The sequence below is a fragment of the Mycobacterium attenuatum genome (genome assembly GCF_900566085.1).
Taxonomy (GTDB): Bacteria; Actinomycetota; Actinomycetes; order Mycobacteriales; family Mycobacteriaceae; genus Mycobacterium; species Mycobacterium attenuatum.
The window spans coordinates 1-57671 of sequence record NZ_UPHT01000005.1; the positions used below are offsets into that span (position 1 = coordinate 1).

The 57671-nt window shown below is 66.5% G+C and carries 44 protein-coding genes, 2 pseudogenes and 1 riboswitch (1 of these 47 running past the window's edge); of the genes and pseudogenes, 23 read left to right on the forward strand and 23 right to left on the reverse strand.

The window, feature by feature from the left end:
- Window positions 1–1013, forward strand: a pseudogene (locus tag EET13_RS30100) (PE family protein); the annotation flags it as partial.
- A gap of 80 nt (window positions 1014–1093) precedes the next feature.
- Here the strand turns inward: EET13_RS30100 and EET13_RS00860 are convergent.
- The 3 genes from EET13_RS00860 to EET13_RS00870 all read right to left on the reverse strand — a co-directional run bounded on the left by EET13_RS00860 (window position 1094) and on the right by EET13_RS00870 (window position 4729).
- Window positions 1094–2668: a DHA2 family efflux MFS transporter permease subunit gene (locus EET13_RS00860; protein WP_211189006.1), complete on the reverse strand. Its 1575-nt coding sequence runs from the start codon at window positions 2666–2668 to the stop codon at window positions 1094–1096.
- Entirely contained in the window at window positions 2668–3654 is a 987-nt protein-coding gene (locus EET13_RS00865) for an AAA family ATPase (RefSeq protein WP_122440505.1), read from the reverse strand. Before EET13_RS00865 ends, EET13_RS00860 begins: the two co-directional genes overlap by 1 nt.
- A 259-nt stretch (window positions 3655–3913) precedes the next feature.
- Entirely contained in the window at window positions 3914–4729 is an 816-nt protein-coding gene (locus EET13_RS00870; RefSeq protein WP_122440506.1) for an SDR family oxidoreductase, read from the reverse strand.
- Window positions 4730–5112: 383 nt separating this feature from the next.
- On the opposite strand from EET13_RS00870, the gene EET13_RS00875 reads away from it, so the two are divergent.
- The 4 genes and pseudogenes from EET13_RS00875 (at window position 5113) to EET13_RS00890 (ending at window position 8648) form a co-directional block, all read left to right on the forward strand.
- Window positions 5113–5883, forward strand: a complete 771-nt coding sequence (locus EET13_RS00875) for a DUF2127 domain-containing protein (RefSeq protein WP_122440507.1) — start codon at window positions 5113–5115, stop codon at window positions 5881–5883.
- Window positions 5884–5914: 31 nt separating this feature from the next.
- Entirely contained in the window at window positions 5915–6796 is an 882-nt protein-coding gene (locus EET13_RS00880; protein WP_122440508.1) for an SDR family oxidoreductase, read from the forward strand.
- Window positions 6793–7155, forward strand: a pseudogene (locus EET13_RS00885) (5'-methylthioadenosine/S-adenosylhomocysteine nucleosidase); the annotation flags it as partial. The gene EET13_RS00880 and the pseudogene EET13_RS00885, both read left to right, overlap by 4 nt.
- A 686-nt stretch (window positions 7156–7841) precedes the next feature.
- On the forward strand, window positions 7842–8648 hold the full coding sequence (locus EET13_RS00890; RefSeq protein ID WP_122440510.1) for an SDR family NAD(P)-dependent oxidoreductase: 807 nt from the start codon (window positions 7842–7844) through the stop codon (window positions 8646–8648).
- 7 nt (window positions 8649–8655) lie between these two features.
- On the opposite strand, the gene EET13_RS00895 is transcribed toward EET13_RS00890, so the two are convergent.
- From EET13_RS00895 to EET13_RS00910, 4 genes are all read right to left on the reverse strand, one after another.
- On the reverse strand, window positions 8656–10287 hold the full coding sequence (locus EET13_RS00895; protein WP_122440511.1) for an AMP-binding protein: 1632 nt from the start codon (window positions 10285–10287) through the stop codon (window positions 8656–8658).
- 50 nt (window positions 10288–10337) lie between these two features.
- On the reverse strand, window positions 10338–10652 hold the full coding sequence (locus EET13_RS00900) for an acyl carrier protein (RefSeq protein WP_122440512.1): 315 nt from the start codon (window positions 10650–10652) through the stop codon (window positions 10338–10340).
- 16 nt (window positions 10653–10668) lie between these two features.
- The gene (locus tag EET13_RS00905) at window positions 10669–11775 is read right to left on the reverse strand and encodes an ABC transporter permease (protein WP_122440513.1); all 1107 of its coding nucleotides are present in this window, start codon (window positions 11773–11775) and stop codon (window positions 10669–10671) included.
- Window positions 11776–11902: 127 nt separating this feature from the next.
- A complete protein-coding gene (locus tag EET13_RS00910; RefSeq protein WP_122440514.1) occupies window positions 11903–12532 on the reverse strand; it encodes a DUF5134 domain-containing protein in 630 nt (209 codons plus the stop codon).
- Between the two features lie 162 nt (window positions 12533–12694).
- On the opposite strand from EET13_RS00910, the gene EET13_RS00915 reads away from it, so the two are divergent.
- On the forward strand, window positions 12695–14671 hold the full coding sequence (locus tag EET13_RS00915) for a cytochrome c oxidase assembly protein (protein WP_122440515.1): 1977 nt from the start codon (window positions 12695–12697) through the stop codon (window positions 14669–14671).
- Between the two features lie 394 nt (window positions 14672–15065).
- Here EET13_RS00915 and EET13_RS00920 read toward each other — a convergent pair whose 3' ends face one another.
- The 5 genes from EET13_RS00920 to EET13_RS00940 all read right to left on the reverse strand — a co-directional run bounded on the left by EET13_RS00920 (window position 15066) and on the right by EET13_RS00940 (window position 21975).
- Window positions 15066–16220, reverse strand: a complete 1155-nt coding sequence (locus tag EET13_RS00920; RefSeq protein ID WP_122440516.1) for a PPE family protein — start codon at window positions 16218–16220, stop codon at window positions 15066–15068.
- A 416-nt stretch (window positions 16221–16636) separates the two neighbouring features.
- Complete coding sequence (locus EET13_RS00925; RefSeq protein WP_280177860.1) at window positions 16637–17770, reverse strand: PPE family protein; 1134 nt, start codon at window positions 17768–17770, stop codon at window positions 16637–16639.
- Between the two features lie 517 nt (window positions 17771–18287).
- Entirely contained in the window at window positions 18288–19607 is a 1320-nt protein-coding gene (locus EET13_RS00930; RefSeq protein ID WP_122440517.1) for an MFS transporter, read from the reverse strand.
- A gap of 46 nt (window positions 19608–19653) precedes the next feature.
- Window positions 19654–20907 carry an AbrB family transcriptional regulator gene (locus tag EET13_RS00935; RefSeq protein WP_122440518.1) on the reverse strand — a complete coding sequence of 418 codons (1254 nt, stop codon included), beginning with the start codon at window positions 20905–20907 and terminating at the stop codon, window positions 19654–19656.
- A 3-nt stretch (window positions 20908–20910) separates the two neighbouring features.
- The gene (locus tag EET13_RS00940; RefSeq protein ID WP_122440519.1) at window positions 20911–21975 is read right to left on the reverse strand and encodes a PrpF domain-containing protein; all 1065 of its coding nucleotides are present in this window, start codon (window positions 21973–21975) and stop codon (window positions 20911–20913) included.
- Between the two features lie 361 nt (window positions 21976–22336).
- Between EET13_RS00940 and EET13_RS00945 the strand changes: the two genes are divergently transcribed.
- Both EET13_RS00945 and EET13_RS00950 read left to right on the forward strand, forming a co-directional pair.
- Window positions 22337–23443: an NAD-dependent epimerase/dehydratase family protein gene (locus EET13_RS00945; protein ID WP_122440571.1), complete on the forward strand. Its 1107-nt coding sequence runs from the start codon at window positions 22337–22339 to the stop codon at window positions 23441–23443.
- Window positions 23444–23515: 72 nt separating this feature from the next.
- The gene (locus EET13_RS00950) at window positions 23516–24133 is read left to right on the forward strand and encodes a TetR/AcrR family transcriptional regulator (protein WP_122440520.1); all 618 of its coding nucleotides are present in this window, start codon (window positions 23516–23518) and stop codon (window positions 24131–24133) included.
- Here EET13_RS00950 and EET13_RS00955 read toward each other — a convergent pair whose 3' ends face one another.
- From EET13_RS00955 to EET13_RS00970, 4 genes are all read right to left on the reverse strand, one after another.
- Window positions 24134–24352: a heavy-metal-associated domain-containing protein gene (locus tag EET13_RS00955; protein ID WP_122440521.1), complete on the reverse strand. Its 219-nt coding sequence runs from the start codon at window positions 24350–24352 to the stop codon at window positions 24134–24136. It abuts the gene before it with no gap.
- 11 nt (window positions 24353–24363) lie between these two features.
- Window positions 24364–26637, reverse strand: a complete 2274-nt coding sequence (locus EET13_RS00960) for a heavy metal translocating P-type ATPase (protein ID WP_122440522.1) — start codon at window positions 26635–26637, stop codon at window positions 24364–24366.
- Between the two features lie 70 nt (window positions 26638–26707).
- Window positions 26708–28033, reverse strand: coding sequence for an adenylate/guanylate cyclase domain-containing protein (locus EET13_RS00965; protein ID WP_425294211.1), 1326 nt, complete (start codon window positions 28031–28033; stop codon window positions 26708–26710).
- Window positions 28034–28086: 53 nt separating this feature from the next.
- A complete protein-coding gene (locus tag EET13_RS00970) occupies window positions 28087–28692 on the reverse strand; it encodes a TetR/AcrR family transcriptional regulator (protein ID WP_122440524.1) in 606 nt (201 codons plus the stop codon).
- Between the two features lie 170 nt (window positions 28693–28862).
- On the opposite strand from EET13_RS00970, the gene EET13_RS00975 reads away from it, so the two are divergent.
- The 3 genes from EET13_RS00975 to EET13_RS00985 all read left to right on the forward strand — a co-directional run bounded on the left by EET13_RS00975 (window position 28863) and on the right by EET13_RS00985 (window position 32460).
- Complete coding sequence (locus tag EET13_RS00975) at window positions 28863–29822, forward strand: oxygenase MpaB family protein (RefSeq protein WP_122440525.1); 960 nt, start codon at window positions 28863–28865, stop codon at window positions 29820–29822.
- A gap of 122 nt (window positions 29823–29944) precedes the next feature.
- The gene (locus EET13_RS00980; RefSeq protein WP_122440526.1) at window positions 29945–30871 is read left to right on the forward strand and encodes an SDR family NAD(P)-dependent oxidoreductase; all 927 of its coding nucleotides are present in this window, start codon (window positions 29945–29947) and stop codon (window positions 30869–30871) included.
- Between the two features lie 2 nt (window positions 30872–30873).
- The gene (locus tag EET13_RS00985) at window positions 30874–32460 is read left to right on the forward strand and encodes an AMP-binding protein (protein WP_122440572.1); all 1587 of its coding nucleotides are present in this window, start codon (window positions 30874–30876) and stop codon (window positions 32458–32460) included.
- Here EET13_RS00985 and EET13_RS00990 read toward each other — a convergent pair.
- Window positions 32451–37274 (reverse strand): cation-translocating P-type ATPase, encoded by a 4824-nt coding sequence (locus tag EET13_RS00990; protein ID WP_122440527.1) that lies wholly within the window; start codon window positions 37272–37274, stop codon window positions 32451–32453. The genes EET13_RS00985 and EET13_RS00990 overlap by 10 nt on opposite strands.
- Before the next feature lie 338 nt (window positions 37275–37612).
- Window positions 37613–37846, reverse strand: a complete 234-nt coding sequence (locus EET13_RS00995; RefSeq protein ID WP_036394890.1) for a hypothetical protein — start codon at window positions 37844–37846, stop codon at window positions 37613–37615.
- 264 nt (window positions 37847–38110) lie between these two features.
- On the opposite strand from EET13_RS00995, the gene EET13_RS01000 reads away from it, so the two are divergent.
- The 3 genes from EET13_RS01000 (at window position 38111) to EET13_RS01010 (ending at window position 40889) form a co-directional block, all read left to right on the forward strand.
- A complete protein-coding gene (locus EET13_RS01000; protein WP_122440528.1) occupies window positions 38111–39388 on the forward strand; it encodes a PE family protein in 1278 nt (425 codons plus the stop codon).
- 167 nt (window positions 39389–39555) lie between these two features.
- Window positions 39556–40422 (forward strand): rhomboid family intramembrane serine protease, encoded by an 867-nt coding sequence (locus EET13_RS01005; protein ID WP_122440529.1) that lies wholly within the window; start codon window positions 39556–39558, stop codon window positions 40420–40422.
- Window positions 40419–40889 (forward strand): SRPBCC family protein, encoded by a 471-nt coding sequence (locus EET13_RS01010; RefSeq protein ID WP_122440530.1) that lies wholly within the window; start codon window positions 40419–40421, stop codon window positions 40887–40889. The genes EET13_RS01005 and EET13_RS01010 overlap by 4 nt, the downstream gene beginning before the upstream one ends.
- Window positions 40890–41240: 351 nt before the next feature.
- Here EET13_RS01010 and EET13_RS01015 read toward each other — a convergent pair whose 3' ends face one another.
- Genes EET13_RS01015 through EET13_RS01030 form a run of 4 tightly spaced genes read right to left on the reverse strand, consistent with a single transcriptional unit; the run spans window position 41241 to window position 45901 of the window.
- On the reverse strand, window positions 41241–42014 hold the full coding sequence (locus EET13_RS01015; protein ID WP_122440531.1) for an SDR family NAD(P)-dependent oxidoreductase: 774 nt from the start codon (window positions 42012–42014) through the stop codon (window positions 41241–41243).
- Window position 42015: 1 nt separating this feature from the next.
- Window positions 42016–43614, reverse strand: coding sequence for an AMP-binding protein (locus tag EET13_RS01020; RefSeq protein ID WP_211189004.1), 1599 nt, complete (start codon window positions 43612–43614; stop codon window positions 42016–42018).
- Window positions 43615–43616: 2 nt separating this feature from the next.
- Window positions 43617–44366: a GntR family transcriptional regulator gene (locus EET13_RS01025; RefSeq protein ID WP_122440532.1), complete on the reverse strand. Its 750-nt coding sequence runs from the start codon at window positions 44364–44366 to the stop codon at window positions 43617–43619.
- 11 nt (window positions 44367–44377) lie between these two features.
- Window positions 44378–45901, reverse strand: a complete 1524-nt coding sequence (locus EET13_RS01030) for an SMP-30/gluconolactonase/LRE family protein (RefSeq protein WP_244603717.1) — start codon at window positions 45899–45901, stop codon at window positions 44378–44380.
- 238 nt (window positions 45902–46139) lie between these two features.
- On the opposite strand from EET13_RS01030, the gene EET13_RS01035 reads away from it, so the two are divergent.
- The 7 genes from EET13_RS01035 (at window position 46140) to EET13_RS01065 (ending at window position 55712) form a co-directional block, all read left to right on the forward strand.
- The gene (locus EET13_RS01035; protein ID WP_122440534.1) at window positions 46140–47006 is read left to right on the forward strand and encodes an SDR family NAD(P)-dependent oxidoreductase; all 867 of its coding nucleotides are present in this window, start codon (window positions 46140–46142) and stop codon (window positions 47004–47006) included.
- 17 nt (window positions 47007–47023) lie between these two features.
- Entirely contained in the window at window positions 47024–48394 is a 1371-nt protein-coding gene (locus EET13_RS01040) for an aromatic ring-hydroxylating oxygenase subunit alpha (protein WP_122440574.1), read from the forward strand.
- Window positions 48391–49569 (forward strand): LLM class flavin-dependent oxidoreductase, encoded by a 1179-nt coding sequence (locus EET13_RS01045; protein WP_122440535.1) that lies wholly within the window; start codon window positions 48391–48393, stop codon window positions 49567–49569. The genes EET13_RS01040 and EET13_RS01045 overlap by 4 nt, the downstream gene beginning before the upstream one ends.
- On the forward strand, window positions 49566–51404 hold the full coding sequence (locus EET13_RS01050) for a flavin-containing monooxygenase (protein WP_122440536.1): 1839 nt from the start codon (window positions 49566–49568) through the stop codon (window positions 51402–51404). Before EET13_RS01045 ends, EET13_RS01050 begins: the two co-directional genes overlap by 4 nt.
- Complete coding sequence (locus EET13_RS01055; RefSeq protein ID WP_122440537.1) at window positions 51404–52333, forward strand: SDR family NAD(P)-dependent oxidoreductase; 930 nt, start codon at window positions 51404–51406, stop codon at window positions 52331–52333. The genes EET13_RS01050 and EET13_RS01055 overlap by 1 nt, the downstream gene beginning before the upstream one ends.
- A complete protein-coding gene (locus tag EET13_RS01060) occupies window positions 52326–53495 on the forward strand; it encodes a CaiB/BaiF CoA transferase family protein (protein WP_122440538.1) in 1170 nt (389 codons plus the stop codon). The genes EET13_RS01055 and EET13_RS01060 overlap by 8 nt, the downstream gene beginning before the upstream one ends.
- A 204-nt stretch (window positions 53496–53699) precedes the next feature.
- A complete protein-coding gene (locus tag EET13_RS01065; RefSeq protein ID WP_122440575.1) occupies window positions 53700–55712 on the forward strand; it encodes an acyltransferase family protein in 2013 nt (670 codons plus the stop codon).
- A gap of 224 nt (window positions 55713–55936) precedes the next feature.
- Here the strand turns inward: EET13_RS01065 and EET13_RS32685 are convergent, their stop codons facing one another.
- The gene (locus EET13_RS32685) at window positions 55937–56149 is read right to left on the reverse strand and encodes an ankyrin repeat domain-containing protein (RefSeq protein ID WP_122440539.1); all 213 of its coding nucleotides are present in this window, start codon (window positions 56147–56149) and stop codon (window positions 55937–55939) included.
- Between the two features lie 454 nt (window positions 56150–56603).
- Window positions 56604–56776: riboswitch (M-box (ykoK) riboswitch) on the forward strand.
- A gap of 280 nt (window positions 56777–57056) precedes the next feature.
- On the opposite strand from EET13_RS32685, the gene EET13_RS29800 reads away from it, so the two are divergent.
- Together EET13_RS29800 and EET13_RS01085 are read left to right on the forward strand one after the other, a co-directional pair.
- Window positions 57057–57251: a hypothetical protein gene (locus tag EET13_RS29800; protein ID WP_122494283.1), complete on the forward strand. Its 195-nt coding sequence runs from the start codon at window positions 57057–57059 to the stop codon at window positions 57249–57251.
- A gap of 81 nt (window positions 57252–57332) precedes the next feature.
- A protein-coding gene (locus tag EET13_RS01085; protein ID WP_168991038.1) for an NRAMP family divalent metal transporter crosses the window boundary here: on the forward strand, window positions 57333–57671 show its start. Its footprint extends 1434 nt past the window's final position; the window shows 339 of its 1773 coding nt (coding positions 1–339); it begins with the start codon at window positions 57333–57335; the stop codon falls past the right edge of the window.

Sequence of the window (57671 nt, forward strand, 5' to 3'; positions counted from 1 at the left end):
ACGGCGGCATGGGCGGCATGGGCGGCTCGGGGCCGCAGCCGGGCCCGGGTGGAGCAGGCGGGGCCGGCGGACAACTGGCCGGTCACGCAGGTGCCGCCGGCGCACCCGGCGCCCAGGTCAACGCACCCGGCAATTCGGGCGTGCCGGCCGATCCCGGCCAGAATTCCGTCGACGCGGCCCGCGCCGGCGACCTCACCACGTCGAACGGCGGAACTATCACCAACAGCGCTCTCACCGAGATCTCCGGCATCGATGCCGGCATCAAGAATCCGAATGTCGTTTGGGTGCACAATGATTCGGGCGACTCGGCGCGAATCTTCGCCGTCGACGCAAAGACCGGGCAAACCCTGGGCAGCTACACACTCGGTGGCGCAAAAGCAGTCGACTGGGAAGACATCGAGGTCGCTACCGCAGCCGACGGCAAGTCCTATATCTACGTCGGCGACATCGGCGACAACGGATTGTCGCGCAGCAACGTTGTCATCTACCGCGTCCCCGAGCCGACGGTGACGGGCACGGCGACCAACCCCGCGAGCACGACGTTGACGGGCATCGATCAGCTTCGTCTGGCATATCCGAACGGCGAAAAGATCAACTCCGAGTCCCTGGCGGTCGATCCGCGTTCGGGCAACCTGATGGTCATCGAGAAGACTAGTGGCGACGTTTCCCGCGTCTATTCGGCACCGGCAACAGCGTGGGGAAGCGCCGGGGATACGACCCTGCAACAAGTCGCGACACTGGACACGTCGCACACCAACTCGAAACTCGTCACCAGCGCCGACTTCTCGCCGGACGGTTCGGAATTGGCCGTTCGCACCTATCGCGATGTGCTGCTGTGGAACCGCGACCCCAACAGCAGTGCCTGGTCGCCATTCAGCCAGCAGCCCGTCATGGGGCCGGCGGTTCCGAACGAATCCCAGGGTGAGGCGATCGCGTTCCATCCGGACGGGGACGGCTACGTCACGGTGAGCGAGGGAACAATTCAGACCTTGCACAATTTCGACGCGCCGTGATCTCGGGGGCACGCGATGCCCGCGAGACGTCGCAGACCGTGGCGAGATTCACTGTGGCACAAGCTAACTCCACGAGAAAGTCAGTGGATACCGGTAGAAGACTGCCCGCTGTGCTGCGCGGCACCACCGGGCTCGCCCGGTTCCGGTGTGATTGGGCGCGACGACGGGTGCCTCGGTGTCATCGCTTCCGGCTTCCGGTACAAGAGGGCCAGCGGTAGGAAAGTCAACGCCACCAGTACGACCGCCACCACAAACGCCGCGCTGTAGGCGTGCGACAGGCCGCTGTGGGGAAGGGGCCGGCCCGGCATTGCCGGGTGGCCGAGCTGGCTGGTCAGGATCACCGACAGCAGCGCGGTACCCACCGCGGCCGCCACCTGCTGATTGACCTTGATCAGCGTCGAACCCCTGGCCATCTGATGCGGGGTCAGCGTCTGCATTGCCACCGCGACCAGCGGCATCCGGGTAGCCCCCATGCCCAGCCCCAAAATCGTCAGACCGGTCAGCAGCATCGGCAGCGACTCGCGCTGGTCGGCAACACCATAAGCGAAGACACCCATGCCCGCGACGTTCAACGCGACACCGATGACCAGAACCCCGCGAGCGCCGCGTCGGTCCATCAACGTTCCCGCCCACGGCATACTCACCGCGGCCCCGATTCCTCGGGGAACCACGCTCACTCCGGCTTGCAAAGGCGTCTGGTTCAGCAGCTGCTGGAAGTAGCTCGGGAACAGTACCCCGGCGCCGAAGGTCGAGGCGATATAGAAAAACATGGCGACATTGGTGAGTGTGAATGCTCGGTTAGTCAATAGGCGCAAATCGATCAGGGACTTATCCGACCGGTGGAGCGCATGAAACACGAACCCGACGATCAACACCATCCCAACGGCCAGGGGTATCCCCACATGCCCGTCGGCCACGGTGCCGCGGAGGGGGATTTCCGACATCCCGTACAACAGCGCCGGCAGGCCCGGCGACAGCAGCAGCATCCCGATGATGTCGAAGCTTTCCGACGGTGACGAGTCGTCATCAGGCAACACGATCGCGGCCAGGCCCACTGCGACCACACCGACTGGCAGATTGATCCAAAAGATCCACTGCCAGCTGTAGCTGTCGATGAGCCAACCGCCCAGGACCGGCCCGAAAGCGGGGGCGAGCACAACCGGAATCCCCAGCACGGCCATCACGCGGCCAACCCGTTTGGGACCTGCCTCGCGGTTCACGATGGTGAGGGTCAGCGTTGTGAGCAGGCCACCGCCGAGACCCTGCAGCACCCGGGAGACGATCAGCACGGTGATGTTTGGCGCTACCGCGCACAGTAGCGATCCCAGTGTGAACGCGACAACGGAACCGATGAACATCCGTTTGGTGCCGAACCGGTCGGCTGCCCAACCAGCAATCGGGATCACGGCGGCTAACGCGAGCGTGTAACCGGTGATCGTCCAGGAAACGACGGCCTGGGTGGAGCCGAAGGTGGCGACGAACGTGCGTTGCGCAACGGTGACAACCGTGGTGTCCAACAGGTTCATGAATGAGCCCAGGACGCACACTCCTGCTATCCACCACAGCCTGGCGTCGAGCTTGTCTGCATTGCTGCGCTGCTCTCGGCTCGCATTGTGCGTGGGCAGGCCGGGTCGGCGCCCGCCCGGGCGGCGTATCACCGTGATTCCCACGAGCGGTGCGAAAGTGTCAGCTTTTCGACAGCGCCAAGGGCCGCCGCGGTCCGCTCCTCCCAACCGCCGCTGACAACGACGAATGGTCGTTTCGCTGCGCGCAGAGCGCGCTCGCAGCCGCCGACAAAGTCAACGCCCCCGCTGAGCGGATAAGCCTGGGCGGCGGCGTCCGAAGGCGCATCGGCCGTCATGAGGAGCGTGAGGTCGTAAGGACGGCAAGCTAATTGGCGGAGTTCTTGGGGGCAGCTGCCCAACAGCAGCTCGGCCCACACGGTGGTGGCCAGCGGATCGGTAGCGCAGATCAGCACTCGATCGGAGTCACGTGCCAAGGCTTCTTCCGAAGCGATCTGCCCGCGAACGATTGCGATCCAATCCGGTCCTGCCGAGGTTCCTGCCTTCAAACCCATTGGCGCCCTTGACCACTCGGGAACCCATTTCGTCCCGAGCTTTTTCGCGAGCACACGGGCGAGAGCGCTCGTCGCGGTGGGTTCGGGGCCGAGGATGCTGACCCTCTTCACGAAGGTGGGTCGCACGCAGCGCGGGATGTGCTGCCAGTGCGCAAACGGGTCCGCGCGGATGCATGTCGCACTGACCGGAACGACCGTGCGGGCCTGATCGACTGACACGAATCGCGCTCCGAGGACTTGGGCGAGGTCGGCGCCGTAGGGTTCGGAAGCGAAGACGAAGTCGGGACGCACCGACAGAACCTTCTCCAAACTCGCCTTCAACAGGGCACGGGACGGCGGTTGCTCCGACGGATGCTGCATTTCCTTCATGAATAGATCAATCACGCGATCAAAGGGGAACAGCTCGCGCATCCACGCCAGGCGTTGGTTGCCCGATATCGGGTCTCGGGCCCGCACCGAGATGACGATCGTCAGATCGTCCACCCACTGGCGCGCAAACTCGCACAGATACACGTGGCCGGCATGGGGTGGCACGAACCTGCCGAGCACCATTCCGTGGGTCATGACGGCCCTCCCGCGCCGGTGCCGGGGTCGTTGTAGCGCGGGACGGGGCGACGGGCCTGCGACTCGGGGTTTGCAGATCCGCCACATCCGACATAGCCGAACTCGCGCTCAGCGTGAGGTGGATGCCGGCCGCAACGATGCACGAACCTTGTTTAGCACCAGGTTGTGCTTTCCGTCTGGATAAGCCGGCGCTCGGATGTCGCAATCTTGGCCGCCGTCGAGCCCGGCGGTGAAGCACCGGGACGGCGGCCGGGGCGCCCTATTGGGTGCCCGACCGTACGGCCGCAATGACGCCGCCGTCGACCAGCAAGTCGGTACCAGTGATGAAGGATGCGTCCGGGCCGAGCAGAAAGGCCGCCGCTGCCGCGATGTCGTCGGGGGTTCCGATGCGGCCGGTGCCTGACATCGCGATCATGGCGCGCATGCCGTCGCCGGCAGCGGAGTCCAGTTCCAGATGCCCCATGGGTGTGGAGATGATGCCGGGACTGATCGAGTTTATCCGGGCGCCGCGGCGGCCCCACTGCGCGCTCGCGGCCCGCACCCGAACATGGTTGGCTTGCTTAGCGATTGGGTAGGCGAAAGCGGGTTCGTTGACCCGGCTGACGAAGTCGAGCGACAGCAGGTCGACCGGCGGGCGGTGGGCCAACGCGTGCTCTTGCTCGGCGGTCAGTGCCGGGACCAGGTGGCCAGCCATGCTGGCGATCACCACCCCCGCACCGCCCGGCGCGACGACTGCGCCGAACTCCTGCAGCACAAGCGCGACCCCCAGCAGGTCGACGGCCAGGATTGCTTGCGCCGAGGCTTGGGCCGGGGACAGCCCGGCCGTGTGCGCCAGGTGTGTGACATTGCCGAGGGAGGCGGCGTACTGCGCGAGCCCGCGAACTGATTGCGCGGAGGCGACGTCGACACTGCGACTCAGCACGTGATGGCCTCCTGCGGAAAGGGATTCGACGGCGGATGCCAGCGTCTCGTCGTTGTTGTCGGCCAGGAGTACCGTCTTGCCGGCGCCCGACCGCCGGGCAATCGCCTGACCGATGCCGCCGGCACCGATAACGGTCAACACGTCCCGATGCATTGCTAGGTCACCGGTCACCGATACTCCTCGCCGATCCGTTCCACTGCGTCGTCTCCGTTCGGTGGATGTCGTCGGATACCAGAGGTGTACCTCGTGGTAGTGGCCACGCATACACCGCAGTGCGACCCAAGCTTGTACCAGAGTTCTGTGTCAAGCTATTCAACGTGAAGCCGGTCAAGGCGAAGCCAGGCTATGGTCCACTTTCGCCGTCGAGCACCTTGATTGACATCGCTGCCGGCGAACTGGCAGCTCTCCCCGGTGACGTGAGTCCCGAAATTCAGCGCCCACGCAGCTCGGTGAGGTTCTGACCCGGCAACCACACGGGGTCAGGGGTTCGCGCGCGTCGCCTTGCGTGGCTCGCTACCGGCATTCAATGATGGCTCGTGGTCAAGCGTGAAAATCGTGGCGTGAACCGGTGGGAGCTGATTGCCTGTGCGGTCAGCGGGCATGCCACCTATGCCCCCGACGACGAGGCACTTGCGGACCGGCTCAGCGCCACCACCAAGCTCGGCGAGGTATGGCGCTGTCTTCGTTGCGGCGACTTCACCCTCGGTGAGCCGCATGGCCGAGGCCACCCCGAAGACGCACCACTTATCATGCGGGGCAAGGCCTTACGTCAGGCCATCATCATCCGGGTGCTCGCAGTCGAGCGGTTGTTTCGCGCGTTGATCCTCGGCCTTGCCGCGTGGGCGGTGTGGGAGTTTCGCGGAGCCCGCGGGGCCATTCAGGCCACTCTCGATCGCGACCTGCCGGTCTTTCGCGCGGCCGGGTTCAAGGTCGATCAAATGTCGGCGATACACGAACTGGAGAAGGCGCTGGCCGCAAAACCATCGACGCTGGCGCTGATCACGTTCATGCTGGCCGCCTACGCGGTCCTGCAGGTGGTTGAGGGCGTGGGCCTATGGCTGCTCAAGCGCTGGGGTGAATACTTCGCGGTCGTGGCCACCTCGATTTTCCTGCCGCTGGAGATCCACGACCTGACCAAGGGCATCACCATGACCCGGGTTGTAACCTTCAGCATCAACATCGCTGCGGTGCTCTACCTGCTGATCTCGAAGCGGTTGTTCGGCCTGCGCGGCGGACGCAAGGCATATGAGGAAGAACGGCACGGCGAGCAGTTGCTCGACCTCGAACGCGCCGCCATGACGACCTGATCGCGCGGCCCCAGCAGGATCGGAGATCGCGATGGGCACCTATGCAATCACCGGAGCGGCATCCGGGATGGGCCGTGCGGCCGCGGGCCGGCTACGGGATAACGGCCACACGGTGATCGGCGTCGACCTCAAAGACGCCGACGTCGCCGCAGACTTGTCGACACCCCAGGGACGGGCGCAGGCCGCTGACCAAGTGGTGGTGGCCGGCGGCGGCAAGCTCGACGGAGCCGTGCTGGCTGCGGGCTTGGGGCCGGGTCCGGGGCGGGACCGGATGCGGCGGATCGCCGACGTCAATTACCTGGGCGTGGTCGAGTTGCTGCAAGCGTGGCGGCCCGCGTTGGCCGCCGTCGGGCACGCGAAGGTGGTCGTCATCGCAAGTAATTCGACGACGACGGTGCCCGCGGTGCCCCGACGAACCGTGCGGGCACTGCTGGACAATGACGCCGACCGGGCGCTGCGTTCGGCGCGGCTGTTCGGCAGAGCTGCGCCGTCGATCATCTACGCAGCCTCCAAAATCGCGGTAAGCCGCTGGGTTCGGCGCCACGCCGTGCTGCCGGAGTGGGCCGGATCGGGCATCCGGCTCAACGCCCTTGCGCCCGGGGCCATCATGACGCCGCTGCTGCAGGAGCAGCTGTCGGACCCGACGCAGGCCAAAGCCGTGCGGTCATTTCCCATCCCCGTCGGAGGATTCGGCGATGTCGCGCACCTGGCTGACTGGATTTGCTTCCTGCTCTCAGATTCCGCGGATTTCCTCTGTGGCAGTGTGGTATTCGTCGATGGCGGCTCCGACGCATACTTCCGGGCCGACGATTGGCCAAAGCCGGTGCCGGCGCGTCGACTGCCCGGATACCTGGTGCGGTTCCGCCGCGGCTCCCGCATGATGACCGGGCTGCGGTCGAGCGACTCGCCGTGACGATCGGCGTTATCTGCGCAATCCCGCAGGAGTTGTCGTTCCTGCTGGGTTTGATGTCGGGACCCGAGCGCCAGCAGATCGCCCAGGTCACCTTCGACGTCGGCACGCTCGACGACTACCCGGTGGTGTTGGCAGCAGCCGGCATGGGCAAAGTCAACACGAGTTTGGTCGTCGCGCTGCTTGCCGACCGATTCCGTTGCCGAGCAATTGTTTTCACCGGCGTTGCTGGTGGTCTGGACGCGCAACTTCGGATCGGCGATGTCGTTGTCGCCGAGCGCGTGGTTCAGCACGATTTCGGGCTGGTGGAAGACGAGCGATTACAGCCCGATCAACCCGGCCACATATCGGTTGCGATCCCGTGGCTGGTCATCCGCGCTAGTCGAGATCTAGCTGTCTAGTTTTCTAGTACGCCGCGGTTCGGGCGCACGAGCTCAACGGCGGCGACCGCGTCGATCAGGCCTGCGTGTGGTGGTGGTGTCGAGTGTGCAGTGACGGCGTCGAGTGTGCCGCCAGGGCGGGCCAGCGCCGATGTTCTCGCCCTACAAGCACATTCGACGCCGTCGCTGCACACTCGAAACCACGGCATCACAGTCGACACCCGTGGGCATATGAGTGTTGCGCCGTCCCCGTACACCGGCTGCCACGACAGGTTCGAGCAATGCGTGAAGATCGACCTGGCAAGGCTCATCGGGCCGGCGACCCTCGGTGATACGGACGTGGCGCCGAGGCGTGGGCGCAGACATGAAAGGTCTGCCCGAAGGCAGATCCCCGTCTTCTGACGGTGGGTCAAGCAGGCCCCTGCGGGCCTCGCCCAAAAATGGGCTTGCTGCTCTTCGGGCAGACCGCCAGGTTGCCCTGGCAATCACCACTATGGCATCGCGATCGCCGGTATCACGACGGCCGAAAGTCCCTTGGTATGCCGGTCCAAAGTCACATCGAGCGGGCTCACCGGATGGGCTCTTGCTTGGCAGCCGTGGCAGCCATGACCAGGCGCAAATCGGAAGAGGTGGCAACTGCCCAACGGGGCCGCCGGTAAGGTCGCCGTATGGCACTTCCCCCACCAGGAAACGACCGCGCCGCCGTCGTCACCGGGGCGTCGTCGGGCATCGGCGAGGAGCTCGCCCGCATTGTTGCTGCGCGCGGCTACCAGGTCGTGCTGGTGGCCCGCAGCGCTGACCGTTTGGAGGCACTGGCCGCACGCTTGGGCCCGCACGCGCATCCGCTGCCCGCCGATCTGTCGTCGCGAGACGACCGGGCCGGCCTGCTGGACCGGGTGGCCGCGCTGCGCCTGGTGCCGGACATCCTGATCAACAACGCCGGACTCTCGACGCTCGGTGTGGTAGCGAAATCCGTTCCGGCCCAAGAACTCAACCTGGTGGAAGTCGATGTGGCGGCCGTCGTCGACCTGTGCAGCAGGTTTGTGCCGGGCATGGTCGAACGCCATCGGGGAGCGGTGCTCAACGTGGCGTCGGTGGCCGCGTTCGGTCCGTTGCCCGGACAAGCCGCCTATGGCGCGGCCAAGGCGTTCGTACTGTCCTATACCCATAGCCTGCGCGGTGAGTTGCGTGGCACCGGGGTCTACGCGACCGCCTTGTGCCCCGGACCGGTCGACACCGGATTCGGTGACGCCGCTGGATTCACCAAAGCGGAAGCCGAAGACAGCCTGCCGCGCATTATGTGGAAGCCCGCCGCCCAGGTGGCCCAGGCCGGTATCGACGGTTTGGCGGCCGGCAAGGCCGTCGTCGTCCCGGGCCTGGTGAACCGTGTCGCCGCCGGTCTTTTTAGGGTGGTGCCACCCGAGTGGATGCTGCCGTTCCTGGCGCGCAACCACCCCGCGCTGAAACGCGATTGAGGCTGGATCAGGTTGCCGCCGCGACGGGCAGACGACCCCCCAGATATCGCTGACGGAGTTTGAGTCGCTGCAGTTTCCCGCTCGTGGTGCGGGGAATGTCCGCAGTGGGCACCAGCACAATCTCGTCAAGGGAGAACCCGAACGCGGTTCGTACCGCGGTCGCGACGTCGATGCGAAGCCGAGGATGTTGGGATTCAGCGGTATTCGTGCCTATCACGGCGACCACGGATTCTCTGCCACGTCGTGCGTCGGGCACCGAGAAGACGATCGTATGTCCGGGGCCAATCTCGGGCATGCTGTCGATCGCCCGCTCGATATCGTAGGGCGGGAAGTTGCGGCCGCGGACGATCAGCATCTCCTTGCTGCGTCCCACCACGAAAAGCTCACCCTCCGAGACAAATCCACGATCTCCGGTGTCATGCCAGCCATCGCGTGGACACGTGAGTGAGCCGTCGGCACTGTGATAACCGAGCATGATCGAGGGACCGCTCACCTGGATCTGCCCCTCACTGCCCGCAGGAAGCTCGACTCCGTCGGAGTCGACTACCCGAATGCGTAAGCCGTCCACCGGCGCACCGCAGGACACCACCGGTTCCTGGGCTGGTCCCGAACCCGATACTCGAACACGCCCGAAATTCGTCGGGGCCGACGGTGCCGGGGCAAGTGCCAAGGTTGTCGCCAGCACCGACTCGGCCATGCCGTAGCACGGAACGAGGACGTTGCAGCGCAGGCCAACTCGGGCGAAGCTGTCGGTGAAGTGGCGCACCGTCGAGTAGGAGATTGGTTCGGCTCCGACGTACGCGTAGGCCAGTGCCGACAGATCGATATCCGCAGTCGCATCGGCACGATGAAGGGCATCGGCGGTGGCCCGGTATGCGAATGGCGGTCCCGCAGTATGTGTCGAGCCATGATGCGTCATGTGCCGAGCCCACGACAGCGGGTCGCGGAGAAACGCCAGTGGTGTCATGATGCCCACCCGCAGTCCGTACAGCAGCCCGCCGAGCACCTGTATGAACCCCATGTCGTGATACATCGGCAACCAGCTGAAAGCTCGGTCGTGCCCCCGGACGATGGCTGTCGCGTAGCCGATCGCACCGACGTTGTGCGCGACGTTGCCGTGCGTCAGCAGCACCGCCTTGGGCGCGGACGTCGAACCGGACGTGAGCTGGACATGATGGACGTCACTCGGCTCGGGTGCGTGGCCCGCCGGCAGCGAAAGGGGTTGGGCCTCTTGGAGTTCGTCGTATACGAGCACGCGTGCGTGCGGCACCGCGACCGCAACGCGGGGTTGCGCCACCACCAGCTGCGGTTCGACCACGCGGATTGCGGCACGCAGATGCTGCACCCCCGCCGACCTTTCGTCTGACGGGGTGGGTGGCGGTGCGATGGCGCAGGGCAGCGCCCCGATCAGCAAGGCTGCCAGCAGCGTCGCCAGATACTGCTCGGTATTGGCCGACACCATGACGATCCGGTCGCCGCGCCGGAGGCCGTTGGCGGCGAGGGCGCCCGCGCGCACGAGCACCTTGTCCACCAGGGCCTGCCCGGCCAGCGTGGCCAGGTGCTCGCGCGTGCCGTAGAAGTCGATCTGGGGAAGGTCATGCTGCAGCAGAAGGCTGTAATCGATTGCACCAGAGGACATTGCCGGGGCGTTCGCCCGTACGTGCGCAAGCGCCCCAGGCGAGAAAACGCTCACGAGCCGGCCAGCCGGCCGGCCTTGTCGGCGAGACGTCGACGCACATAGTCGGCAACATCGGCAACGGTCTGGAACGAGAACGCCGCTTCTTCCTCGATGAACACCAGGAACCGGTCCTCGAGCTCGGTCATCAAAGACATAAGGACGGCGGAGTCGATGGGCAAACTGAGCAGCGGTGTTTGGGAGTCGAGCTGGTTGAAGTCAACCTGTGCGAGATCCTCAGGCGCCAGCACCTTCTCCAGGACTTCGCGGACGGCGTCGACGACCTCGCCGGTCCCGGGAATCGTTGGTGTGGTGGGGTTGTCGGTCATGATTGCGCACCTCGGGTCAGCGTCGGAAGGCGGTGACGGGATCGATCCGCACGACACGGCGCACCGGAATCAGTGATCCGACGAGCGCCATGACGGCGGTGGCGGCGGCCATCGCGGCCAGCATGGCGGGGGTGATCTCAACGGTGACCTCGCCCAACCGGTCGGCGATGAGGAATTGCGCGCCGTAGGCGACGGCGGCACCGGCCAGATAGCCCAGCCCGCCGATCAGGGCGGCCTGGGCAACCACGGTGCGGCACAACTGGATTGGACGCACCCCCAGCGCACGCAGCACCCCGAAGTCGCGCAGCTGCTCGTTGGTGACCGCCAGCACGGTCAACCCCACCAGCGCGACTCCGACCAGCACCGCGATCGCGATCATCGTCTTCAACGGCCGCCCGATCATCGAAATGATGATGGCCCGGCTGTTGTCGGTAAACGTGCCAGCGGCCAGCGCGTCCATGTTGGGCAGGTCGTGGTGGATTGCGGCGGCGACCTGTTGAGCGGTGTAGCCCTGCTGAGGCCGGACCAGGAAATAGGACACCCGATTTCCGGCCCGCAGCAGCCGCGCCGCGTCGGGCAGCGAAACGAACGCGTAGAAGTTGCCCAGCGCGGCGGTCTGGTTGGACAGTCCCACGACGGTGAAATCTTCGTCGACAATCTGGACTTTGTCGCCGAGGCCGATTCCGTTCTTTCGGGCCAGCACCCGATCCAGCACCACCTCGCCCGAGCGGGCGACGTTGCGGCCCTGAGCCAGCGACCACGGGCCGCCCACACCGGTCCGGGTGTCATAACCCAGCACGTAGTAGGCAGTGTGAGTGCCGTTGTGCACGAAATCGGACGGCGATCCCAGCAGCGGATCCGCCGATTGCACCCCGGGGACGGCCATCAAGCGGTCTCGGCTGTCGCCGGGCAACCACGACACCGCCTTGAACATTTGGGTCACCCCGGGCTGGACCACCCATACGGCGTCCCCGGAGTGGTCGATGTAGGTGGTGACCCGATTGGTAGTGCCGACGAAGATGCCCGAGATCACCAACACCAATAGGACTGCGACTCCCACACCCAACACCGAAAACACCAACCGGGCACGTTCGGCGACGAGATTTTTGACGGCGACGATCACCCAGCTACAAGCCCTTGATCACACGCGAACCTGGTAACCCAACCCACAAAGCAAGTAGTCGCAGATGAGTGGCAAGAAGTTCCGCGTGATTTATCCGACCGGTCACGACACGGCGAGTGTGCCCGGGTCAACCGAAGAGCGGGGCGCCAAAAACAATAGCCATCGCCAGAGCCATCGATATCCGGCCGGCCTGCGCCAGTACCTCACGACTGCTGACGTCCCCACCGCGCCGGCGCCCGTTAACGGACATGAAGGCCCACACCGTCGCCGCGGCCGTGAAGGCCAAGAACCACAACCAGTTGACGGAGTCGACCCATGCCGGCTGGGCGCCGTCTACTGTCATGGGCATCGCCGACGTGTCCATGCCGGGCATCGAGATTTCCGTCGGTTGACGGGTGACCGAGCTGCCGGGCAGCAAATGGCCGTTCATCACGACGTACATCCACGCCATGGCGAGCATCATCGATGCGTGGTAGGTGCCCGCAGCCCACTGCGCCATGGTCTTCGCCGAGACGACGGTCAGCGCGACGAACCACCCGGCCGCCAGCAGAAAGAACGCCGCGGGTGCGGTCGTCGGCGCATGTGCGCCCCAAGGCCAGACCATCACCGTCATCGCGATCGCCATCACCAGATGCAGCCCGTTGCTGACGACCGAGACCCAGCGACGCCGCTGGGCGACCGCCGCGACGACGTAGGCGGTACCACTCAGCACGAAAAGCCCGGTCGCTAGGCAACGAAGCAGCAGCTCATCGACCATGTAAAGCTCGATCGCCGGGGCTCGGGGAGGTCATGACGTCACTTTCAGATCGGTATCGACGGCCCCAGCAGAATATGCGGTCCGCGACCGGTAGGTGGCAGCGGCAAATCCGGGGGTTCGGCCACGGGCGTGCGTTACGACATTGGGTCGTAAGCTCGTGGGGTGCAGACCGATGCGACCGCTGACCGTTTGCCGTCGGCGGCGCCGGCCCCACGGTCACCCTCGCTGGTGTCGGCAGCACTGTTGGTGGGTCTGCTCGGCAGCTCAGCTGCGTTGGCTTCCTATGGGCTGGTGTCGGGAGAGCGTCGCTATGCCGCGGCGGGTAATCCGTATCCCGGTGGGTTCCTCTGTGTTGCGGAGCCGCTCGGGTACTTCTTTGCGTCGCTGGCGACCGCAGTGTGCCTGGGCGCGCTGCTGTACGTCGTCATCGCGGCGCGCCCGGAGCACGACGGCTTGATCGATGCTGCGGCATTCCGGATTCACCTTGTGGCAGAGCGTGTTTCCGTTATCTGGTTGGGGTTAGCGGTGGGGATGGCGGTTATTCAGGCCGCCCACGATGCCGGGGTGGCCCCGTCGAGGCTGCTGGACAGCGGGGCGCTGCCGGATGCCGTCGGCGCCTCCGATGGCGCCCGGGCGTGGATCGTTGCGGCGATCTGCGCGCTGGTGGTGGCGGTGGCGTTGCGCTTCATCACGCGGTGGGTCGGCCATGTCGTGTTGCTTATCCCGGTCGTGATTGCCGTGGCTGCGACCGCCGTCACCGGTAACGCCGGCCAGGGGCCGGACCATGACTACACGACCAGCGCGGCGATCGTCTTCACGTTGGTGCTCGCCGCGCTCACCGGGCTGAAGACCGCCACGGCGTTGACGACGGCGACGCCGGGTCGCGCAGTCCAGGTGATGCATGTGGCCTGCGGGGCGTTGACACTGTCCTACGGAGCGGTGCTGCTGTATCTGCTGATCCCGGGTTGGTCGCTGGATTCGGACTTTGCTCACTTGGGTCTTGCGGCGGGCCTTTTGGTAACGCTGGTCTGGTTATTCGACTGCTGGAGCTTGTTCGTCCGGCCCGCTGGGCGCGGCGTAGCCCGTATCGCCGGCGCTCTGACCATGATGGTCGTGATTGCTGCGGTGGCTGCCATGGCGATCCAGACGGCGCCCCGGTATGTCGCGCACCAGTTTTCGGCGTGGGACGTTTTTCTCGGATATGAACTGCCACATCCGCCGAACGTCATCACGCTGGCCACCGTGTGGCGGTTCGACAGCCTGGTCGGCACTCTTGGCGTGGTCCTCGCCGTCGCGTATGTGATCGCTTACGTGCGCTTGCGCAAGAACGGCAACGCCTGGCCCGTCGGCAGGTTAATTGCATGGCTGATCGGTTGTGTCGTCTTGGTGTTCACCAGCAGCTCGGGTGTGCGGGCCTACGGATCGGCGATGTTCAGCGTGCACATGGCAGAGCACATGACGCTGAACATGTTCGTCCCGGTACTGCTGGTGTTGGGTGGTCCGGTCACCTTGGCCCTGCGGGTATTGCCCGCTGCCGGGGAGGGCCGACCGCCGGGCCCCCGCGAGTGGCTGACCTGGCTGCTGCATTCGCGGGTGACGGCATTCTTGTCGCATCCGATCACGGCGTTCATCCTGTTTGTCGCCTCGCCCTACATCGTTTACTTCACACCGCTGTTCGACATCCTGGTCCGCTACCACTGGGGCCACGAATTCATGGCCGTCCATTTCCTGATCGTCGGGTACCTCTTTTACTGGGCGATCATCGGTATCGACCCGGGGCCACGCCGGCTTCCCTACCCGGGACGGATCGGATTGCTGTTCGCGGTCATGCCCTTTCACGCATTCTTCGGCATCGCGCTGATGACCACGACGTCGGCCATAGGTCGCGAGTTTTATCGCTCGGTTGCTCTGCCCTGGCTGCCGGACATTGTCGCCGATCAACACCTCGGTGGTGGAATCGCCTGGGGTGCAACGGAATTACCCATCATTATCGTGATCGTGGCGCTGGTTGCGCAGTGGGCCCGCCAGGACCGCCGGGTCGCGGCGCGTGAGGATCGGCATGCGGACAGCAACTACGCCGACGACGACCTGGACGCCTACAACGCGATGCTTCGCGAATTGTCCCGCATGCGTCGGTGAGTGAACTGCCGGAGACCAGCCCTTGGTGGTCGTATTCGGCATGCGAGGTCTCGGACCGCGGTCTGTTTCGGCGATCGGATGCCTTCCGCCCGGATTCCTCGGGGTGTCGAGGTCGGCGAGCGCAGCTTGGTTGCGCGCCTTGGCGTCCGTTTCGCCAGCCATGCGCGTGGCTGCGCTCGGACCTCTGGCAATGGAGGATATCCGGCGATACGCAGCAGACTCGCGGGCCCGTCGGCGTCGGTTGTCATGCCGCGGTATCGACTGTGCAGTGACGGCTTTGAGCGCGCACGTAGGGCGACTATTTCGCGCTGGGGCCGCCACCAGCGCACAGTCGGCGCCACCAGCGCACCGTCGGCGCCGTGAGCGCACGCTGAACGCCTGGCCGTGGCGTTAGTTAGCCCGCGGCCGGAATCCGTGGCATGACATAGGCGCGCGGCGGCATCCGCAGTGCGCTGTTGACACCGCTGCCGCTCCCGCCGGAGGGCGTCGGCCCGAGCGGCAGCCCGCCCAGCATGTGTCCCGGCCCGCTTTCCGCGGCGCTGCCCAGGCTGGTGGCGGGCAAGGCCCGAACCGCCGGGCTGATTCCATGAGTGGCCGCGGCCCAGCTCTGCGGCACCGACAGCGAACCGACCGAAGCCGCCCGGCCCAACCCGGCCGCGAAGCCCGAACCGCCCACTCCGCCGGACGCCGACCCCAGCGCCGCGGTCCCGCCTGCAACCGCCTTGGCAGCACTGCCGGCAGCCTCGGCGACCGCAGCGGGCACCGCCCTGGCCATCGTGGCCGCCATCTGGGTCATCGCAACCGTGTTGTTGGTTACCGAAACACAGTTCTGACCTATCGACACTATGTCTCTGAAGGTGCCCAGGTGCGGCGAAATCTCCTTCCACAATTCGACCAGCCAGTTCCACGGGGTCGGCTCGCCGAGCATGCGTAGCACCTGGGGCACCGCGGACATCAGCTGCCTGATGGCGTCAGCTTCGGCTTCCCCGACCACTGCCAGCTGCCTGACCAGCCCATCCGGGCGAGTGGTTTCCGGGGCTTCCTCAAACGGCAGCAACGTCGATGCCGCCGCCGAGGCGGCCGCATAGCCGTACATCGCGGCGGCGTCCTGCGCCCACATCTCGGCGTACTGCGCTTCGGTGATTGCGATCGCCGCAGCATTTTGTCCGAAGATATCGGTGGCAATCAGGGTCATGAGCACCGTCCGATTTTCGACGACGATCGGTGGCGGTACCGTCATCGAGAACACCGCGTTGAATGCCGCCGCCGCCGCCATGGCCTGGACGCCGGCCTGCTCGGCCTGGGTCGCGGTAGCGTTCATCCACGCGACATAGGGTGCTGCCGCGGCCGCCATCAGGGTCGACGCCGGACCCAACCACGAGCCCACCGTCAGCCCCGAGATCGCCGACTCATACGAGGCGGCCAGCGAGTACAGATCCGCGGCCAGATTTTCCCATGCCGCCGCCGCAGCCAGCAGCGAGCCCGCACCCGGACCGGCATACACCCTGGCGGAGTTGATCTCCGGTGGCAGTGCTCCGAAATCCTGCATGCGTGTGCCTTCGTGTCCGCCGGTACCGACTTAGCCGGCTCTGCCGAGACCGGCGGGGGCACGGGTCCCCGCTGACGTCACAACGAACATGCACTTCCTCCTCAGCGAGCCCGGCCTGTTGCGCGGGTGTCCGAAACCGTTGCCGGTCAGGCGATCTGGATTCTTGGACGCTTCGCCGCGGGCTGCGTTGACGCGGTGGAGCGCGGTCAATCACCGCGGTAGCACTGCGGTGGCCGGCACCGAATGCCGCCCTACCGTGGTTATCGATTGATACCATAGGTTATCGAGCGATATCCTAGGTGTCAAGGGTTCGATCAGCGGTGGGCCGCGGCCGCCAAGCCGGCAGCGGGTTGAGTAATCCGGGGCATGGTGCTCGGAAGGCCGGGCGAGCGGCCTCACAACGGGTCTCGGTTGCGCTATCCCGCCGCGGGTGGTCGCGGTACCACGGCGGGGCGGAACCCATATCGCGGCGCCGCACCACCCATGCCGTGGCCAGCCATCCCGGCGATCGGAACCCCGGGCATCCCAGGCATTCCCGCCGCGGTGTCCGGGACCACGCCCCAGCTTGTCGGCACGGCCGCGGCGGCCGGGGCGGCCGCGGGAAGCGCGGCCCAGCTTGCCGGCACCGACAAGGCGCCGATCGAACGCGCCGCGCCCAGACTCGCCGACATCGCCGCACCCGCGGATGAGGCACCAGCCACCGAACCCAGCTCGCCCACGAGCGCCGATCCCAACGATGAGGCGCCCTCGGCGGCCGCCTTCGCTGCCGGCGCCGTAATCAAGGCCAGTGAAGCCATCGACTGGGCCAGTCCCAGACACGAGCTCACCGAGCTCAGGATCAGCGGCCCAGCCGTGACAAAGATGAAGTCCAGCCAGTCCGGAGGGTCCATGGCCAACAGCGGTGATGCGAGTCCCTGCAGGGCCTGGGGCACTCGGGAGAGCAGTTGCGCCAACGCGCTCGTCTCCGCTTGCGACTCGACCGCCTGGGCCACCGCTGCGGCTTGTGACGTCAACCCGGCTTGATTGGTGGTTGGCGGCGGTTCGGCGAACGGTGTCAGCTGCGAAGCAGCCGCGGAGGTGGCCGCGTAGGCATACATCGCGGCGGCATCTTGAGCCCACATTTCGGCGTACTGCGCCTCGGTGTGTGCGATCACCGCAATGTTCTGGCCCAGAACGTTGGTCGCCGTGAGTGCGGACAACAAGGTCCTGTTGGCCACCACCGCTGCCGGCGGAACGGTCATGGCGAGCGCCACGTCATAGGCCTGCGCGGCCACCCTGGCCTGGCTTGCGGCGTGCTGCGCCCGGCTAGCGGTGGCGCTGAGCCACGAGATGTACGGCGCGGCCGCCGTGGCCATGGATGCCGACACCGAACCCCGCCATGGTCCCTCCGCCAGTCCCGATACCACCGACATGTAGTCGACCGCCATCGCGTACAAGTCGGCGGCCAGTACCTCCCACGCTGCGGCCGCGGCTCTGAGCGACGCCGACCCGTCGCCGGCATACATCCGGCCCGAATTGATCTCCGGTGGCAACACCGCGAAATCCAGCATGGCTAACCGCCGAATGCTCTGGCAAGACGGGGTAGCGCCGGCGCCGGCCGCGCTCCTGCGCGTAGCGGGCACACAGCGAAAGACCCTTGTGCACAACACGTTGCGGTTTGCAGGCTCACCGAAGACATGCAGGTTGCTCCTTAAGTCTGTCCGGACAATGGGCGCCCTCGATGAGGCAGTGCCGCGCAGCTAAGTTATCATCCGATAACCTGCCCGTATAGTCAGGTTATCAGCAGATACCGTGGTGTCAAGCGGTGTGAGAGTGCTTGCGGCAGTGGACAAGCGGGGAGCACCGCGGTGCCGCCCGGACACCCCGGCCCGCAGGCCTAGGCCCAGCGACGGGCGCTCATCGGACCGGCGACGGATTCGAGCGGTAACGAAGCAGGTAGTGCCACAGCGCAATCAGGCTGTGCGGTCAATTCCCGTGCCGGGCTGCGCCATTTGTCGTCGAGACGGTGCTCGGACGTGCCCTAGACGCTCGTCGGGCCGACCACTGTGGCCGCATAGGAACCGAGCGTCATGCTGCGAAGAGCTTAGTCGAAGGCCGACGACCGAGCACCGGACTACGGTTGGCACAGGCCCGCAACGGATCTGCTGGCGGTGCGATCTGCCTGCCGTGCCGAAGCAAGCCAGCCACTGCTACCAGGCCCACAAGAATCAATGCGCCCCAGGCAAATTCATCGACATTGAGGCGGTGCGCCACACCCAGCAACGCTCCGATCGCCAGATTGCCGACGAGCAGACCGACTCCGACAACGGTCTTGTAGAAGCCGTAATGGGTGGCTATCAACCGGTCTCCCGACAACGAAACCACCCTGTCCAGCTCGAAGGGAAACACCACCGCGGCCGCGAGCGCGAGCAGACTCGCCGACAGCAAGAGCGCCAGCACCGCAATAGCGGTACCGAAGCGTTGCGCGTTGGGAACGATGGCGAGCGGAACGAACGACGCCGTCAGCAACATCACCCCGATGGGGAGGCTGCGCCCGGCCTCCCACCGCGAACCGAACCAACGGGTGATGTGCCGCTGGCCGGCCACCGTGACCAAACTTGAAATCAGAAAAAGCACTGCCACCAACGATGTTTGCGCATGCGGCGCTAGCCGCGACGCATGCAGGGGAAGGGCAAGATTGATCTGGAATTCCAGCACATACGCTCCGATCATGGCGGCGGCGAACCACAACACTGCTCGGTTGCCCAACACGATGCGCCAGTCCTGGATGACCGAACCCTTGGCCGCCCGCGCGGACTTGGGCACGGTCCGATCAACCTGGTCCGCGGGCAGCGCCAGCAGTTGCACGATGCTGAGCGCTGCGAAGACGACAGCAGCGACCATAACGGATATCCGGAAGTCCATCGCCACCAACGCCAATCCAACCAGCGGTCCAAGCAGAATTCCCGACTGGTAGAAGACGTTGAACAGCGAAAACGCCTCGATCCTGCGGTTGCTGGCGTCAGCCGCCAGATACGCACGCGCCGCGGGATTGAACAGCGCACCAGCGAAACCCATTGCAGCCGAGGAGATCAACACACCCGGTAGCGACTGCGCGAGTACCAGCAGCACGAATCCGCCGGTACGCACCAGACATCCCGCCACGATAAGCGGCTTGTAGCCGAACCGGTCGGCGAGCGTGCCGCCCACAAAGAACATGCCCTGTTGGGCGAAGTTGCGCACACCCAGCACCAGGCCCACTGCCCACGCGGCCAGCCCCAGCGGCCCCGCCAGATACCCGGCCAGATACGGCAGCAGCATGTAGAACCCCACATTGATGCCGAATTGGTTGACCATCAGCACCCGGCTGGGATAGTTGAAGCTGCGGAACTGCGCGACTATATCCATTACCTCCCGTGACCTTCCGTGACTTCCGTGACTTCCATGACCCCGATCACCGAGCTACCGGGATCGCGCATTCTGCCGTGTCGGCGGACGCGATGTTGCTGACGGTGACGCAGTGGCGCAGGCGGAAGGCAACCGTCGTTGCCGGTTGTCGAACTCCGGGACCGTCCACCTTCCCGCGGGAGCCAATCGCTGTTGTCGACCGGCCCCGGCGCGCCCGCCGGTTGCGTCGCGCGATCCTTGGGGGTGCGAACCCCTGGGGGCGGGTGAGTAATTTGCCTGCGACAATCGCCGCGATATTCATCACCAGCAGGCGTAGTACCTGCATGGTGGCCACCAGCGGCTCGGCGGCGGAGTCGCTGGCTGCCAGCGCCACGTAAATCCCGCCCGGTGTGGTCGCCAGATATGCCTGCGAGAAGGACACGCCGGTCCAGCCCGACACCACGACCGTCAACACCAGACATCCGCCGATAGCCGCCGCAATGAAGGCGCACGTCAACGGCAGTAGCCGAAGGCATTGGCGGAGAGCGCCGAGGGTGAGGGCACCACCGGCCTGCCACCCAATCACCACGTATGCGACGACATTGAGTGCAGGCGGCAGGGCCAGTACGAATTGGCCCGGACCGGGCAGTTGCGCCACCAGCGCGACCAGCATCGGAGCGATCAGAAACGGCGCCGGCCACTTCCACTTCAGCCCCGCGTACCCGGCTCCGACGATGACCCCCAACGCGGCCAGACTCGAGATCATCGAGACGTGACCCGCGCCCTGATGCGGACCGGCCGCCGGAGCGCCCACACACTGCAGCACCAGCGGAACCGTCAGCGCAACCACGATCACCCGAAGGTATTGCGACAGGGCCACATAACGATGATCAACATGCAATTCCGGTGCCATGGTGCATATTCCGCTTGCCCCACCTGCCAATGTCGACAGCAAGGCGGTTGCCGGGGACAGCGTTTTCGCGGCGCGGGCCAAGGCAAGACCGCAGATCAGACACAAGATCAGCGTCGCCGCGGAGCACACCGCGGAAATTCCCAGGTAGCCGGCGATCGTCGAACTGGCCAGCCCGTTCAGCGGTACCGCAACCGCCAAGCCGATGCAGCCCTGCGCCGGTCGAAGCAGAAACTTGTGCGGCACAAACTCGCAGCCCGCGAACACCGCCATGCATCCGGCGCTGAACAGTGCGGCGATGAGCCACCCGATCGGCATGTGAAATGCTGAGAGCAGCAAGCCCAGTGTGGTCGTCAACAACAGGCAGCACAGCCAATAGCCGGCGGTTCTTCCCCTTCGTCGTATATCCATCGGTCAGGCAACCGCCTTGCCCAGTTCCGCAAACACCAAACCATCGAACAGCTTTCGCGCGCTACTGCGCAGCACCGCGGAGATTCCGTCGGTCCCGCCACCGGTGACTTCGACGCCAATGGTCCCGGCCGGATGCTCGATCACCAGCCGGCCGGCCGTGAACCGGTGGGGGAGAAGCCTTGCGGCGACCGTGTCGGAGAAGGTTGCTGCCGTCGCCAGACATAGCGCCCCCGAAACCGCATGGGTGGGATGGCAGCTGTTGGGGACAAAGTACCGAGACCCGAGATCGCCTCGATGCGACTTTGCGATCAGCATGACCTTCGGCAGAACGCGTCCGGTGACATCGCCCAGGCCCATCGCAACCGCCGCACGCAACCGGACGGTCTCGATATGTCGCAGCAATCCGCGATCGTTGTTGAGTTGCCGCGGTGATTCGTCACCCGCGATTCCGAACGCTTCGGCGCGGGCGATGACAGCGCACACCCCGGCGTCGATCGCGCTGACCATGACTCCCTCGATATCGTCGAGCGGATTTCCCGTCGGAAACAGTGCTCCGGTGGTGCCCCCGCAGAAGTCGCCGAACACCATGCCGACGGGCGCCGCACGTCCGGGCACACCGCTGACTTCCAACCCGCCGGCATATCTGACTTGCCTGCCGGGAGTGTGGACCGAAACCGCCACGACGGCACCGGTATTGACCAGATGCACCCGGACCGAGGTGCAACCGTCAACCGCTGCGACAAGTCCCCGCTCGATCGCGAACGGGCCAACCCCGGCGAGGATATTGCCGCACGTCGGCGTCCAGTCCACCCGCATGGATTCGACATCCACCTGTGCGAAGAGATAGTCGATGTCGCAGTCGGGACGAGTCGCCGGCCCCACGATCGCGACCTTGCTGGTCGTCGAACTCCCGCCGCCGAGCCCGTCTATCTGCCGGTGATCCGGGGACCCCATGACGGCGGGCAACAAGACATTCAGGTCGGTCCCGACATGGTCGAGATCCGACTTGAGCAGGTAGACCCCTTTGGAGGTGCCACCGCGCATCAACATCGCGGGTACCGAGATCATGGTGCGCTCACTACTTCCCGAGTGGGCGCGCTTACCGCAACCTGGCTGCCCACCGGCTGCGGCTTCGGTCTTGAGAAGGACATCGACCTTCCCTCCTTGAGTCTCGGGCGAACTGCCCGACGCCAGTGAGGGCGGTGCAGTTGACGGTGGTATCGACTGATAACCAAGTTATCAACCGATATCCGCGGCAGTCAACCCGTTGTGGCGGCCCCCGACTGCGCGGCGCGCGTCGATAGGGCACCCGGCGGCGCCGCGATCGGGGTGTTGACAAATGGTTATCGGCCGATACCATTAGCGCATGTTATCCACTGATAACCAATTGAGCACCGCCAGCTACCGGACTCGGACACCGGAACGCAACATGCGCACCCTGGTGACCGGCAGCTCGGGCCACCTGGGCGAGGCGTTGGTGCGCAGTCTCCGTGAGCGCGGTGCCGAGGTCATCGGCCTGGACAGACGGCCATCCAAGTGGACCAATGTTGTTGGCTCCGTGAATGATCCAGTTCTGCTGGGCGACGTGATGTTGGGCGTGGAGGTGGTATTCCACACGGCCACGCTGCACAAGCCGCAGCTGGCTTTCGTGCCGAGCCATGAATTCGTCGAGACCAATATCAGCGGCACCCATCATCTGCTCCAGGCCGCGGCCGCGGCGAACGTCCGCTCGTTCGTGATGACGTCGTCGACAACTGTTTTCGGTGACGCGCTGGTGCCGCCGGCGGGTGAGCCCGCGGCCTGGATCGACGAATCGGTTGTGCCGGTTCCGAAGAACATCTACGGCGTCACCAAGGCTGCCGCCGAGGATATGTGCCACCTGGCACACCGCAACGACGGCCTGGCCTGCGTGGTGTTGCGGGTGGCGCGGTTCTTCGCCGAGTGCGATGACATGCCCGACGAATACGACGGGCGCAGCGACGACAACATCAAGGCCAACGAATATGCGTGCCGGCGCGTGGCGCTCGAAGACGCCGTCGATGCGCATCTGCGCGCGGCGCGGCGCGCCCCGAGTCTCGGATTTGCCCGCTACGTCATCTCGGCCACCACGCCGTTCACCCGGGAGGACATGGCCGAACTGCGGACCGGCGCCGCCGCGGTGTTGGCGCGCCGGGTGCCGCGCGCGGCGGCGGTGTGGGCCGAGCGTGGCTGGCGGTTCCCCGACCGCCTGGACCGCGTGTACGTCAACGCCCGGGCCCGCCGGGAGTTGGGATGGAATCCCCGCTTCGATCTGAATGCCCTCGCAGAACGGGTCGCCCAAGGACAACCGGTTCGCACGCCGTTGTCGCAACTGGTGGGGGCCAAGGAATATGCCAGCAGTTCCTACCACGTAGGAGTGTTCCACCCAGCGCGAAATGAACGGTCTGCCAAGGCTCACCGCGGTCAGTGTGCCGGTGTCACGCCTCGCAACCAGCATCCCGCAACGGTGGCGCGGTCACGGTCACACCAGGCGCAGCGGTTGGTGGCAGAAGCCTGATGCCCGCGATGGCGCTGGTGTCCTGCCGGAACCACACGGCCGGGAGGATGGACGATGGCTTACCTTAGGTGCATGTCCGGGGAAGTCACACGACGCAGCCCAACGGCGGATCGCATCCTGCAGGCGGCCGCCGAACTCATTTCGCTGCGGGGCTACTCCGCCACCTCGACCCGGGAGATCGCCGCCGCCGTCGGCGTCGAGCAGCCGGCCCTCTATAAGCACTTCTCGTCGAAGAAGGACATTTTGGCGGCGTTGGTCCGGTTGGCCGTAGAGCGTCCGCTCGAGCTGGCAGCCGAGCTAGCGGCGGTGCCCGCCCCCGCGGTGGTCAAGCTGCATCGCTGGCTGCAGGAATCCTACGAGTACCTGAATCGCTCACCTAACGTTCTGGCCGCGATCATCATCACCCCGGAACTGCAGCAAGAGGCTTTCGCGGCCGAACAGGCGCTGGTTTCCAAGATCGAGCCGGTGATCGTCGAGCTCATCCGAGCAGGGCAGGCCGAAGGTGATGTGCGCCAACTGAACCCGGTGTCGGCAGCCAGGCTCATCGAGGCGATGTTCGACGCGGTGACCTTCCCGGAGATGGCTGTCGATCCCGATGAGATCGTGGAGTTCACGTTGGTCGCCTTGCTGGCCGACCCCGCTCGACTTCCCGAAATCCGATCCGCCGCTGAAGCTTTGGACATCGGCTGACTAGCCGACGACGGAAAAATCGCCGCTTTCCGACAATGCCGCCTGCACCTGCTCGCGGGTGATTTCCACAGCGGCCGAAATCCGCACTGTCGACGTGCCGTCGGCGTCCAGGTCGACGGTGACGGAACCGACCGGGTCCAGGGACGTCAACGCGGTGGTGACGGTGTCGACGCAGCCCGCACAGCGCAGTCCGGCGACGGAGAATGTCTGCTCGGCCATCAATGACTCTCCTAGGGGCGCGGCGCTGTGGCCGACGGGGTGGGCGGACCAAAGTTGCGTAGCCGCAAGCTGTTCGACACCACGAAGAACGACGAGAACGCCATGGCGGCACCGGCGATCAGCGGGTTGAGCAGGCCGGCCGCGGCGATCGGGATCGCGGCGACGTTGTAGCCGAACGCCCAGATCATGTTCATCTGGATGGTTCGCATGGTGGCGCGCGCCAGATCCAGCGCCTGCGGGACGATGTGCAGATCGTCACGAACCAGGATGATGTCGGCCGCGCCGATCGCGACATCGGTACCGCGCCCGATGGCCAGCCCCAGGTCGGCAGCGGCCAGGGCCGGACCGTCGTTGATGCCATCGCCGACCATGGCGACGGTGCGCCCCTGGTCCCGCAGGTGCTGGAGCACGGCGACTTTGCCCTCGGGCAGCACGTCGGCCACGGCGGTGTCGATGCCGACCTGGGATGCGACCGCATCGGCCACCGCCCGATTGTCGCCGGTGAGCAGCATGGTCTGCAGCCCGCGGGCACGCAGTGCCCGAATTGCGCCGGCCGCCGACTCCTTGACCGTGTCGGCAATTGCGGCGGCTCCGCAGGGCACGCCGTCCACCGATACAAAAACCACTGTCTCACCGCGCAATTCGCCTTCGCGGCGGGCGGTGTCGAGTACCGGGTCCGACGGTGTGTCGCGAGTGATCCAGGCGGGCTTTCCGACCTCGACGCGGTGGCCGTCGACGATTCCCGATACGCCGCAGCCGGCCACCGCGGCGAATTCGGCGACGGGCGCCGGGCCCGGCGACGCCGAGACGATCGCGGTGGCCACGGCGTGCTCGGAGGCCGCTTCCACCGCGGCGGCCAGCGCCAGCACCTGCGCGGAATCCCGCCCGCCGGCCGTCGTCACGGTGTTCACCCGCAACTGGCCGACGGTCAAGGTGCCGGTCTTGTCGAACACGACGGTGTCGATCCCGTGGATGGTTTCCAGCGCCCGGTAACCCTTGATGAAAATTCCCAGCTGCGCACCCCGCCCGGAGGCAACCATCATCGCCGTCGGGGTAGCCAGGCCGAGCGCGCACGGGCAGGCGATCACCAGCACCCCGAGCGTCACCGAGAAGGCCCGCTCCGCACCGGCCCCGCTGAGGAGCCAGGAGCCACCGGCCACTACGGCGATGGCGAAGACCACCGGCACGAACACTGCCGAGATCCGGTCGGCCAGGCGCTGGGCGCCGGCCTTCTGCGCTTGGGCCTCCTCGACCAGGCGAACCATCGCGGCGAACTGGGTGTCGGCGCCCACGGCGGTGGCCTCGATGACCAGCCGGCCGTCCAGGACGACGGTGCCGCCCAGGACGGGGGAGTCCGGGGCCGCCCGTACCGGCTTGGCCTCACCGGTCATCGCGCTCATGTCGACCGCCGCGGCGCCGTCAACAACGACCCCGTCGGCAGCGATGGTTTCGCCGGGACGGGCCACGAACCGCTGCTGTTTCTTGAGTTCACCCGCCGGGATCACCAGTTCCGCCCCGCCGGGAAGCAGCACCGTCACATTCTTGGCGCCCAGCGCGGCCAGGGCGCGCAACGCGCTGCCGGCCTTGGATTTGGCGCGGGCCTCGAAGTACCGGCCGGCCAGGACGAAGACGGTGACTCCGGCGGCGACCTCGAGATAGATGGAGTCGCTGTTGAGGATCGCCTGCCAGATACCGCTGCTCTCCCGCGGTCGCCTGTCGACGAGGACGGTCGACAGTGACCAGGCGGTGGCCGCCGTGATGCCCACCGAGATCAGCGTCTCCATCGACGCGGTCCGGTGCCGCGCGTTTCGCAGGGCCACCGAGTGAAACGGCCAGGCCGCCCACGTCACGATCGGGGCGGCCAGGGCGGTCAAGACATATCCCCAGCCGGCGAACCTGGTGCTGGGGACGAGCGCGCACATGGTCGACAGATCAGCCAGGGGCACAAACAGCACCGCCGCGACCAGCAGCCGCCACCGGAGGTTGCGGGCGTGCTCGGCATCGGGATCACGTTCGTCGGCGGCCGACTCCGTATGCGGAGCCGCGTGGTATCCGGCACTCTCCACCACCTCGCACAGCTCGTCGGCCGCCAGGCCGACGGCGTCGATCGTCGCGACGCGGGTGGCGAAGTTGACCGACGCCCGCACCCCGGGAACCTTGTTCAGCTTGGTTTCGACCCGGCTTGCGCAGGCGGCGCAGGACATTCCGGTGATATCGAGCTGGATGTATGTCGGCGACGGCCGCACGGCGCCAAGGTCGGAATCCCCCACAACCGGAGCCGCCACGGCCCTCCTCAGATCGGAATATGCGCTCTTACCAGCCTACAAGTCGGACGCTGGCGGCAATCGGTTCCCGTCACCGGTCGCTGAACAGTGCGTAAAGCCGCCACCGGCCCGGCACGCCCTTGAGTTCGTGTTCGCCACGCTCGGCGAAGCTGTGTTTGGAGCCGGTGACGATGTCGCGCACGGTCGAGGACACCAGCACCTCCCCGGGTTGGGCGAGCGCCATGACGCGCGCGGCGATGTGCACGGCCATCCCCGCGACATCGCCGTGGTCGCCTTTGAGAGCGCTGCGCACCTCGACTTCACCGGCGTGGATACCGACTCTGATCTCGATGCCAAGCACCCGGACCGCGTCGACGACGGCGGCCGCGCAGGCGATCGCGGCGCTGGGGCTGCTGAACGTCGCAACGAACCCGTCGCCGGCGGTGTTCACCTCATGCCCGCCGAATCGCTGGATGTCGTGACGGACCAGGGCGTCGTGGTTGTCGAGCAGGTCGCGCCACCGGTCGTCACCGAGGGCGGCCGCGCGCTGGGTCGAGCCGACGATGTCGGTGAACATGATCGTGGTGAGCACCCGCTCGGTGAGCGAGCCGCGCACTCCGGTGATGAATTCCTCGACCTCGTCGAGCAGCGCCGCGGTGTCGCCGACCCAGTACAGCGAATCGGAGCCGGGTAGCTCGATGAAGCGTGATCCGGCGATGTGGGCGGCCAGGTAACGGCCGTGTTCGACTGGAACATATCTCGAGCGCCCCCGGTGCAGGATCAGCGTCGGCGCGCCGATGTGTTGCAGGCAGTCGCGCGCATCGGAATCTCGCACGGCGTTGTTGAACGCGCGAGCCGCGCTGGGCGATGCGGCGCGGTTACCGGCGAGATCCCACCAGGAGCGGAAAGCGTCGTCCCTGGCCACGCTGGGGGCAAGGATGCGCAGCACATCGAAACCCTGCTCGACGGCATCCGGCTCGATCGCGACGGTAAGGAACGGGTCGGCCGTCTTCGGGTCGATTCCGATCTCGTAGTCGGGCGCGCGCATCGTGCGTGCTGAGCCGTCGACGATCACCAGGCTCTGCACCCGTTCGGGATAGCGGGCGGCCAGAACCAGCGCCGTCGTCGCGGTGAAGCCGGAGGTGAACACCGTGGCCCGCTCGCATCCCGCCGCATCCATGACCGCGACCGCGTCCTCGGCCCAGAACTTGGGACCGAGCAGCTCCGCTGACGGAACGCGAGACGACAGGCCGACCCCGCGATGGTCGAACCGGATCACCCGGCTGAACGAGGCCAGCCGCCGGTGAAAGCGGTACATCGACGGCTCGGTGTCGATCGTGTCGACCGGAATGGTCGGCCCCGGCACAACGAGCAGGTCAACCGGACCGTCACCGAGTACCTGGTAGGCGATGTCCATGTCGCCGCACCTGGCGTAACGGGTCCTGGGAGTCGGGGGCACCTGTGACACGGCTACCCGCTGACGATCGGGACGAGATAACGGGCGGCGTAGTCGCGGACGGCCGCATCGTCGGTGGTGTCGAGGCGATCGGTGGGGAACATGATGATGCCCACGGCCACCCGCAGCAGGATGTCGGCGACGTTGGCAAGGTCGGCGTCGGGGCGGTCGGCACCGCAGCGCCGCAGGGTGCGTGCGATCCCGTCGCCGAATTGGCCGATCGGGAAGACATGCGATCTGGAGAACATGCCGAACAGTTCGGGTTCGCTTTCGGCGATGCGCGAATATAGCGGCGAATCTTCGATGAGCCGCACCCCGAGCGCGAACGCCTCGATCACGGCCTGGGGCGGATCGAGGCCGTCGGTCGCTTTGTCGAGGGTGGTGAAGAACTGTTCGGCCTCCCGGCGCACGACGCGTTCGAAGAGTTCGTCCTTGGTGGGAAAGCGCCGATAGATGGTGCTGCGGCTCACTCCGGCGCGCGCGGCAACGTCTTCGATATTGGCGCGGCGCAGGCCGTAGGTCTCGAACACGGTGCGAGCGGTGTCCAGAATGGTTCGGTCCAGGCCGGTGATCGGCTCGGCCTGGTCGGTGCTGGTTTCGGCGCCCATTCTGGACTGCATGATAGTTCCGCCGGGGCGCCGAGATTGCCCGCCACGGCTGCGGTCTCCTGGGCGGCCGCGACCTCGACGGCAATCTGGACGCGTGCATTGCCGCGGCCCGTCCGGCCAGCTAGCGTTGACACAAAGAAACGAAGTTGTGTCACTGCTTCGCGGGGAGGCGCCACGGAGGTATGACGGCTGAATTGACCGCTGGCGCGAGATTCGACACCGGTGTTCGGGAAGGACTGCCGGTGCTCGTCGAGCAAATCGCTGACCAAACGGCTGACCACACCACTATGCCGCGGCTGGGTCCGGACTCGCTGATCTGGAAGTTCTACGGGGATTACCGCACCCAAGTCTTCGGCTTCCAGCGCGTCGCGGGCACCGAAAACTGTATCGAGCAGCTCGCGCAGGGGGTCTTCGATCATTCGGTGATTTTCAGCGACACCCTGGGTCGTGCCAGGCGGACGGCACCACCGCTGATGAAAACGGTGTACTCCGAAGATCCGCATTCGTGGGGCCGCACGGTGCGCGACTTCCACAGATCGATCAAGGGCACCATCAGCGACGGCTCGAGGTATCACGCCCTGAACCCGGAGTTGTTCTATTGGGCCCACGCCACCTTCGTCGACCAGGTCCTCTACACCGCGGACATGTTCATCCGGCGGCTGTCGCGCGCGGAGAAGGAGCAGATCTTCGAGGAAAGCAAGACCTGGTACCGCATTTATGGCGTCAGCGACCGCGGCCAGCCACAGACCTACGACGAGTTCTGCGCCTACTGGGACGGCATGCTCGACCGCTTCGTCCCGCATCAAACGGTCCGGTATGGCACCGGGTACCTGCGCAAGGGGATACCGGGCCCACGCTGGATTCCCGGCCGGGTGTGGAAGGTCCTGTCCGCGCCGCTGAACGCCTACGCCCGGCTGGTCATCGTCGGGACGTTGCCGCCCCAGATGCGCGACGTGTGCGATCTTGCGTGGGAGGCCAAGAAGGAGCGGCGTTTTCAGCGGTTCGCGGCGGCCGTCAGGGCAGTCAATCCGCTGATCAACCGGCTACCGCTGAGGTTGGTCTATGCCCCGTGGGCCGCCGACGCGTGGGTACGGTGCGGCGTGGATCCCCGCACGCTGCACAACCGCCGCCGGACCGGCTAGCAAGGCCGCAGTCCGGAGCCCGTTGCCCCGCCATGGCGGCCGTGAGCCAAGGTTGCCAAGATAGGCAAGATAGTGAAAACGCAATCAGGGGATCCGGTCGAATGAATCTGGCAGCACGGCCCATGACCAGGCCCGTTGAGAGGGCCCTTGCAAGGGCCTTCGAAAAGGCTGTAGAAGAGGCCGGCACCCGGCTGGCCAATCCGGCGCGCCTCTCAGATCCCGACAAACTGCGCAGCGCCGTCGCCGGCAAGACCGTCCTGGTGACCGGGGCGTCCTACGGAATCGGCGAGGCGACCGCGCGCAAGCTGGCGGCGGCGGGGGCTACCGTGCTGATCGTGGCCAGATCGGCCGAGCGGCTCGACGACGTCGCGGCCGCCATCAACGCCGGCGGCGGAGCAGCGGTGGCCTATCCGGCCGATCTGTCCGACGAGGCCGCCGTCAGCGTGCTGGCCAAACACCTCAATGAGAACCACGGGCCGCTGGACATCGTGGTGAGCAACGCCGGCAAGTCGCTGCGCCGGTCGCTGCACGACCAATATGACCGCCCGCACGATTTTCAGCGCACCATCGACATCAACTATCTGGGACCCATCTGGCTGTTGCTGGGGCTGCTGCCGGCGATGCGTGAAGCCGGCCGCGGGCACATCGTCAACGTCTCCAGCGTGGGGGTACGCGTGGTGCCCGGTCCGCAATGGGGGGCCTACCAGGCGTCCAAGGGCGCCTTCGATCGCTGGCTGCGCAGCGTCTCGCCGGAGTTGCACACCGACGGTGTGGACGTGACGTCGGTGTACTTTGCGCTGGTGCGCACCCGGATGATCGAGCCCACGCCCATCCTGGGGCGGCTTCCCGGCCTGTATCCCGACGAGGCCGCCGACGCGATCGCGAAGGCGATCGTCGAGCGGCCCCGAACCAATGAGCCACCCTGGCTATGGCCCGCCGAACTTGCCTCGGTGCTGCTGGCCGGGCCGGCCGAACGCGCCGCGGGGTTGTGGCACCGCCGGTTCTTCGCCGACTCGGCCCGGACGGACTCGGCCCGGACGGAGAGGTGACGATGGTCGGCAGCGTGGTCAGCACGGCGGCCCGGGCGGTGCTGTTGTCCGGTCTGCTCAGTCCGCCTGCTCCCGTCGCGCTGCTGCGGCTGATCCGCGAGGTGTGCCGGGGCGGCATGAATCTCTATACCCTGCTCGCCGTTGCCGCGGCGCGATGGCCCGACCGGACGGCGATCATCGACGACGACGGCGCGCTGAGTTACCGCGAGCTGCAGTCGATGGCCGAATCGATTGCTCACGAGCTCTCGGATTCCGGCGTCGGGGCCGGCCAGGCGGTCGGTGTGATGTGCCGCAACGGCCGCAATTTCGTCACGGCGGTGTTCGCCGCGAGCTTGGTGGGTGCCGATGTGGTGTTGGTGAACACGGAGTTTCGCACCACGGCGCTGGCGGCCGCACTGAGTGCCCATCAGATCCAAATCATACTGTGCGACAAGGAATTTGCCGACCAGATCAACGAAACCGGGGAACCGGTAACGGTAATCGATCCGCAGACGGTCGCTATCACGCGCGGCGATGCCCGGCCCGAGGTTGTCGCTTCGGGCCGCATCATCCTGTTGACTTCGGGTACCACGGGCGTGCCCAAGGGGGTACCGCGCACCCCCAAGGTGAGTTCCGGCTTGGGGGTCGGTGTCACAATTCTCGAGCGCACCCGCTTGCGCGTCGGCTCGCGAATGTCCTTGGCTACGCCGATGTTTCACGGCCTGGGATTCGGCATGCTCACGTTGACCATCGGCCTCGGCGGCACGGTACTGACCCGGCGACGCTTCGATGCCGAAGCCGCCCTGGCGCAAGCGTCGCTGCACCGGGCCGACGCGCTGAGCGCGGTGCCGGTCATGCTGGCACGCATCCTGGATCTGCCCCAGCGGGTACGGGCGCGGAACCCCGTTCCGTGCCTGCGGGTGGTGATCTCCAGCGGAGACCGGCTCGATCCGGGCCTGGCGCGGCGGTTCATGGATACCTACGGCGACATCCTCTACAACCTGTACGGCTCCACCGAGGTCGGCATCGGATCCCTGGCCACGCCGGCCGACTTGCGGGTCGCCCCCGAAACGGTAGGCAGGCCCGTCGCGGGCTGCCCGGTCCGCATTTTCGACCGCAACGGCCGGCCCGTCGGTCCGCGGGTCACCGGGCGCATCTTCGTCGGGGGCGAACTGAACTCCGACGGCTATACCGGCGGCGGCGGTAAAGCCATCATCGACGGCATGGCCAGCACCGGCGACATGGGTTATCTCGACGGGTCCGGCCGGCTCTACATCGTCGGTCGGGAAGACGACATGATCGTCTCGGGCGGTGAGAACGTCTACCCGCGTGCTCTGGAAAATGCTCTCGCCCAACACCCCGGCGTCGCCGAGAACGCTGTGATCGGCGTTCCCGACGAACGGTTCGGTAATCGATTGGCCGCGTTCATCGTTGCCCGCCCCGACTGCGACCTCGACCCCGAGGAGATCCGAGAGTACGTGAAGGGCAAGGTTTCCCGATTCGAGCAACCCAGAGACATCCAGATCATCAGCGCTATCCCCCGCACCTCGACGGGCAAGGTGCTGCGCGGGGAGCTACTGGACCTTGCGGCCCCCGAATCTCACTCCTGATCGTCGTCGGGCGCCAGGCCGATGGTGCTGGCCAACCACTTCGGCGCCAGCACCGAAACCACGGTAGCCCCAGCCGTGGCGCCGAAGACCCCCGTCCAGGCCACCGGGCCCAGCGGCGTGCACCCGAAAAAGTGGCTGACAACCGGGGTTTGAATGATGCCTACCAAGACGGCCGCGCTGCCCAGCGCGGTCGCCACGACGAGTGGGCTGTGCCGCCGGGTCAGTAGGGTTTGCGCCAGCTGGGTAGTCACCAGTGCGGTCAATCCCATTGTCGCGGTGCGACGTTCGGTTCCCGGTGTCCAGCGGCCGATCGCCCAGGCTGCCGTCGCGCCGGCGGCCGTGACCGCGCCGCGGGTGACGATCTGGCGCATCAGTGGCGCGTCCAGGGAGGGCGTCGGGCCGGTCAGCACCGCCCGCCGGTGGGCACGGCGGGCCTCTTCAGCCTCTTCCTCGGACTCGTATTCGGCCTCGGCGGGCGCGGCGTACTGCGACGTGACGGCCACCGCAAGGGCCGGGAACATGTCGGTGAGCAGGTTGACCAGCAGCAGCTGGCGGGTGCCCACCGGCGCGCGGCCGGCCCCGAACGCCGTGCCGATGATGGTGAACAGCACCTCGCCCACGTTGCCGCCGACGAGGATGGTGACCGCGTCGCGCACCCCGGCCCACATGCTGCGGCCCTCGACCAGCGCGTCGAGCAGTGCGCCGAGATCGTCGTCGGTCAACACGATGTCGGCTGCACCGCGGGCGGCCGACGAACCGCGACCGCTCACCCCGATACCCACGTCGGCCATCCGGATGGCGGCGGCGTCGTTGGCGCCGTCGCCGACCATCGCGGTCACCCGTCCGCAGCGTTGCAGGGCCGCCACGATCTGCACCTTCTGCTCCGGGCTGACCCGGGCGAATACCGGCACGTCGGCGGCGACTTTGGCGCAGCCGTCCTCGTCGAGGTTGGCCAGTTCGGCTCCGGTCACCACCCGCACGTCCGGCGGCAGGCCCAGCTGACGTGCGATCGCCCGCGCGGTGACCGGATGGTCGCCGGTGATCAACACCACGTGCCGCTCGGCATCCAGCAGCGCCTCGATCAACGGGCGCGCCGAGGGGCGCGCCGTGTCGGCCAGACCGACATAGCCCAGCAGTTCCAGATCGTGGGCCGCGGCGTCGACGGCGTCCGCGTCGGTGTCGTCATCGTCGGCGGTGTCATGCACCCAGGGACGCTGGGCGACTGCCAGCACCCGCAAGCCTTGCTCGGCGAGACTGTGCACCAGGGACTCGGCATGTGCCAGGTCGGCGTCCGGGTCGGCGAACCGGCAGCGCGGCAGTATCGTCTCGGGGGCGCCCTTGAGCATCAGCACCGGCGTGGCAGCGTCCCCGCCCGTCCTGCCGATGGCCGCCGCGTAGCCCCGACTGGATTCGAAGGGAACCTCGGCCACCAAGGTCCACTCCGAATCGCCTTGGCCATCAAGAGAATTCGCTGCAACCAGGATCGCCTCGTCGGTGGCGTGCGCATGTCCTTGTCCGTCGTGGGGCTGGGTGGAGGCGCGTGCTGCAGCTCGCAGTACTGCCGCCGAGTGCGGATCGTCGGGATATGGCTGTGCCGGGGTGGCCGAGCTTGGCAGGGCGCATACCACCCGCAGCCGGTTCTCGGTCAGCGTGCCGGTCTTGTCGAAGCAGATGGTGTCGACTCGGCCCAACGCTTCGATGGTGCGCGGGGCGCGCACCAGCGCACCGCGCGCGGTCAGTCGCTGCGCGGCGGCCAGCTGGGACAGGGTGGCGACCAGCGGCAAGCCTTCGGGAACTGCGGCGACCGCGATGGCGACGCCGTCGGCCACCGCCTGACGCAGCGAGGCCCGCCGCAGCAGCGCCAAGCCGGTTACCGCGGCGCCGCCGGCAAGCGTCAGCGGCAGGACCTTGCTGGTGAGCTCCCGCAGCCGGGCCTGCACCCCGGCGGAGGTCTCGACGTCGGCGACCGCCGAGATGGCGCGGTGCGCAGCGGTACCGACTCCGGTCGCCACGACGATCGCCCGGGCTCGCCCGGCCACGATGGCGCTGCCCTCGAACAGCATGCTGGCCCGGTCCCCGTCGTTGACGGCCACCGGCTCCACCTGCTTTCCCACCGGCAACGACTCACCGGTGAGCAGGGATTCGTCGACCTCGAGGTCCTCGGCCACCAACACCCGGGCGTCGGCAGGAACCACCTCCGGCGCGGCGAGATCGATGACATCGCCGGCGCGCAGCGATTTCGCCGACACGGTGACCGTGCGGGTGGCGTTGCGGGCCGCCTCCAGCCGGCGGCGGGTGGTCGCGACCGCCGGGACGACGACGCGGCGCACCAACTGGTCCTGCTCGGCGAACAGTTCGGCAGCCGCCGCCTCGGCCCGCAATCGTTGCGCCCCACCGGTAATCGCATTGATGGTCATCACGCCGGCCACCAGCAGCGCATCGACGTTGCTGCCGACGATCGCCGAGGCCGCCGCGCCGACGGCCAGGATCGGAGTCAGCGGATCGGCGAGCTCGTGCCGGGTGGCGGCCGCCAGCTTCACCAGGTTTCGTGCCGGTTTGCGCAGCGGAGCCAGCACCGGGGTGTAGGAGAGGTCGTCCAGACGACGCCGCCATTCCGGGGTCCCCGGCTCGACGGCCAATGGCCGGGACCCGCCGGCCAGGCGCGAATAGACGATCTCGGGGTCCAGGGCGTGCCAGGCGGTCAGCGGTTGCGGGGTGGGATCGGGCAGCCGCAGCACCTTGCCGGCCGAGAGTGCGCCCGACACCAAAGCGGTGGCGGCAGCGGCATTGACGGGATTGAACCAGCGTCGTAACGAGAGCGGATTGGTGGTTCGCCGCGGATCGCCGGTAACCAGCAGCAGGCCGGCCAGGGTGGTGCCGCCCTGAGCGAGGCGCACCGCGGATTCGCTGGCCGACCGCGCCACCGGCAGCGCCGACAGGATTCGCACCGCCGCGGCGAGATCGGTGCCGGTAATGATGTCCGCCGTCCACGGCGTGGCCGCGCGGGGATCGTCGAGGGCCACCCCGATGTCGGCGATGGCCAGCGCGGCCAACGTGTCGGTGGAGGCGAAATCCCGGTGTAAGGCGGTAATCAACAGGACCGGGCCGCGATCCGTCCGCAGTTCGCGCACCAACCTCAGTAGCGGCGTGCCGGGTGGATGCGTCGCGCCGACGCTGGCGGCCAGATCCTCGGTGCCGGCGACGTGGCGCAAGACCACCCGCGCCCCGGTTCGGTGTGCGGTCTGCAGCAACGCGATCGCGTAGGGGTCGACCTCCCATCCGACGTCGACGCTGCCCACGGCCTCGCCGTCGACAATCAGGTCGGCACGTTCGAGGCCCTGCGCGGGAGTGGCCGAGGACCCTTGCGGCCGAATCCATTTCAACCGTGCACCCGTTGCGGGCAATTCGTCAGGGTCGGGCTCGGGTGCCTCCTCGCCGTGCAGCAGCGCGTCGGCAACCTCGTAGACGCGGTCGTCATCCCACCCGGGCTCGTCGCCGCGCGCCCGCAGGACGGCACGGTGATCACCGCGTAGTGCGGCACCGTCGATGACGACGACTCTTACCCGATCAAGCCGCCGCAGCGCGCCCGGGTCGAGGATCAGTTGTCCCGAGTTGGCCAGGCCGCGACCCAGGATCGTGGCGAACGCCTGCCGACCCAGGTGGGCCGCCTTCGGCACTCCGGCCAGGATCGCCTCACCAGCCTCGGCGGGTCCGCCGCCGGCCAGCAGCGCGCCCACCGCTGCCACCGCCGAGCCGTTGGCGGCTTGGTCCACGTAGGTTTCGACCGGCCCGGCCATCGAACCCTTGGCGGTGTCGATCGCCGCGTCGATCGCCCCGTCGACAACGATGTGCGAGGCGTCGCCGGCGGCCGTGGCCGCCCAGTTATGCCGGGGCGCATGCGAATCCGGACCCGCCGACGAGATGACCGGGACCACGGGCGCCTGCGGCCGGCCGGGCGAAGCGAGCTCGGGCTCGCGGGCGCGCCATCGTTGCCGATGCGCTGCCGCCTCGGACAGCTGAAGGCCGCGCTGGGTGAGGTTCAGCAGTGGGGTGCCGACCGATTGGCTCAATCCGGACGCCACGGCTGTCGATGCGCTGAGGGCAAGGTCGGTGCCGACCCGTCCCAGCCGCGACTCCAGCACCGCCACCACGCGAGGCTGGTTGTTCAGCAGCGCCGCGGCAGCGCGCGCGCTTCGCGGCGTGACGGGCAGCCGGGTGAACCAACCGGTCACCGACGCCCCGAGCGCTACGACGTCCATGGCCGCCGCGGTCAAGGGCACGAGAATGGCCAGCGGGTTACCCGGGTCGGCGAAGGGTGCGGTGCGCGGCGCGGACCCGGTGGAGGTGAGATCGGCGGCCACGGCGCACACCGTTTCGCGCACCTGGTCGACGACGGCGTCGCTGTCGGCGTCGGACGACAGTTCGAGTACCAGGCGGCCCAATGCCCCTTCCACGTGCGCCTTGTCGACACCCGGGATCCGGCGAACCGGCTCCTCGAGCACTGCCGCATGCTCGTGCCAGCGGGGAAACGGCAGCAGCGGGTCCAGGTCGAGGTGTACTCGCCGCCCGCTGTGCCACCGCATCGGCGGTGCGAGGTGCCCGGGCCGTTCGGGAGCCGAATTCGTCATGCCGAGCGCATGCCCGGTCGACTGGGCCGCCGCCTCCACCACCGGGACGATCAAGTCCAGCACCGGGCTGGCCAGCATCTCCACCGCGCCCGCAGCGCTGGCCACACCACTGACCCCGGCTCGCAAGGCCTGTGTTGCCCCTCCGGTGATCACGCCGACGACGTCGGCCACACCCGGAACCCTCATTCCGCCACCTCTCAGTGCTTACCTCGGCCATACACGGGGGCCTTGCCGGGGCCTTGCCGGGCCTGCCGTGGCTTACCGCGCCCTAATACTCGCGGCGTGTCGACGACCTGTCCACACGGCGTGCGGTGGGCCCGGCTACCGAGTTGACGGCAAACCGAATGAGCTAAACAGACTCGGATCGAAAAAGATGGTCATTGCGGCGATCCCGGTGGCACCCAGGATCAGGATATGCGCGGAATGACCCCGTCAGCACATTACCGTGGCCGCGCCCGCCAGCGCTGAGTCGGCCGGTCGCGGCGCAGGGCTATCCGGGGCAGATATTCGCGGCTGAATTTCGTCTACAGAATGCGGTGGTTCGCCCGGCCAACGTGATAGCCGGTGGGAAAGGACTTTTCGATGACCTGCAGTCGATGGTCCACCCTGGACTCGAGCTCGAGCACCACGCAGCCATCACTGACGGTCTTCGATTCGAGAACTATGTACCTTTGACCACCACCGTTGATATCGGTGATCGGGTCACCCGAGTGCAAATTTTCGACGGCCACCAATTCAGGGGTTCCGTGTGACTCCACGGAACACACAGTAAGGCAATTCAGTGCACCAGGGAACACCCCGAGTGCTCGTGCGACGTCGAGATCTGGCCGGCGGCAATCGTTAGCCCCGTGGTTGCGGTTCACCGCCCGACCACGGGAATGGCTGGAGGCCACGGTACGCAGCGGCATGGCCGCGCGCATGTTCATCTGAAGCGGAACATTCCTCCCCCGGTGGATGCCGGATTGCCGTTACGCTGAATTCCTGTCGGCTTCTCGACGTTGCGTCGATCGGAGATGTGAGCGATGGCATTCGTGACCGCGTCGCCCGAATTGATCGCGGCAGCCGCGGCGGATCTCACGGCCATTCGCGCCGCGATCAGCTCGGCCAACGCTGCCGCGGTGATCTCGACCACAGGTGTCTTGGCCGCGGGTGCCGACGAGGTGTCGGCGGTCGTCGCCGCGCTGTTCGACGCGCACGCGCAGGCATACCAGGCAGTGAGTGTCCAGGCGGTGGCCTTTCACGAACAGTTTGTCCGGGCGCTCGACGCGGGCGCGAGCTCCTATGCGGCGGCCGAGGCGGCCAACACGTCGCCGCTTCAGGTATTGCAGACCGTGGAGCAGAACGTGCTCAATGCCGTCAATGCGCCGACCCAGGCCCTGCTGGGTCGCCCGCTGATCGGCAACGGCACCAACGGGCTGCCCAACACCGGGCAGGACGGCGGGCCGGGTGGCCTGCTCTACGGCAACGGCGGCAACGGGGGTAGCGGTGGCGATGCCGGGATGTTCGGATTCGGCGGCGCTGGCGGTGACGGCGGCATCGGCGACGATAGCGGCGGGCATGGCGGTGCCGGTGGCATCGGCGGGCTGGTGGGTGACGGTGGTGACGGCGGGGCCGGTGGCTTCGGCAGCAACATCGACGGCGGCGCTGGCGGCGACGGCGGCAACGGCGGCGTCATAGGTACCGGCGGCGCCGGCGGGCTTGGCGGCGTTGCGGGCAGCGCCGGCGGAACTGGTGGTGGCGGCGGCCACGGCGGCCGGGGCGGTACGTTCGGCGACGGCGGAGCCGGCGGTGACGGCGGGCTGGGCGGGATTGCCGGAGGCCTCGCCGGCAAGGGCGGCGACGCCGGATTCTTCGGCAACGGCGGCGTCGGTGGCAGCGGCCAATACGGCATCACCTCCTCGGCCGGTGGTACCGGCGGCAACGGCGGCATCGTCATTGGCAACGGCGGCAACGGCGGCATGGGCGGCATTGGCGTCCCGGGCGCCAAGGGCGGTAACGGTGGCAACGCGATCGGGCTGTTCGGCCAGGGTGGGACCGGTGGCACCGGTGGTTTCGGTATCGGCGGCAACAACGGCGGCGATGGGGGCGACGGCGGCTTCGGCGGGCTGATCGGTAGCGGCGGCGCCGGCGGTGTCGCCGGTACCAGCATCGGACAGCCGGCCGCCGGTGGTAACGGTGGCAACGCCCGTTGGATCGGCGATGGTGGTGAGGGTGGGGACGGCATTTTCGGCGGGCCCGGAGGGGCCGGCGGCACCGGCGGAACCCTGTTCGGCTCCGACGGTGCCTCGGGGGCGAGCTAACTCGCGCCGGCCTGAACTGGAGCGATCTCCGCGTCAGCTGTGGCGCGCCTCGGGTTCCATGCAGCACAAAGACCAGGCCATCAATGCCAGCCAAGACTAAGAGCGCCAGAGATATGCCTCCGGCAACCCGCCGATGCTGTGACGCCCACTAGGGCGACAATGGTGCGATGGGCAGCCCCAGCGGACCGGAGTCGCCGGTCGAAGCGCCGACCTGTTACCGGCATCCCGGCCGCCGGGCCTATGTCCGCTGCAACCGCTGCGAGCGGTATATCTGCGCGGACTGCATGCGTGACGCCGCTGTCGGGCACCAATGTGTGCAGTGTGTCCAGGCGGGTGCGCGGACTGTTCGACAGCCGCGAACGCGCTTGGGCGGACGGCAGCGCTCGGCCATGCCGGTGCTCACTTACGCGCTGATTGCGATCAATGTGATGGCCTTTATCCTGCAGATGTCTTCGGGGAAGCTGGAAAAGCAGCTGGCGCTGTGGTCACCCGCGGTGGCCGACGGCCAGCTGTACCGGTTGGTGACCTCGGCGTTCCTGCACTACGGCGCGGCACATCTGCTGCTGAACATGTGGGCGCTGTATATCGTGGGCCCGCCACTCGAAATCTGGCTGGGGCGGCTGCGTTTCGGCGCGCTGTACGCGTTGAGCGGGCTGGGCGGGTCGGTGCTGGTCTATCTGCTGGCGCCGCTGAATGTCGCGACGGCCGGCGCTTCGGGCGCAATCTTCGGCTTGTTCGGCGCCACTTTCGTGGTGAGTAAGCGGCTGGCCCTCGACGTGCGCTGGGTCGGCGCGGTCATTGCGATCAACCTGGTCTTCACCTTCGTCGTTCCGGCGGTCAGTTCGCAACTGATCAGCTGGCAAGGGCATGTGGGCGGGCTGGTCACCGGTGGGCTGGTCGGGGCGGCCTACGTTTACCCGCCGCGGGAACGTCGGAACGTAATCCAAGTCGCGGCGACGGTCATGGTTCTGGTCGTGTCGGCCGCGCTGATCTGGTGGCGCACCGCCGGTTTGCTCGCGGAGTTTGCGGTGTGAGCTGGTGGGCGGTCTGCGCAGAGCGGGCGTTGTCCGAATCGGTACCAGCGCAACCGGATTGGGTCCGCGATTTCTACGTGGACCTGGACCAGATCAAGCTCGCGCACCCACTGATCATGTCGGTTCAGCCGACGGACTGCCGCGAATCCGCTAACGGGTACCTGCAGAGCTATCGGGTTGTGGATCGAATACCACTGGGGCCCTTGAGGATCCGGACCAGCTACCGGGTAAGGCTGTACGTACCCGTCCAAGGCGATGTCAGCACCGAGGCCGACCAGTGGCCGCGGATCCAGTTACGTGTAACGGTGAGTTTCGAGCCGATCGACACCGGGACCCGGCTCACCGAGCGAATCCGGATCACCGCGCCGCGGCTACTGGCCGCGTTCACCATCCGCGAGGCGGTCAAGGCGCATCGGGCGATGCTGTCCGGCATCCGCGGCCACTTCGAATGCCGCTCGGCCGGATAGGCGAGCACGCGGCGGCGGGTTAGCGCTGCATAGGGAGGCTTGCGCGCCACTTGAGAAACGGTTACCACCTATGCAACGCGCTGCCGGCGTCGACAATGTTGGCCCAGTCGTCATCTGCGCGCGTGCCTGCGCTAGTTCCGTCAATGTTGGCAATGTATCCATAACATATATATGTCCAACCGGACGTCAGAGCACGGCGCGTTACAACCAGCTGATCTCAACGGCTTGCCGCACGAGTAGCGCTGCGGCAAGCCAATTCCTGCGGCCTTTGCCCCAAGCCTGCCCTAACCTAACGAGAAGACGCACCGGCCCTCGAATCGATCGCGCGCAAATCGATGGGGAAAATCGAATCTATTCGGTTTTCCACCGCGCGGTCAGCGCCGAATCGGAGAGGTATTTCGTGGAGCTCCAGCCGCCGTCGACGACGATCGTCTGACCGTTGATGAATGACCCGCCGGGGGAGCACAGGAATGCCACGGTGCTGGCGACGTCCTCGACGGTGCCAAGCCGGGTATGCGGCGTCATCTCCACATTGATCCGCCGGAACCGCTCGTCCTGCAGTCGGTGTTCGGTCATCGGCGTCTGGATGACCCCGGGAGCCACCGCGTTGCACCGAATTCCCTGCGCACCGTATTGGCAGGCGATGTGGGTGGTCAGGGCGGTCAGCCCACCCTTGGCCGCCGAGTAGGCCCCGCCGCGCATGCCGCCGACGACGGCGAACGTGGAGGTGATGTTGACGATCCCCGCGCCGGCGGACAGGTGCGGCAGCACCTCGCGAATCAGCCGGAACGGCGCGCGCAGCATCAAATTCAGGAAGTGGTCCAGGGATTCGTCGTCGGTCTCGTGCAGCGGCTTGGGGCTGCCCACTCCGGCGGCATTGACCAGGAAATGTACACGCCCCCAGCGGGTTAACGCGGCATCGGTGATCCGCCGTGGGGCGTCGTCATCGGTCAGGTCGAGTGCACAGGTAGCCACTCGGTCGGGATCGCCGATCACACCTGCCAACTCGGCAAGTTTGCCGCCATTGCGTCCCGTCGCCAGTACGGCCATGCCCATCTCGGCAAGCCTTGCCGCGCAGCCGAACCCGATCCCACCCGTTGCACCCGTGACGACCGCCACCTGCATCTCAGTGCTCGACTTTCATCAGCGCCGCCTTGATGTGGTGCTTAAGTATCTTTCCCGCGTCATTCTTCGGCAGGCAATCCCAGATCACCAGCTGTTCGGGAATTTTGAACCGCGCCAGGCCGGCGGCTTCCAGGAAGCTGCGTAACTGGGCCAGCACCGGGCCGGGCGGGCTCGTGGGTACGACGACGGCGCAGGCCCGTTCCCCGGTGCGATCGTCGGGCAGCCCGACGATGGCGATCTCGGCGATGCCCGGGTGGCCGGCCAGGATGTCCTCGACTTCCTTGGGTGAGATGTTCTCACCGTTGCGGATGATGATGTCCTTGGCGCGTCCGGTGACCACCAGGTAGTCGTCGTCGACCCAGCGCCCCAGGTCTCCGGTGCGGAAATAACCCTCGGCGTCGAAGGAACCGGACTCGTCGTCGGGGTGCTGGTAGCCGGCCAGCATCTGGGGTCCGCGCACCAGGATCTCCCCGTCTGCCAGCCTGACGTCGGCGAGGCCGACCCGCCCGTCGGTGTCGGCGGCATGGTCGCGGTGATCCGGCGAGCCGACGGTGGTAACCGGGACCTCCGTCGATCCGTAAACGCGGGTGATTACTGAGTGCGCGAAATATGTTGCCGCCCTGCGGATCAGCGACGGTGATGCGGACGCGCCACCACACACGAAGAGCTTCAGGTCCGGCAGCCTGGCATCGGCGCGTTGCGCGGTGGTCAGCAGTTGCTCCAAGAACGGTGTGGCACCGGCCATATGGGTGCAGCGCTCGGTCCGCATGAGCCGCAGCGCATCGTCGGCGTTCCACCGGTCCATCAGCACCGCGGTGGTGCCCAGCAGCAGCGGACATTCGAATGCATAGATCGAGCCGCCGATGTGTGCGATCGGGGACGGGACCATAAAGGTGTCGCCCGGCTCGACCAGCCAGTGCTCACCAATTTGGCGGATCAGCGCATGAATCGAGTTATGAGTGTGCAGAACACCTTTCGCGCGTCCGGTGGTTCCGGAGGTATACAGGATCATGCGCACGGCATCGGGATCCGGATCAGGCAGCCGGTAGCCGGCCACCGGTCCGGTGACCAGCGACCGGAATGGGAGCTGACTCGGGTCGCAATTCCCCCGCACGACCACGACATCGGGTGGCGACACCAGCTCGGCGATCACCCGCCGCAGCATCGCGCAGTAATCCTGGCGGCCGAAACGCGCAGGGACGAAGACCATTCGGCTGTCGGCGTCGTCGAGGATGAACCGCAGCTCGCGATCCCGCAGGGACGGCAGGATCGGGTTGGCCACCATTCCGGCCAGCGTTGCGGCCAGGTATATCACCGCGGCCTCGTGCCAGTTGGGCAACATGAACGACACCACACTGTGCGGCGGCAGCCGCGCGTAGAGCGCGTCTGCCAGCGTGGTTGCCCGGTGATGCAGGGTTTGGCAATCCAGCCGCTGATCGCCGTCGACCAGCGCCACCCGGTGCGGGGTGTTCCGCGCGGCCCGGCGCAGCGCATCGGCCAGCGTTTCGCCCACCCACCAGCCGCGTGCATACGCCTCGGCGGCGCGTTCGTCATCCCAACGTATCCATCGGCCGCCGATCAGCTTGCGGTCTGGGACCATGGTCAGCCGCGCATCCGCCGCATTGTCATCGAGTGACGAAACCGTGATGCGGGATGGGTGTTGAGTGTGACCTGGGCGACCTGCCCGTCGGACGCGGTGTAGGTGCGCCGCACTTGCAGGGCAGCCGAACCCGGGTCGACGTCCAGACCGTCCGCCAGCGCTGGCGAAACGAGGACTGCGGCAATTTCTTGATGAACCTCGACGATACTGAGCCCGAACAGATCTTCGATCAGCGGGAAAACGGGACCGTGGTGACGCTGCAGCAGCCTGCCTACTGCGGCAAACGCCCGGTTGACGTAGTACTCGGTGCGGCACAGCGCAATCCCGGCAGGCTCGGCACCTTCAGTAAGCCGAAACCCACGAACGCCCAGCCACTGCTCACCGCCGGCCAGCCCGGTGCGGTCCGCCAACTCGTCGTCGACGGTGACCATGGCGATCGATTCGATCGCGAATCGGGTGCTGGTGGCGAACGCGAGCAGATCGTTGATCGACATGACGTGCTGGACATAGGAATCGGCCGACGGCCGCGGCATGACCAGCGTGCCGGAGCGTGGTCGCGATAACACCAGGTTGTCATCGCGCAGCCGCCGCAATGCTTCACGAACGGTGTAGCGGCTCACCGCGAACCGCTCGCACAACTCATGCTCGGTCGGCAACTGCGACCCCACCGGATAAAGCCCATCAACAATCTCTTTGCGCAGCGTCCGTGCCACCTGCAGGTAGCGGTGCTCGATCGCCTTGGATTCGGACACGTTGACGCCCTTCAGGATTCCTGGGCCGACGGACGAAGGGCCAGTATGCTGCCGTCGGCGTCCGCGGACACGTACAGGGTGCCGTCGGGGCCGGCGGCGATGCCGGCAAACGGGCCCTGTGGTCCGGAGAACGGCGGCATGCCGCGCAGCGGCTTGGGCGTGATCCCGGGCGGAGCGCCGACCGGCAGATCGGATGCGATGGTGTGCCGGTCGCCGCTGCCGAGGTCGAAACGGACGAGTTCCTTTGCGCCGGAGTCGACGACAAATACATGGCGGCCGAGCGCCACAATGCCCTGGGGACGTTGCAGGCCAACCAGCAGCGTGCCGCTGTCGCCGATACCGCGCACTCGTCCGGCTCCTGCCTCGGAGACCAGGAAGGTGCCGTCGGCTGTGATTGCCACGCCAATCGGCTCACTCAGGCCCGATGCCAGCACATCGACCCGGCCGCCATCGATCGACAGCACCCGTCCGGTCCCCAGCTCGGCCACCACCACTGCTCCGGACGAAGCCACCACCACGCCGTAGAGTTGGTCGAAACCGCCTGCTAGGAGATCACTTTCGCCGGCTTCCGGCCGGTAGCGGGCCACGTTGCCGGTGGACGTGGTGACCACGAATTCCCCTGGGCCAACGGCCGTCACGCCGCGCAGGAAACCGGGATATCCCGGCGTGAACAGCATCCCGGCGGTGCGCAGCGTGCTGTCCCCCGAAAAGCCGTAGAAGTAGCTTCCGTCGGCGATGTAGAGATTTCCGTCCGTGCCGACCGTCAGGTCCAGTGGCCAATTCAATCCCCCTTCCAGCACGGGGCGGGCGGTGCCATCGCGAAGGATTTCGGTGATCGCACCGGTGAAATTCGAGACGAACAGCCGCTCACCGACGAACGTCAGGTTGTCCAGGCCGGGAGTCAGTGTCGCCAGCACTGTCCGGTCCCCGGTGCGCGGATCGATCGCCAGCACCTGCCCGCTGTGCACCTGGGTGGAAACGAGCCGGCCGTCGGGATCGAACTTCACGGCGTCGGGAACACCGAGGTCGCCGGCCACGCATTCCGGGACGCCGCCGTCGGGATCGATGCGCCAAATCTCGTTGGCGCCCATGACCGGGAAGTACAGCAACCCGTCCGGCCCGACATCCATGGCGTTGGGTAACGGCACGTTCTCCAGCAGGACCCGCGGCGCGCCGCCGTTGAGGTCGAGTTCTAGCAGGCGTCCGGCTTCGCGGCATTCGCCGACCAACAACCGGCCCTGATGAAAGGTGATGCCGTTCGCGGACGGCACGTCGTCCCGAAGCACGCGGGTGCCGCCGGCCTGGTCACGCACGCTGACCCGCCCATCCATCACCTCGGTCGCATAGAGGTTGCCGTCGGGGCCGAACGCGATGTCGTCGGGTGCGACGATCTGGCCTCCTTTGGGACTGATGGTGTCGAGGTTCCCGGTCGCCACATCGAGCGCGCTGATCTGACTGCCGGTCACCTGCGCGATGTAGATGCGGCCGTCCTGGCCCGTGCGCAAACCGTTGGCGCCGAACAGGCGGCTGGGCATAGTAAGCCGGGTGAAGTTCCAGCCGTCGGCAACGCTCGGCGGCCGCTCAGTCAGGTAGCGGCCGGAAGCTTCGAGGTGTCGCGGTCCGGTTCCGGCTGTCACTGCTCGGACCATAGCAATCGCAACCTGGTCCAGACAATATGATGAGCGCAGTTCGGGCCGAGGTTGACGCACCATGCTGCTAGCGAGAATCATGTTCTTCTGTGGGTGCATGTCGTTATCTTGTCCAGACAATTAGATGAATAATGATCTATTGAGTTTGGCCGGACGCGTCGTGGTGATTGCCGGCGCCGCTGGTGGCGGTATCGGCACCACCGTCACACGCCTGGTTGCCCAGGCGGGGGCGACGGTGGTCGCGGTGAGTCGCGGGCAGGACAATCTCGACCTGCACCTGGACCCGTTGATCGCCGAGGGACTGCCGGTGGTGCCGGTGGCGGCCGATATCGCCACCGACGACGGCATCGGGGCCACCATGGACGCGGTCCGGCGCACCGACGGCGAACTGCACGGCCTGGTTAATGTCGCCGGCGGCGCCGACCCGCCGACCTGGATGCCTACGACCCGGGTAACTCGCAGCGACTGGCGCGAGCTGTTCACCCGGAACCTGGAGACGATGTTTTTCATGAGCCAGGCGGTGGCCGCGGAACTGAAGCGACGAAAACGGCCCGGCTCGATCGTTTCCCTCTCCTCGATCAGCGGGTTGAACACCGCGCCGTTTCACATTGCCTACGGCACCGCCAAGGCCGCGATTGTGGCGGCGACCCGCACAATGGCCCTCGAACTCGCCTGCGGCGCAGACCAAGCCGCGATCCGGGTGAATGCCGTGGCGCCCGGGGTCACCGAGACACCGGCGTCACGCACCTACACCGACGAGGATCCCGACCGCGACCGCCGTGCCATTGCGATGGGACGGCGCGGACGCCCGGCGGAGGTGGCCGGCGCCGTCCTCTTTCTGCTGTCCGACCTGTCGAGCTACATGACCGGACAAACGCTGCTGGTGGACGGCGGCTTGAGCCTCAAGTGGGGACATCTGGACGCCGACAACACCTCGCTGTTTCTCAAGGACCAGTCGTTTCGCGCGGCGATCAAGCGCTGGGAGGCCTGAGCTGCATGGAGAATTCGATGGACCCGGCAGAAACCGATGCCGAGCTGAGCGCACCGGTCACGATTGGCGTCGAAGCCTACCTTTCCGAAGACTATGCCCGCGCCGAACGAGACAAGCTGTGGCGCAAGGTATGGCAGCAAGTCGGGCGCGTCGAAGATCTCCCGAAGGTGGGCAGCTACCTCACCTACGACATCCTCGACGACTCGATCGTGGTGGTGCGCACCGCACCCGACACCCTCAAAGCACACCACAACGTCTGTATGCACCGCGGCCGCCGGCTGGTGGACATCCCTGCGGGCGCAAAACACGCGTGCGGCCACAAGAAGTCGTTCGTCTGCGGTTTCCACGGCTGGACCTACGACCGGGACGGCAACTGCATTCACGTACCCGAACAACAGGATTGGCAAGGAGCCCTGACCTCGGAGAACACCCATCTGGCGCCTGTTCACGTCGACACCTGGGGCGGCTGGATCTGGATCAACATGGATCCGGCCGCAGAACCCCTGCGGGACTATCTCGAACCCGCCGCGACCATGCTCGACCCCTTCCAACTGCAGGACATGCGCTGCAAATGGCGGAAGTGGCTGTATTTCCAATGTAATTGGAAGGTGGCGATGGAGGCCTTCAACGAGACCTACCACGTCGCGACCACCCATCCGCAATTCAACAAGTTCGGCACCTTCCGCGGCTGGGCCAAGGCGCACGGAAAGCACAGCAACATCGGATACGACGCGCCGAAAGGTCTGGAAGAGACCAAATCCAAGATCCGCCTCGGCACCGGCGCCGACCCGCGCGTTTCGACAGCCGAAATGCAGCGCTACACCTTGGACGAAACCAACGCGACCACCACCAAGACGTTGGTGGACGCGGCGCTCCGGCTGGTCGACGAACTGCCCGAGGACACCCCCGCGAGTCAGGTGCTCGAGCACTGGCTCACCTCAGCACGGCGTGACGACGCGGCCCGGGGCGTGGTCTGGCCGGCCATCGATCCCGAACACCTGGCCAGCAGCGGCACTGCCTGGCAGATCTTTCCGAACTTCCAGATCGGGCAGGGCCTGACCACCGCCCTGTGCTACAGCGCCCGGCCGCACGGTTACCATCCCGACCAGTGCATCTTCGAAGCCGCCTGCTACGAGCTATTCCCGAAAGGCGAAGAGCCACACACCGAATGGGTGTACGCACCACCGGACGACCCGGGCTGGCGCACTGTGCTGCCGCAGGACTTCTCCAACATGGCCGCGGTTCAGCAGGGCATGAGGTCGCTGGGATTCCTCGGCCCCAAGCCCAACCCCTATATGGAACGCAGCACCGCCAACCTGCACCGAAATCTCGCCGAATACTTGGGGACCGGCGCCCCACGCCAATTGACAACGGAGACGCAGCGATGAAGGTAAACATCGGTCTGGGAGCGCACAACTCGAACGACTGGGAACGAGTGCTGGCCGAGGATTTCGGCCACCCGCCGGCCACCCCCGACTGGCAGTGCGTGCAGGCCACGCTCGCACTCGGCGACCTGGCCGAACCGCTGGGGTTCGACGGCATCTGGCTGCCCGAGCACTGCGGTACCCCGTACGGCATGACGCCCAACCCGATTCAGGCGCTGAGCTATTTCGCCGGACGCACCGAGCGGGTCAGCCTGGGTACCTTCGTCGTCGTCGCACCGTGGTGGCATCCGGTCCGGCTGGCCCACCAAATCGCCTATCTCGACATTCTTTCCAACGGGCGCTATACCACGATCGGAATCGGACGCGGGGTGTCGAAGGGGGAGTTCGCCGCCGTCGGCGTCCCCCGCGAGGAAAGCCGCCAGCGCTTCAACGAAACGCTGGACATCCTGCAGCTGGCGCTGTCCGGGAAGCGGTTCTCCTACGACGGCGAGATCTTCACGGTTCCGGAGATGTCGCTGCGCCCGGAACCTCAAAGCAGCGAACTGTTCTCCCGGATCTACACTTCGTCGTCGACGGCCGAGTCGCTGGAGATCCTGGCCCGCCGCGGTATGGTTCCGCTGTTCGTGGGCAACAAGCCCATCGCGGACGCCGGCCGGGAAGTCCAGCAGGTCAACATCTTCCGCAAACAAGCGGGTTTGCTGCCCTGTCAGCCCAAGAACGTCATGTTCATGTACTGCACCGCCAAACTCGAAGACGCCGCCAAGTCCGAGGAGTGGATCTGGACGGCGAACCGCGACGTGACGGTGCACTACGGGTTTGCCGATGCGTCGAACTTCAAGGGTGTCAAGGGCTATGAGGCCTATGCGGCCCGGGAGGCCAGCGCCACCGCGGTGCTGGCCTCGTCGGTGACCGGTGACCCCAAGGGCGCTCCCAAGACGCCGGGCTATCACGCCTCCAACCTGCTGATCGGGACACCGGAGGAAATCTTCACGCGGCTTCGCGCCGCGCAGGAGGCGTGTTCGTTCTGCGAGCTGACCATCGTCCCACAGTTCGGCACCATGCCCTACGAGGAGGCGATGGCGAGCACCCAGCTGTTCGCCAAGGAGGTGTTGCCCGCGGCGCATGACATGCCGGCGCCGTTGCATCCGGCGGCGCTGCCGGAAAACGCCCTGGCATGACGGCCCCCGACTGCCCGCCGACCCAGACGCCGCAGGATATCGACCTACCTGCGCTGCGGGAAAAGTACCGCCGCGAGCGGGAAAAACGGCTGCGGCCGGAGGGCTCGCGGCAGTACATCGAACTCGTCGACGACTTCGCGGGCTATTACGAGAGCGACCCCTACACGCCGCCGCCCGATCGCGCTCCGATATCGGCGGACATCGACGTCCTGGTGCTCGGCGGCGGTTTCGGCGGGCTGCTGTGCGGAGCGTATCTGAAGAAGGCCGGCGTCGACGACGTGCGGATCATCGAGCTGGGCGGTGATTTCGGTGGCGTCTGGTACTGGAATCGCTATCCCGGACTGCAGTGCGACAACGAATCCTACTGCTACATACCGCTCCTGGAAGAGCTGAACTACATTCCGAGCAAGAAGTTCGCCGACGGCACCGAGATCTACGAGCATTGCCGGCGCATCGGAAAGCACTACGGCCTCTACGATTCGGCGATCTTCTCCACCCAGGTGCGAGCGTTGCGCTGGGATGACGAGATCAAACGCTGGCGGGTTGGCACCAACCGCGACGATGACCTGCGGGCGCGTTTCGTGGTGATGGCCTCCGGCCCATTCCACCGGCCCAAGCTGCCCGGCATCCCCGGTATCAAAGACTTCAAGGGGCACAGCTTTCACAGTTCCCGCTGGGACTACGACTACACCGGTGGCGACAGCAACGGTGGGCTGGTCAACCTTCGCGACAAGCGAGTCGGGGTGGTGGGCACCGGGGCGACCGCCGTCCAGATCGTGCCGTACCTGGGCCGGGATGCCAAGCACCTCTACGTCTTTCAGCGCACCCCGTCATCCGTGGGCCCGCGCAACAATGTGCCTACCGACGTTGCGTGGGTGAAATCGCTCAAGCCGGGTTGGCAGAAGGAACGCCAGCGCAACTTCCACGCCTGGACGTTCGAGGGAATGGCGCTCGGCCAGCCCGACTATGTCTGCGACTTCTGGACCGAACTGGGACGCAACACCGCCGCACGGGTGCTCGCGCTGGCGGATCCGGCGTCGCTGACCCCGGAACAGTTCATGGCGATACGGGAAGAGGAGGACTACAAGGTCATGGAGCGCCTTCGGCGCCGGGTCTCGAGCATCGTCGAGGACCGCGAAACCGCCGAAGCGCTCAAACCGTACTACCGACTCCTGTGCAAGCGGCCGTGTACCAATGACGAGTACCTGCCGACCTTCAACCGCCCCAATGTGACATTGGTGGACGTGTCCGCGACCAAAGGAGTGCATCGGGCCACCGAAAAGGGCTTGGTAGCCAACGGTGTCGAGTACGAGCTGGACTGCATCATCTACGCGAGCGGATTCGAGATCACCACCGAGATCAGCCGCCGCTACTCGATCGACACGATCGAGGGCCGCGACGGACATTCGCTTTTCGACCACTGGCGCAACGGCTACCGGACATTCCACGGCTTTACCAGCCGTGGGTTCCCCAACCAGTTCTTCACCGGCTTCACCCAGGTGGGTATCTCTGCCAACATCGCCGCAAACTACGAGTTGCAGGGCGAGCACATCGCCTACATCATTGCGCAAGCGCTGGCACGCGGCGTCACGACCGTAGAGCCAACCCAAGAGGCCCAAGATGATTGGTGCCGTGTCATCCGGGAGACGGCTATCGACAACACCCAATTCGACATGGAATGCACGCCGGGCTACTACAACAACGAAGGCGGCGGCGGCGAAGGGATCCGATCACATTTGGGAGAGCCTTACGGGCCAGGGTTCTACGCCTTCGGCAACCTGCTGAGCGCCTGGCGTGACCAGGGCGACCTGGACGGCCTAACCCTGGAATCGTGATGACTCGACTCAGATTCGACGATCGGGTGGCCGTGGTCACCGGGGCCGGGCGCGGACTGGGGCGCGCCTATGCGCTGCTGCTGGCTTCCCGGGGCGCCAAGGTCGTCGTCAACGACATCGGCTCCAGCCTGACCGGCGACGATATGGACCCGAGCCCGGCGCAACAGGTGCTGGCCGAGATCCGGGCTGCCGGAGGGGACGCCGTCGCATGCGTCGAATCGGTGGCCACCGCTTCGGGCGGCCAGGCGATCATCCGGACGGCGCTGGAACGCTACGGGCGGATCGACGTCCTCATCCACAACGCCGGCACGGTGCGCCGCGCCTCGTTGAAGGAGATGAGCTACCAGGACTTCGATTCCGTCATCGATGTGCACTTGCGTGGAGCCTTCCACGTGGTGCGGCCGGCGTTCCCGCTCATGTGCGCGGCGCACTACGGCCGCATCGTATTGACGTCGTCGATCGGCGGGCTCTACGGCAATCACGGCGTGGCCAACTACGCTGCCGCCAAAGCCGGCCTGGTAGGCCTGTCCAATGCCGTGGCGCTCGAAGGCGCCCCGGAAGGAGTGCTCTGCAACGTGATCGTTCCCGCGGCGGTGACGAGAATGGCTGACGGCCTGGATATTTCGGCGTATCCACCGATGGGGCCAGATCTGGTGGCACCGGTCGTCGGGCTGCTGGCGCACGAATCATGCCCGGTCACCGGCGAAATGCTGGTGGCGCTGGCCGGCCGGGTGGCCACCGCGGTGGTGGCCGAATCGCCCGGCGTGCATCGTCCGTCGTGGACGATGGAGGAGGTTTCCGAGCACCTCGGCGACATCCGCGACCTCGCCGACCCGCAGGTGTTTCCGGTGGTGCCCGACGGTCACGGCGAACACATCCGATACAGCTTCGAGATGGCCGCGCGCAGTAGCGGATTGCGACATGCCTAGCAACAACGCGGGCCCGCTGGCCGGAGTGCGCGTCGTCGATCTGACCGCAATGGTGATGGGACCCTACTGCACCCAGATCATGGCCGACATGGGTGCCGACGTCATCAAAGTAGAGCCGCCGGACGGCGACGACACCCGCTACATCTCGGTCGGCCCGGCCCGCGGAATGAGCGGTGTCTTCGTCAACGTCAACCGAGGCAAGCGCGCCATCACCGCGGACCTGCGCTCCGAGTCCGGCAAGTCGGCACTGCGCGCGCTCGTCGAACAGGCCGACGTCTTCATCCACTCGATGCGGTCCAAAGCGATCAACGGGCTCGGCTTCAGCTATCCCGAGGTAGCCGCCATCAATCCGGGCATCGTCTACACGAACTGCTACGGATACGGCCGGCGCGGACCCTACCGGGATCTGCCGGCCTATGACGACACCATCCAGGCGGCGTGCGGTCTGCCGTTCGTCCAGGAGCAGCTGACCGGTGAAGCCAATTATGTGGGAACAATTTTGGCCGACAAGGTGGCCGGTCTGACCGCTCTCTACGCCACCATGATGGCATTGTTTCACCGGGAACGCACCGGTGAAGGACAAGAAGTGGAAGTCGGCATGTTCGAAACAATGGCCGCTTTCATGCTAGTGGAGCACGCCAACGGCGCCATGTTCGACCCGCCGCTGGGTCCGGCGGTCTATCCGCGCACGGTGGCTCCCAACCGGCGGCCGTACCGGACCTGCGACGGCTACATCGCCGCGCTGATCTACAACGACAAGCACTGGGCGGCCTTCGTCGACGCGGTGCGACCGCCCTGGGCCGGTAGTTGTTACGCCACGCTGGAGGGACGCGCGCGCGAGATCGACACAGTGTATGCGCTACTGGCCGAAACGATTGCGCAGCGCACCACCCGGGAATGGCTCGATTTGTTCCGGGAGCTGGAGATACCGGCGTCACCGTTGTTCAGTCCCGCGGCGTTGTTCGACGACCCGCACCTCAACGCCGTGGATTTCTTCGAGACGGTGGACACTCCCCAAGGGCCGGTGCGCTTTCCCGGTGTGCCGACCTGGTTTTCCCGAACGCCGGGCCGAGTCGCCGGTCCGGCCCCCGAACTGGGTGCACATACCCTAGAGGTGCTCGACGAGCTGGGAGTGGCAGTCGAGGCCGACGCCGCCGAATGAGCCCGTCCTCGCGTGTCTTGAAGACGATTTTGGCGCTGCCCTAGCTAAGCTGGCTGGGATCACGAGGAGGGGTAGCGACGTATCGGCAGCAACGACGGCGCCGGGCGGCATTCTGGTCAGGGCGCGTTAACAGCGAGCACTGAGCCGGGCGGAAAGGATTCCGCACCGGCACGTTCGGCACCGCGGCCCCGCTGGGTGGCCCCGGTGCGCCGCGCGGGACGGCGAGCCGTTTCGGAGCGGCCCGAGCGACACGGCGGTATCCCGGCGCTGGACGGCCTGCGCGCGATCGCCGTTGCCCTGGTTCTCGCCGGCCATGGCGGCATTCCCGGCATGACCGGCGGGTTCATCGGGGTGGACGTCTTCTTCGTCCTCAGCGGATTCCTGATCACGTCGCTGCTGCTCGACGAGCTGCGCCACACCGGCCGTATCAGCTTGACTGCGTTTTGGATTCGCCGCGCCCGACGGCTGCTGCCGGCGCTGGTCCTGATGGTGCTCACCGTTACCGCGGCGCGCGAATTCCTTCCCTACCAAGCGCTTACCGGTCTGCGCAGCGACGCCATCGCCGCCTTTCTGTGGCTGGCCAACTGGCGGTTTGTGGCGCAGAAGACCGACTACTTCACCCAGGGTGCTCCGCCCTCACCGCTGCAGCACACCTGGTCGCTCGGGGTGGAGGAGCAGTACTACATCGCCTGGCCGCTGCTACTGATCGCGGTGACCTTGCTGTTGGCGGCCCGCGCCAAACGCTACTTCGCCAAGACCACGGTGGGGCACGTGCGGTTCGCCGCCTTCGTGCTCGCTACCCTGGGTGCGCTGGCCTCTGCCGCCGCGGCCATCGTCTTTGTCTCGGCGACCACGCGTGACCGGATCTATTTCGGCACCGATACCCGTGCCCAGGCCCTAATGATTGGCGCCGCGGCATCGGCTCTGCTGGTTCGGGATTGGCCTGCGCTGAACCGCGGCTGGTGCCTGCTGCGGACGCGGTGGGGCCGGCGGATCGCCCGCGTGCTGCCCGTCATCGGCGTGGCCGGCCTGGCGGCGGCGACTCACTTCGCCACTGGCAGCGTCACCGAATTCCGGCACGGCCTGCTGCTCGGCGTGGCCGTGGCCGCCGTCTTCGTGGTCGCCCCGGTGGCGATCGAGCAGCGCGGCGCGGTGGCGCGGCTGCTGGCGTGGCGGCCCTTGGTATGGCTGGGCACCATTTCGTACGGCATCTATCTGTGGCACTGGCCGATCTTCCTGGCGCTCAACGGCGAACGCACCGGATGGACCGGGTTCAAACTATTCGGGGTTCGCTGTGCCATCACCGTCGCCTTGGCCGCCGCATCGTGGTGGCTGATCGAGCAACCCATCCGGCGCTGGCGGCCGGCGCGAGTACCGCTGCTGCCGTTGGCCGCGGCCACCGTGGCGACCGCGGCCGCGGCGACCATGCTGGTCGTGCCCGTCGCAACCGGGCCCGGTCTGCGCGAAGTCGGTCTGCCGCCCGGCGTTTCGGCGGTGGCGGCGGTATCCCCGTCGCCGCCGGGGCCGAGCCGGCCCGGGCCCAATACCGGGCCGCGGGATCCCAACCGGCCATTCACCGTTTCGGTGTTCGGTGATTCGATCGGCTGGACCATGATGCACTACCTGCCACCCACGCCCGGGTTCCGATTCGTCGACCACACGGTGATCGGCTGCAGCCTGGTGCGCGGCACCCCGTATCGCTACATCGGCCAGACCCTGGAGCAAAGACCGGAATGCGACGGCTGGCCCAACAGATGGTCGGCACAGATCAGTCAGGATCAGCCCGATGTCGCGCTGCTGATCATCGGTCGGTGGGAGACCGTAGACCGGGTCAACGAAGGAAAGTGGACCCACATCGGTGACCCGACTTTCGACGGCTACCTCAACTTCGAGCTGCAACGGGCTCTCAATATCGTCGGCTCCAGCGGTGTCCGGGTGATGGTGGCCACCGTTCCCTACAGCCGCGGCGGCGAAAAACCCGACGGCCGCCTCTACCCGGAGGACCAGCCCGACCGGGTCAATCAATGGAACACCATGCTGCGCAACACGGTTCGCGATCATCCAAATGTCGGGATCATCGATCTGAACAAGAAGCTGTGTCCTGACGGCGTTTACACCGCCAAGATCGACGGCATCCTGGTACGCAGCGACGGCGTTCACCTGACTCCAGAAGGCGTGAAATGGCTGCTGCCCTGGCTCGAGGAGTCGCTGCGGTAGTCAGGTGCGTGCCTGGCAGCTGTTGCGGAGGCTCCATGTCGTCGGACCGGCAATGTGTGAATGGGAGCCGGCCCCGGATTGGGCTCGACCTAGAGCGGGTCGGCGAATATTTCCCGTAGTTCGGATTCTCTTACCGCTGAACATATTTGAGGGCGCTGAAGCCATCGCGTGTGATCACCGTCGGAACGGCGCCGTGTTCGCGAAGCATCCGAACGATGGGAAGCCTAGCCGGCGTTGTGGTCGTCACGGCGCTGAATAAGGGGCGTTTCACCCTTATTGCTGCTGGCGTCGACGTCAGCGCCGGCATCCGGCAGGAGCCGCACTACTTCGTCGCTTTCTCCTTTGGCTGCAAAATGCAGCGCTGTGACACCTTGCTCGTCGATGACGTTGACGTCCGCGCCGGCGTCTAACAGCCTGCGAGAGTTGGCCAGATAGATTCCACTATCTTGCGGTGGTTTTCGGCCTTCAACGCGGGATCCTTGAGTGCCGTCGTATGGTCTAGGCCCACCGGTGCGTCAATGACGGCGTAGTGCAGCGGCGTTCTGCCCGCGCCGTCACGATCGTTATTGTTCATCGCCATTTTTGGCCGAGGGAACGGTCCCCCGGACTGTTGGGCACCGAGGGACTGGATCTCCTATCGCGCCCCTACATCAGGGTCGGAACGCGACAAGCTGTCGAGGCAGCAGCCAGGAAGAGCGCCAGTCACAGGTGATGCTGTCCAACTCGCCTTGCAGCTCATCGGCCTGATTTGCCAGGACATGCGCCGCCGACGCCATAGCTGTGCAACTTCATCGTCAGCGGGGCCACACCGCGTCACGCACACTCACCTCGTCCGGCCTCGGCGACATCCCGTTTGACGAGCCGCCGATACCGGTGTAAGCATTAGACCCGCAAGCACCTCGGTAGGTGAGGCGTCTGCATGGATACAGGCCACTGACCCCGAACGTCGAGAGACGCCCCGGGTCAGGACAGCTCTTCCCGGCTTAAGGGTTGAGCCCAAGTGGCTTCCGGGCGAGGTCCGGATACGCCGTGCAGTGCCGAAGCTCCGACGAGAGGGGTGCGCCGGCGGTTGACGTCGGGCGTTTCTGCCTCTTACGGGTGACTGTCGTGACACCCCCGTGTGTCCTGGCCGTGAGGAGGTGAGGGCGAGATGAGTAGTCCGGGCGATAGTCCGTATCCGAAATCCGTCTTGTCCCGATCCGACTCCGGCATTCCTGCCGCCTGAGTTTCCCGGACTGTCGTTGTCGCGCAGGCAATTCCCTGCGCCTTCACGCGGCACTTGACCGGGTGCTCGTCGTGCCGGCCATTGGCGTAGTCGATCGGGCTGCTGGTAGGAGAAGACCAATGACCACGATGACCACGAATTTGACTGCGACGCACAGGGTTACCCAAATGCCCGGCGGCCGGTGGCGGTCGGTGCTGCGTGCCGGCCGGCGACTGCCCGGCAAGCTGCGTGCGCCCTTCGCCATGACCGCGCAGCAGCGAACCGACGCCTACCTGGCGCGGATGCCCATTGCGATGATCACCAACCCGCGCTAACCCCCACCGTTCACTACCGACTCAGCGGGCAGGCGCCGGCCGGCCCGCCGTGCCAACTTCGATGAGATAGCGAGCAATCCGATGACTTCCATCACCACTCGGCACCACGGTGGCCCGCCCGGTAGCATGTCCGGCCAAGCTCCGCCCACCCCCGTCGGGCCCGGCGCCGCCGTGGCGGACACGGCACATGCCGGCGACATCGTTGGCGCCTTCGGGCGCATCCCCCGCGGCGGCGACGGCGCCAGCCGCGGAAGGTGGTCGCGCCTGCGGACTTTGATGGTCATCAGCGGACCCGGCCTGATCGTGATGGTCGGCGACAACGACGCCGGCGGGGTCGCGACCTACGCACAGGCCGGGCAGGACTACGGAATGAGTTTGTTGTGGACGCTGACGTTGCTGATTCCGGTGCTGTATGTGAAC

Excerpts from the sequence above, each read along its gene's own strand:
- EET13_RS00865 (WP_122440505.1), bottom strand. The coding sequence starts at position 3,654 with ATGACCCACGGAATGGTGCTCGGCAGGTTCGTGCCACCCCATGCCGGC.
- EET13_RS00870 (WP_122440506.1), bottom strand. The coding sequence starts at position 4,729 with ATGCATCGGGACGTGTTGACCGTTATCGGTGCCGGCGGCATCGGTCAG.
- EET13_RS00880 (WP_122440508.1), top strand. The coding sequence starts at position 5,915 with ATGGGCACCTATGCAATCACCGGAGCGGCATCCGGGATGGGCCGTGCG.
- EET13_RS00890 (WP_122440510.1), top strand. The coding sequence starts at position 7,842 with ATGGCACTTCCCCCACCAGGAAACGACCGCGCCGCCGTCGTCACCGGG.
- EET13_RS00895 (WP_122440511.1), bottom strand. The coding sequence starts at position 10,287 with ATGTCCTCTGGTGCAATCGATTACAGCCTTCTGCTGCAGCATGACCTT.
- EET13_RS00900 (WP_122440512.1), bottom strand. The coding sequence starts at position 10,652 with ATGACCGACAACCCCACCACACCAACGATTCCCGGGACCGGCGAGGTC.
- EET13_RS00910 (WP_122440514.1), bottom strand. The coding sequence starts at position 12,532 with ATGGTCGATGAGCTGCTGCTTCGTTGCCTAGCGACCGGGCTTTTCGTG.
- EET13_RS00920 (WP_122440516.1), bottom strand. The coding sequence starts at position 16,220 with ATGCAGGATTTCGGAGCACTGCCACCGGAGATCAACTCCGCCAGGGTG.
- EET13_RS00925 (WP_280177860.1), bottom strand. The coding sequence starts at position 17,770 with ATGCTGGATTTCGCGGTGTTGCCACCGGAGATCAATTCGGGCCGGATG.
- EET13_RS00930 (WP_122440517.1), bottom strand. The coding sequence starts at position 19,607 with ATGGATATAGTCGCGCAGTTCCGCAGCTTCAACTATCCCAGCCGGGTG.
- EET13_RS00935 (WP_122440518.1), bottom strand. The coding sequence starts at position 20,907 with ATGGATATACGACGAAGGGGAAGAACCGCCGGCTATTGGCTGTGCTGC.
- EET13_RS00940 (WP_122440519.1), bottom strand. The coding sequence starts at position 21,975 with ATGATCTCGGTACCCGCGATGTTGATGCGCGGTGGCACCTCCAAAGGG.
- EET13_RS00945 (WP_122440571.1), top strand. The coding sequence starts at position 22,337 with ATGCGCACCCTGGTGACCGGCAGCTCGGGCCACCTGGGCGAGGCGTTG.
- EET13_RS00950 (WP_122440520.1), top strand. The coding sequence starts at position 23,516 with ATGTCCGGGGAAGTCACACGACGCAGCCCAACGGCGGATCGCATCCTG.
- EET13_RS00955 (WP_122440521.1), bottom strand. The coding sequence starts at position 24,352 with ATGGCCGAGCAGACATTCTCCGTCGCCGGACTGCGCTGTGCGGGCTGC.
- EET13_RS00965 (WP_425294211.1), bottom strand. The coding sequence starts at position 28,033 with ATGGACATCGCCTACCAGGTACTCGGTGACGGTCCGGTTGACCTGCTC.
- EET13_RS00970 (WP_122440524.1), bottom strand. The coding sequence starts at position 28,692 with ATGCAGTCCAGAATGGGCGCCGAAACCAGCACCGACCAGGCCGAGCCG.
- EET13_RS00975 (WP_122440525.1), top strand. The coding sequence starts at position 28,863 with ATGACGGCTGAATTGACCGCTGGCGCGAGATTCGACACCGGTGTTCGG.
- EET13_RS00980 (WP_122440526.1), top strand. The coding sequence starts at position 29,945 with ATGACCAGGCCCGTTGAGAGGGCCCTTGCAAGGGCCTTCGAAAAGGCT.
- EET13_RS00985 (WP_122440572.1), top strand. The coding sequence starts at position 30,874 with ATGGTCGGCAGCGTGGTCAGCACGGCGGCCCGGGCGGTGCTGTTGTCC.
- EET13_RS00990 (WP_122440527.1), bottom strand. The coding sequence starts at position 37,274 with ATGAGGGTTCCGGGTGTGGCCGACGTCGTCGGCGTGATCACCGGAGGG.
- EET13_RS01000 (WP_122440528.1), top strand. The coding sequence starts at position 38,111 with ATGGCATTCGTGACCGCGTCGCCCGAATTGATCGCGGCAGCCGCGGCG.
- EET13_RS01005 (WP_122440529.1), top strand. The coding sequence starts at position 39,556 with ATGGGCAGCCCCAGCGGACCGGAGTCGCCGGTCGAAGCGCCGACCTGT.
- EET13_RS01015 (WP_122440531.1), bottom strand. The coding sequence starts at position 42,014 with ATGCAGGTGGCGGTCGTCACGGGTGCAACGGGTGGGATCGGGTTCGGC.
- EET13_RS01020 (WP_211189004.1), bottom strand. The coding sequence starts at position 43,614 with ATGGTCCCAGACCGCAAGCTGATCGGCGGCCGATGGATACGTTGGGAT.
- EET13_RS01030 (WP_244603717.1), bottom strand. The coding sequence starts at position 45,901 with ATGCCCAGCCGCCTGTTCGGCGCCAACGGTTTGCGCACGGGCCAGGAC.
- EET13_RS01035 (WP_122440534.1), top strand. The coding sequence starts at position 46,140 with ATGAATAATGATCTATTGAGTTTGGCCGGACGCGTCGTGGTGATTGCC.
- EET13_RS01040 (WP_122440574.1), top strand. The coding sequence starts at position 47,024 with ATGGACCCGGCAGAAACCGATGCCGAGCTGAGCGCACCGGTCACGATT.
- EET13_RS01045 (WP_122440535.1), top strand. The coding sequence starts at position 48,391 with ATGAAGGTAAACATCGGTCTGGGAGCGCACAACTCGAACGACTGGGAA.
- EET13_RS01050 (WP_122440536.1), top strand. The coding sequence starts at position 49,566 with ATGACGGCCCCCGACTGCCCGCCGACCCAGACGCCGCAGGATATCGAC.
- EET13_RS01055 (WP_122440537.1), top strand. The coding sequence starts at position 51,404 with ATGACTCGACTCAGATTCGACGATCGGGTGGCCGTGGTCACCGGGGCC.
- EET13_RS01060 (WP_122440538.1), top strand. The coding sequence starts at position 52,326 with ATGCCTAGCAACAACGCGGGCCCGCTGGCCGGAGTGCGCGTCGTCGAT.
- EET13_RS29800 (WP_122494283.1), top strand. The coding sequence starts at position 57,057 with ATGACCACGATGACCACGAATTTGACTGCGACGCACAGGGTTACCCAA.